At 69.0% G+C, this 57,100-nt stretch carries 51 protein-coding genes and 1 pseudogene (1 of these 52 cut by a window edge); 22 read left to right on the top strand and 30 right to left on the bottom strand.

Annotated features, from left to right (window positions below; all coding sequences use genetic code 11):
• Positions 1 to 17, bottom strand: partial view of an NADP-dependent oxidoreductase gene (locus EDF23_RS19590; protein WP_243648851.1) — the beginning only. Its footprint begins 979 nt before the window's first position; 17 of the gene's 996 nt are visible here — the first part of the coding sequence; it begins with the start codon at positions 15 to 17; its stop codon lies beyond the left edge, outside the window.
• Positions 18 to 167: 150 nt separating this feature from the next.
• A pseudogene (locus EDF23_RS19585) lies at positions 168 to 866 on the bottom strand (alpha/beta fold hydrolase); the annotation flags it as partial.
• 133 nt (positions 867 to 999) lie between these two features.
• On the opposite strand from EDF23_RS19585, the gene EDF23_RS06480 reads away from it, so the two are divergent.
• Entirely contained in the window at positions 1,000 to 1,620 is a 621-nt protein-coding gene (locus tag EDF23_RS06480) for a TetR/AcrR family transcriptional regulator (RefSeq protein WP_165901034.1), read from the top strand.
• 23 nt (positions 1,621 to 1,643) lie between these two features.
• Positions 1,644 to 3,044, top strand: coding sequence for a dihydrolipoyl dehydrogenase (lpdA, locus tag EDF23_RS06475; protein ID WP_123293782.1), 1,401 nt, complete (start codon positions 1,644 to 1,646; stop codon positions 3,042 to 3,044).
• A gap of 111 nt (positions 3,045 to 3,155) precedes the next feature.
• Here lpdA and EDF23_RS06470 read toward each other — a convergent pair whose 3' ends face one another.
• Complete coding sequence (locus EDF23_RS06470) at positions 3,156 to 4,517, bottom strand: MFS transporter (RefSeq protein WP_123293783.1); 1,362 nt, start codon at positions 4,515 to 4,517, stop codon at positions 3,156 to 3,158.
• A 26-nt stretch (positions 4,518 to 4,543) separates the two neighbouring features.
• On the bottom strand, positions 4,544 to 5,539 hold the full coding sequence (locus EDF23_RS06465) for an alcohol dehydrogenase catalytic domain-containing protein (RefSeq protein ID WP_131921184.1): 996 nt from the start codon (positions 5,537 to 5,539) through the stop codon (positions 4,544 to 4,546).
• 183 nt (positions 5,540 to 5,722) lie between these two features.
• On the opposite strand from EDF23_RS06465, the gene glpX reads away from it, so the two are divergent.
• Complete coding sequence (gene glpX, locus EDF23_RS06460) at positions 5,723 to 6,727, top strand: class II fructose-bisphosphatase (RefSeq protein ID WP_131921182.1); 1,005 nt, start codon at positions 5,723 to 5,725, stop codon at positions 6,725 to 6,727.
• Between the two features lie 119 nt (positions 6,728 to 6,846).
• Complete coding sequence (locus EDF23_RS06455; RefSeq protein ID WP_165901033.1) at positions 6,847 to 8,148, top strand: MFS transporter; 1,302 nt, start codon at positions 6,847 to 6,849, stop codon at positions 8,146 to 8,148.
• Between the two features lie 10 nt (positions 8,149 to 8,158).
• Here EDF23_RS06455 and EDF23_RS19580 read toward each other — a convergent pair whose 3' ends face one another.
• Entirely contained in the window at positions 8,159 to 8,740 is a 582-nt protein-coding gene (locus tag EDF23_RS19580) for a hypothetical protein (RefSeq protein ID WP_243648833.1), read from the bottom strand.
• Between the two features lie 342 nt (positions 8,741 to 9,082).
• On the opposite strand from EDF23_RS19580, the gene EDF23_RS19575 reads away from it, so the two are divergent.
• The 5 genes from EDF23_RS19575 to EDF23_RS06430 all read left to right on the top strand — a co-directional run bounded on the left by EDF23_RS19575 (position 9,083) and on the right by EDF23_RS06430 (position 14,503).
• Positions 9,083 to 9,523 (top strand): hypothetical protein, encoded by a 441-nt coding sequence (locus EDF23_RS19575; protein ID WP_243648832.1) that lies wholly within the window; start codon positions 9,083 to 9,085, stop codon positions 9,521 to 9,523.
• 255 nt (positions 9,524 to 9,778) lie between these two features.
• A complete protein-coding gene (locus EDF23_RS06445; RefSeq protein ID WP_131921179.1) occupies positions 9,779 to 10,618 on the top strand; it encodes a class II fructose-bisphosphate aldolase in 840 nt (279 codons plus the stop codon).
• A gap of 41 nt (positions 10,619 to 10,659) precedes the next feature.
• The gene (locus tag EDF23_RS06440) at positions 10,660 to 12,105 is read left to right on the top strand and encodes an FGGY family carbohydrate kinase (RefSeq protein WP_165901031.1); all 1,446 of its coding nucleotides are present in this window, start codon (positions 10,660 to 10,662) and stop codon (positions 12,103 to 12,105) included.
• A complete protein-coding gene (locus tag EDF23_RS06435; protein WP_243648831.1) occupies positions 12,102 to 13,610 on the top strand; it encodes an FGGY family carbohydrate kinase in 1,509 nt (502 codons plus the stop codon). Before EDF23_RS06440 ends, EDF23_RS06435 begins: the two co-directional genes overlap by 4 nt.
• Before the next feature lie 119 nt (positions 13,611 to 13,729).
• Positions 13,730 to 14,503, top strand: a complete 774-nt coding sequence (locus EDF23_RS06430; protein WP_123340211.1) for a GntR family transcriptional regulator — start codon at positions 13,730 to 13,732, stop codon at positions 14,501 to 14,503.
• 58 nt (positions 14,504 to 14,561) lie between these two features.
• Here the strand turns inward: EDF23_RS06430 and EDF23_RS06425 are convergent, their stop codons facing one another.
• A complete protein-coding gene (locus EDF23_RS06425) occupies positions 14,562 to 15,419 on the bottom strand; it encodes an enoyl-CoA hydratase/isomerase family protein (protein ID WP_131921175.1) in 858 nt (285 codons plus the stop codon).
• A 111-nt stretch (positions 15,420 to 15,530) separates the two neighbouring features.
• Between EDF23_RS06425 and EDF23_RS06420 the strand changes: the two genes are divergently transcribed.
• The gene (locus tag EDF23_RS06420; RefSeq protein WP_123293792.1) at positions 15,531 to 16,142 is read left to right on the top strand and encodes a TetR family transcriptional regulator; all 612 of its coding nucleotides are present in this window, start codon (positions 15,531 to 15,533) and stop codon (positions 16,140 to 16,142) included.
• A 173-nt stretch (positions 16,143 to 16,315) separates the two neighbouring features.
• On the opposite strand, the gene EDF23_RS06415 is transcribed toward EDF23_RS06420, so the two are convergent.
• The 6 genes from EDF23_RS06415 to EDF23_RS06390 form a co-directional block, all read right to left on the bottom strand.
• On the bottom strand, positions 16,316 to 17,734 hold the full coding sequence (locus EDF23_RS06415; RefSeq protein WP_207895453.1) for an amidase: 1,419 nt from the start codon (positions 17,732 to 17,734) through the stop codon (positions 16,316 to 16,318).
• Positions 17,731 to 17,910, bottom strand: coding sequence for a hypothetical protein (locus tag EDF23_RS06410; protein WP_123293793.1), 180 nt, complete (start codon positions 17,908 to 17,910; stop codon positions 17,731 to 17,733). The genes EDF23_RS06415 and EDF23_RS06410 overlap by 4 nt, the downstream gene beginning before the upstream one ends.
• A gap of 77 nt (positions 17,911 to 17,987) precedes the next feature.
• Positions 17,988 to 19,043: an ABC transporter substrate-binding protein gene (locus tag EDF23_RS06405; protein WP_131921173.1), complete on the bottom strand. Its 1,056-nt coding sequence runs from the start codon at positions 19,041 to 19,043 to the stop codon at positions 17,988 to 17,990.
• Between the two features lie 69 nt (positions 19,044 to 19,112).
• Positions 19,113 to 19,949, bottom strand: coding sequence for an ABC transporter permease (locus EDF23_RS06400; protein WP_123340214.1), 837 nt, complete (start codon positions 19,947 to 19,949; stop codon positions 19,113 to 19,115).
• Positions 19,946 to 20,725 (bottom strand): ABC transporter ATP-binding protein, encoded by a 780-nt coding sequence (locus EDF23_RS06395; RefSeq protein WP_131921171.1) that lies wholly within the window; start codon positions 20,723 to 20,725, stop codon positions 19,946 to 19,948. Before EDF23_RS06395 ends, EDF23_RS06400 begins: the two co-directional genes overlap by 4 nt.
• Before the next feature lie 2 nt (positions 20,726 to 20,727).
• Entirely contained in the window at positions 20,728 to 21,615 is an 888-nt protein-coding gene (locus tag EDF23_RS06390; RefSeq protein WP_131921169.1) for a carbon-nitrogen hydrolase family protein, read from the bottom strand.
• 184 nt (positions 21,616 to 21,799) lie between these two features.
• Between EDF23_RS06390 and EDF23_RS06385 the strand changes: the two genes are divergently transcribed.
• The gene (locus EDF23_RS06385) at positions 21,800 to 22,549 is read left to right on the top strand and encodes a GntR family transcriptional regulator (protein ID WP_123340216.1); all 750 of its coding nucleotides are present in this window, start codon (positions 21,800 to 21,802) and stop codon (positions 22,547 to 22,549) included.
• Between the two features lie 273 nt (positions 22,550 to 22,822).
• Here EDF23_RS06385 and EDF23_RS06380 read toward each other — a convergent pair whose 3' ends face one another.
• Positions 22,823 to 23,467 (bottom strand): TetR/AcrR family transcriptional regulator, encoded by a 645-nt coding sequence (locus EDF23_RS06380; protein WP_123671905.1) that lies wholly within the window; start codon positions 23,465 to 23,467, stop codon positions 22,823 to 22,825.
• Positions 23,468 to 23,636: 169 nt separating this feature from the next.
• On the opposite strand from EDF23_RS06380, the gene EDF23_RS06375 reads away from it, so the two are divergent.
• The 3 genes from EDF23_RS06375 (at position 23,637) to EDF23_RS06365 (ending at position 27,900) form a co-directional block, all read left to right on the top strand.
• Positions 23,637 to 25,106 (top strand): MFS transporter, encoded by a 1,470-nt coding sequence (locus EDF23_RS06375; RefSeq protein WP_123340218.1) that lies wholly within the window; start codon positions 23,637 to 23,639, stop codon positions 25,104 to 25,106.
• Between the two features lie 79 nt (positions 25,107 to 25,185).
• Entirely contained in the window at positions 25,186 to 27,213 is a 2,028-nt protein-coding gene (locus tag EDF23_RS06370; RefSeq protein ID WP_131921168.1) for an alpha/beta hydrolase domain-containing protein, read from the top strand.
• A gap of 288 nt (positions 27,214 to 27,501) precedes the next feature.
• On the top strand, positions 27,502 to 27,900 hold the full coding sequence (locus tag EDF23_RS06365) for a hypothetical protein (protein WP_131921166.1): 399 nt from the start codon (positions 27,502 to 27,504) through the stop codon (positions 27,898 to 27,900).
• Here the strand turns inward: EDF23_RS06365 and EDF23_RS06360 are convergent.
• From EDF23_RS06360 to EDF23_RS06345, 4 genes are all read right to left on the bottom strand, one after another.
• Positions 27,893 to 28,831: an ABC transporter substrate-binding protein gene (locus EDF23_RS06360; RefSeq protein WP_131921165.1), complete on the bottom strand. Its 939-nt coding sequence runs from the start codon at positions 28,829 to 28,831 to the stop codon at positions 27,893 to 27,895. The two genes, EDF23_RS06365 and EDF23_RS06360, sit on opposite strands and share 8 nt — an antisense overlap.
• Entirely contained in the window at positions 28,831 to 29,613 is a 783-nt protein-coding gene (locus EDF23_RS06355) for an ABC transporter permease (RefSeq protein WP_131921163.1), read from the bottom strand. The genes EDF23_RS06360 and EDF23_RS06355 overlap by 1 nt, the downstream gene beginning before the upstream one ends.
• 2 nt (positions 29,614 to 29,615) lie before the next feature.
• Entirely contained in the window at positions 29,616 to 30,242 is a 627-nt protein-coding gene (locus EDF23_RS06350; protein WP_307860918.1) for an ABC transporter permease subunit, read from the bottom strand.
• A 178-nt stretch (positions 30,243 to 30,420) separates the two neighbouring features.
• Entirely contained in the window at positions 30,421 to 32,022 is a 1,602-nt protein-coding gene (locus tag EDF23_RS06345) for an alpha-L-fucosidase (RefSeq protein WP_131921161.1), read from the bottom strand.
• Positions 32,023 to 32,101: 79 nt separating this feature from the next.
• Between EDF23_RS06345 and EDF23_RS06340 the strand changes: the two genes are divergently transcribed.
• Complete coding sequence (locus EDF23_RS06340) at positions 32,102 to 33,475, top strand: MFS transporter (RefSeq protein WP_207895452.1); 1,374 nt, start codon at positions 32,102 to 32,104, stop codon at positions 33,473 to 33,475.
• A gap of 24 nt (positions 33,476 to 33,499) precedes the next feature.
• On the opposite strand, the gene EDF23_RS06335 is transcribed toward EDF23_RS06340, so the two are convergent.
• From EDF23_RS06335 to EDF23_RS06315, 5 genes are all read right to left on the bottom strand, one after another.
• Complete coding sequence (locus EDF23_RS06335) at positions 33,500 to 34,399, bottom strand: helix-turn-helix transcriptional regulator (protein WP_131921159.1); 900 nt, start codon at positions 34,397 to 34,399, stop codon at positions 33,500 to 33,502.
• A 146-nt stretch (positions 34,400 to 34,545) separates the two neighbouring features.
• The gene (locus EDF23_RS06330; protein WP_207895451.1) at positions 34,546 to 35,298 is read right to left on the bottom strand and encodes a CPBP family intramembrane glutamic endopeptidase; all 753 of its coding nucleotides are present in this window, start codon (positions 35,296 to 35,298) and stop codon (positions 34,546 to 34,548) included.
• 77 nt (positions 35,299 to 35,375) lie between these two features.
• Complete coding sequence (locus EDF23_RS06325) at positions 35,376 to 36,245, bottom strand: PrsW family glutamic-type intramembrane protease (RefSeq protein ID WP_131921155.1); 870 nt, start codon at positions 36,243 to 36,245, stop codon at positions 35,376 to 35,378.
• 31 nt (positions 36,246 to 36,276) lie between these two features.
• A complete protein-coding gene (locus EDF23_RS06320) occupies positions 36,277 to 37,254 on the bottom strand; it encodes an SDR family NAD(P)-dependent oxidoreductase (RefSeq protein WP_131921153.1) in 978 nt (325 codons plus the stop codon).
• Positions 37,251 to 38,222 carry an alpha/beta hydrolase gene (locus EDF23_RS06315; RefSeq protein ID WP_131921152.1) on the bottom strand — a complete coding sequence of 324 codons (972 nt, stop codon included), beginning with the start codon at positions 38,220 to 38,222 and terminating at the stop codon, positions 37,251 to 37,253. The genes EDF23_RS06320 and EDF23_RS06315 overlap by 4 nt, the downstream gene beginning before the upstream one ends.
• Before the next feature lie 132 nt (positions 38,223 to 38,354).
• Between EDF23_RS06315 and EDF23_RS06310 the strand changes: the two genes are divergently transcribed.
• Entirely contained in the window at positions 38,355 to 39,008 is a 654-nt protein-coding gene (locus tag EDF23_RS06310; RefSeq protein ID WP_123939147.1) for a TetR/AcrR family transcriptional regulator, read from the top strand.
• 31 nt (positions 39,009 to 39,039) lie between these two features.
• Here EDF23_RS06310 and EDF23_RS06305 read toward each other — a convergent pair whose 3' ends face one another.
• From EDF23_RS06305 to EDF23_RS06290, 4 genes are all read right to left on the bottom strand, one after another.
• Complete coding sequence (locus tag EDF23_RS06305; protein WP_131921150.1) at positions 39,040 to 39,870, bottom strand: SDR family NAD(P)-dependent oxidoreductase; 831 nt, start codon at positions 39,868 to 39,870, stop codon at positions 39,040 to 39,042.
• 141 nt (positions 39,871 to 40,011) lie between these two features.
• Positions 40,012 to 40,563, bottom strand: coding sequence for a cysteine hydrolase (locus tag EDF23_RS06300; protein WP_131921148.1), 552 nt, complete (start codon positions 40,561 to 40,563; stop codon positions 40,012 to 40,014).
• A gap of 62 nt (positions 40,564 to 40,625) precedes the next feature.
• Positions 40,626 to 41,150: a hypothetical protein gene (locus EDF23_RS06295; RefSeq protein WP_131921146.1), complete on the bottom strand. Its 525-nt coding sequence runs from the start codon at positions 41,148 to 41,150 to the stop codon at positions 40,626 to 40,628.
• Between the two features lie 16 nt (positions 41,151 to 41,166).
• Complete coding sequence (locus EDF23_RS06290) at positions 41,167 to 41,727, bottom strand: hypothetical protein (RefSeq protein ID WP_131921145.1); 561 nt, start codon at positions 41,725 to 41,727, stop codon at positions 41,167 to 41,169.
• Between the two features lie 146 nt (positions 41,728 to 41,873).
• Here EDF23_RS06290 and EDF23_RS06285 point away from each other — a divergent pair, with 146 nt between their 5' ends.
• Positions 41,874 to 43,052, top strand: coding sequence for a histidine kinase (locus EDF23_RS06285; protein ID WP_131921143.1), 1,179 nt, complete (start codon positions 41,874 to 41,876; stop codon positions 43,050 to 43,052).
• A complete protein-coding gene (locus EDF23_RS06280; protein ID WP_123293819.1) occupies positions 43,049 to 43,711 on the top strand; it encodes a response regulator transcription factor in 663 nt (220 codons plus the stop codon). Before EDF23_RS06285 ends, EDF23_RS06280 begins: the two co-directional genes overlap by 4 nt.
• Here the strand turns inward: EDF23_RS06280 and EDF23_RS06275 are convergent.
• From EDF23_RS06275 to EDF23_RS06265, 3 genes are all read right to left on the bottom strand, one after another.
• The gene (locus EDF23_RS06275; RefSeq protein ID WP_131921141.1) at positions 43,604 to 44,407 is read right to left on the bottom strand and encodes a hypothetical protein; all 804 of its coding nucleotides are present in this window, start codon (positions 44,405 to 44,407) and stop codon (positions 43,604 to 43,606) included. The genes EDF23_RS06280 and EDF23_RS06275 overlap by 108 nt on opposite strands.
• Positions 44,407 to 45,423, bottom strand: coding sequence for a zinc-binding dehydrogenase (locus EDF23_RS06270; protein ID WP_131921139.1), 1,017 nt, complete (start codon positions 45,421 to 45,423; stop codon positions 44,407 to 44,409). The genes EDF23_RS06275 and EDF23_RS06270 overlap by 1 nt, the downstream gene beginning before the upstream one ends.
• A 156-nt stretch (positions 45,424 to 45,579) precedes the next feature.
• Positions 45,580 to 46,662 carry a Fic family protein gene (locus tag EDF23_RS06265; RefSeq protein WP_243648830.1) on the bottom strand — a complete coding sequence of 361 codons (1,083 nt, stop codon included), beginning with the start codon at positions 46,660 to 46,662 and terminating at the stop codon, positions 45,580 to 45,582.
• A gap of 269 nt (positions 46,663 to 46,931) precedes the next feature.
• On the opposite strand from EDF23_RS06265, the gene EDF23_RS06260 reads away from it, so the two are divergent.
• The 4 genes from EDF23_RS06260 (at position 46,932) to EDF23_RS06245 (ending at position 54,199) form a co-directional block, all read left to right on the top strand.
• On the top strand, positions 46,932 to 47,828 hold the full coding sequence (locus EDF23_RS06260) for a serine hydrolase domain-containing protein (RefSeq protein ID WP_131921138.1): 897 nt from the start codon (positions 46,932 to 46,934) through the stop codon (positions 47,826 to 47,828).
• A gap of 78 nt (positions 47,829 to 47,906) precedes the next feature.
• Positions 47,907 to 48,617 (top strand): 5'-methylthioadenosine/S-adenosylhomocysteine nucleosidase, encoded by a 711-nt coding sequence (mtnN, locus tag EDF23_RS06255; protein WP_131921136.1) that lies wholly within the window; start codon positions 47,907 to 47,909, stop codon positions 48,615 to 48,617.
• A 290-nt stretch (positions 48,618 to 48,907) separates the two neighbouring features.
• Positions 48,908 to 50,893 (top strand): potassium transporter Kup, encoded by a 1,986-nt coding sequence (locus EDF23_RS06250; protein WP_185094282.1) that lies wholly within the window; start codon positions 48,908 to 48,910, stop codon positions 50,891 to 50,893.
• A gap of 204 nt (positions 50,894 to 51,097) precedes the next feature.
• Entirely contained in the window at positions 51,098 to 54,199 is a 3,102-nt protein-coding gene (locus EDF23_RS06245; RefSeq protein WP_165901030.1) for a choice-of-anchor G family protein, read from the top strand.
• Positions 54,200 to 54,497: 298 nt separating this feature from the next.
• Here the strand turns inward: EDF23_RS06245 and EDF23_RS06240 are convergent, their stop codons facing one another.
• Positions 54,498 to 56,924, bottom strand: a complete 2,427-nt coding sequence (locus EDF23_RS06240; protein ID WP_131921130.1) for an excinuclease ABC subunit UvrA — start codon at positions 56,922 to 56,924, stop codon at positions 54,498 to 54,500.
• Positions 56,925 to 57,100 lie beyond the last annotated feature (176 nt).

The following is a 57,100-nucleotide window of genomic DNA, read 5'->3' as shown; positions in this document are numbered from 1 at the left end:
AGGACGAACGCCTGCATGATGTCTTCCATCTCTGTCGGTAGGGGCGATGAATACGAACGGGCGGTCAGCGGGTAAGGAACTGACGGATGGTGTCGGTGACGGCCGTGGAGTGTTGAAACACCACACCGTGTCCAGAGTCCGGAAAGGTGGCCAAGGAGCTGTCCGGCAGGAGTGCGTGCAAGGCGTGTGCGTTGACGACGGGGACCATCCGGTCTTCTTCGCCGTGGATCAGCAGTGTTGGGGAGGACCACAACGGCGCCGACGGCGCCGCCGCGTCCCCCCCAACGGTTCACGGCGCGAAGTTGCGCCCGGAATACCGCTGGCGTGACGGAACTGTCCCTGTTCCTGTTCCGCTCGGTCAGCCGCCGGAGATACGCGGAAGCAGCGGCGCGGCCAGCGGTACTGCGGGTGAAGAACAGCAGCTGCTTCGGGTCCCGGCGCGTCAACGCGGCCCGTACGGTGCTACGGATCGCGACCCCGGTCATCGCCTTCAGCCCCGGGCCGTGCTGCGGTCCCGTGCCAGCAAGGACCACCCGCTCGACCAGCTCGGGTGCTTGGCCGAGCAGGGCCTGAGCGACCATGCCGCCCATCGACAACCCAAACAGATCGATCCGTTCGTACTCGAGTGCCCCGAGCACAGCGATCACATCGGCAGCCATAGCGTCGAAGGTGTCCGCTACCACGCCGGCGGATGCGCCGACGCCGCGGTAGTCGATGGCGATGAGACGACGGTCCAGCGCCAGAGCATCCACGACGGCAGGATCCCAGCTGTCCAGATTCGCACCGAGATGCGTCAGGAGTACGAGCGGGACTTCCGAGTGCGCTCCGTACTCACGAACCGCGAACTGTGTCCCGGCTGCTGCCATGGTTCTCGTCGGTACATCGCGCCAGGGCCCCTTACTGAGCCTCATGGATGAGTCCTCTCGACCTTTCGAAACGTCGGTAACCCCGAGTAGACTCAAGTTTGAGTCAACTCAGTTATCTTGTCAAGGAGATGTTGTGGCACTACAAGAGAAATCAGTAGGGCGGCGCGAACGGGCCAAGACCGACAAGCGCGACCGCATCATGCGGGCGGCGCGTGAGATGTTCGCGGAGCGTGGCGTGAGCGGTGTGACGACGCAGCAGGTCGCGGATCGCGCCGACGTAGCGATCGGCACCTTGTACCTCTACGCGGCGACGAAGGCGGAACTGTTGATCATGGTGCAGAACGACAAGTTTGCAGACGCCGTAGAGCAGGGCCTCGCTGCGCCCGAGCCTGTGGGGCAGACGTGTCGTGTGATGGCGGTGCTGATGCCCGTTGTGCAGTGCGTCCGCGAGCAGGTTGAGAACGGCCGTACGTACCTCCACGAGCTTGTCTTCGGAGATCCCGACGAGCCCCACCGGCGCACCGGCCTGATGCTCTCCGGCCGTTTGGAGGCGGGCGTCGCGCGCCGTCTCGAAGGCAGTGGTGTACCCGCTGAGGACGCGGAAGTGCTTGCTCGCGTCGTCACCGCGATCGTGCACGTCAGCACCACCGCCACGGTGTTCGCGCAGCGTTCCCTCGACGAGGTCCTTGCCGACATCCGCACTCAGGTCGACGCCTGCCTGCCTTGTACCACCGCAGCGAAAACCGCCGCGTAAGCGAACCCGGAAGGAAGGGCACCATGAGCACTCACTACGACCTCGTCATCCTCGGAGCTGGACCAGGGGGCTACGTGGCCGCGATCCGCGCCGCGCAACTCGGTATGCAGGTCGGCGTCATCGAGAGCCGTTACTGGGGAGGGGTGTGCCTGAACGTGGGCTGCATCCCCTCGAAGGCGCTGCTGCGCAACGCCGAGCTGGCGCACACCGTCACACGCCAAGCAGACGTCTTCGGCATCTCCGGCACCGTCCAGTTCGACTACGGCGTCGCGTTCGATCGCAGCCGGCGCGTAGCCAACGGCCGCGTGAAGGGCGTGCACTACCTGATGAAGAAGAACGGCATCGCCGAGATCGACGGATACGGTGTGTTCCGCGATGCCCAGACCATCGACGTCCAACTCACCGGCGGCGGCGCGGAAACGGTGACGTTCGACGATGCGATCATCGCCACGGGATCCACCGTCCGCAGCCTCCCAGGCGTCGAACTGAGCAGCAACGTCGTCACCTACGAAACCCAGATCCTCGAGCGCGAGCTGCCCGCTTCTTTGATCGTCATCGGCGCCGGTGCCATCGGCATGGAGTTCGCGTACGTGCTCCGCAACTACGGCGTCGACGTCACGATCATCGAGTTCCTGGACCGGGCCCTCCCCAACGAGGACCCGGAGGTGTCGAAGGAGATCACCCGGCAGTACAAGAAGCTCGGCATCGACATCCTGACCTCCTCCCGCGTCGACACCGTCACCGATTCCGGCAGGAGCGTCGACGTCTCCTACGTCGACGCGGCCGGGGCGACTGACGTGATCACAGCAGACCGTGTGCTGATGTCCGTCGGCTTCGCCCCGAACGTTCTCGGATTCGGCCTCGAGGCCACCGGCGTACAGCTCACCACACGCGGCGCGATCGCGATCGACGACTTCATGCGAACGAACGTCCCTCACATCTACGCGATCGGCGATGTGACCGCAAAACTGCAACTCGCCCATGTCGCGGAGGCGCAAGGCATCGTCGCAGCAGAGACGATCGCTGGCGCGGAGACCCTGCCGCTCGGCGATTACCGGATGATGCCGCGCGCCACCTTCACGCAGCCGCAGGTCGCATCCTTCGGCCTCACTGAACAGCAAGCTCGCGACGACGGCCACGAGATCATCGTCGCAAAGTTCCCCTTCACCGCGAACGGGAAAGCGCAGGGCCTCGGCGAGCCGAGCGGGTTCGTGAAACTCATCGCCGACGCCGCCCACGGCGAACTCCTCGGCGCACACATGATCGGTGCCGACGTCGCAGAGTTGCTGCCCGAACTCACGCTCGCGCAGAAGTGGGACCTCACGGCCGCGGAGCTTGCCCGCAACGTGCACACCCACCCGACACTCGGAGAAGCGCTCCAAGAAGCGTTCCACGGACTGACCGGCCACATGATCAACCTCTGAGCCGGTTGCGTGGCCTGTCGCATCGCGCGCGGTCGCACATGAAACGAGGGTGGACGCGATCGCGTCCACCCTCGTAGCTCCCGGCCGCCGAACGGTGCGGCCGAGAAGTCGTTACTTCAGCTGCTCCGGCGTTCCCGGAGCCGGCGTGCCAGCGACCATCTCAGGGTCCTCGGCGAGGTCCTGCAGCGTGCCGCCGGTGGCAACGACCTTCGCGGACTCCTCAGGGACGCGCAGCCAACGAACGGAGATGCCAGCGAGGACGTAGAGCGCGGCGAAGATGATCGTCACACCGCCAGCTCCGAGCGGTGCGAGGAAGATCGCAACGATCAGGGGTCCGACGAACGTCGCAGCGCCGGCACCCAGGTTGAGCACTGCAATGGAGTTGCCCTTCTGCCCCGGTGCCATGAGGGACATGAGCACGGAGATCGGTGTGAAGCCGGCCAACGTCACACCGAAGAACGCAGCGCACAGCACGGACACCCAGTACTCGTCGGTGGCCTGTGGGATGAAGTAGAACGCGAGGACCGCGACCGCCGACCCGATGCAGCCGAACCACCGCAGCGTGCGGTGCCACCCAAGCCGGTCGGAGAGCACTCCGAAGAACAGGTTCGCAAAGATGTTCGCCGCCCCGAGGACGAAGACCAGCTGCAGCCAGCCGGCGGTTCCGAAGCCGAGGTCCTTCGCGAAGATCGTCGGGAAGAAGACGAACAGACCGAACTGCGGCGCGGTGTTCACGATCCGCACGAGGCAGCCGAGGCCGACACGCGGGCTGGTGAAGGCGATGGCGACGGAGTTCACGATGCTGCGTCCCGTGGTGACCTCTGGTCGGGCGAGTCGGTTCCCTCCCTTGGCGCCCCGCAGTCCGACGAGCGAGACGACGGCCCCGAGCGCCACCAGGACCAACGAGATCCAGAGGGTCAGGTACTCGCCGATGAGCGGCTCGGTACCGCTCGCGAGCAGGGATCCGAGCGTGGGAAGGCCGCCGGTGAAGGCGAAGTAGAACCAGCCCACTGCCGATCCGAGCCGGTGTGCGGGACTGCCCGCGAGGACCCAGACGAGGAATCCGTAGGCGAAGAACGGGTAGCCGATACCGCGGAGGCCGTAGATGACCAGCATCAGCCAGTAGTTCTGGGTGGGGAGTGCCACGGCGAGGAAGAGCACCTCGAGTGCGGCCCAGGTGACGGCGCCGATGATCATCACGCGTCGGGGGCCCCAGACGTCGGACAAGGCTCCGGACAACCAAGAGCCGATGGTGACGACGGCGCCGTACACGGAGATGATGATGGCGGCGTTCGTCTCGGTGCCCGCGCCGTTGTTCGCGAGGAACGGCGCGATGTAGCCCGATTCGACGCCGTCGCCGATCATGAAGAGGAGCAGGCCGACGAAGCCCCAGACGAGCGGGCGGGGAAGTCCGAGTCGGTCGATGAAGCCGGTCGAGGCCGGGCCGCTGGTACGGATGTGCGTGGTGGACATGGCGGGTTTCTTCCGTGAGGGCAGCGTCACTGCTGCGGGAGGAGATGCACCTTGCGGGCAGATTCGGACTTCGCTGCCTCGAGCGCGGCGGCGTAGTCGTCGAGCCCGAAGGTGTGGGTGACGGTGCGGGGGGCGAGGTCGTCGAGGGTGACGATCTCGGTGACCGCGTCGGGGTAGGAGGTAGCGAGGGACTGCGAGCCAACGATGGAGAGTTCGCGGTCGAACAGGTCGTACGGGCGGAGATCGATGGTGGCGGTGGGGCTGACCACGCCCATCTGCAGGAGCGTGCCGCGCTTCGCCAGTCGGGTCAGAGCGTCGGAGACCGCCGCCGGGTGTCCGGAGGCTTCGATCACGAGGTCGATGTCCTGCACGCCGGAGTTCGTACCAGGCGCCCCAGCGGAGTCCGCACCGAAGTCGATCGCGGCGTCGCGACGGACGGGGCTCGGTTCGATGATCTCGATGCTCTTCGCGCCACGCGCCTTCGCAACCGCGAGAGCGAGCAGTCCGATGGAGCCGGCTCCGTAGATGAGGACTCGCTGGCCTTCGATCGCCTTGATGCGCCCGAACGCGTGCAGCACGCATGCGAGTGGTTCAATGAGGGCGCCAGTTGCCCAATCGACCCCTTCGGGCAGCTTGAAGACGACCTTTTCGGGCACGGCGACGAACTCGGCGCACGCGCCGTTGACGGTCACGCCGATCGGGTCCAAGTTCTCGCACAGGTTCGTCGCGCCGGCGAGGCACTCTTCGCAGTGGCCACAGTTCACGTTCGGGTCGACCGACACGCGGTCGCCGATGGCGAACTTCGTGACCTCAGCACCAGTGGCTGTGACGGTACCGGCGAACTCGTGCCCGGGGACGACGGGGAACGTGCCGGTGGGGTAGTCGCCGGAGGCAAGGTGGATGTCGGTACCGCAGATGCCGACTGCCTCGGGGGCGATGACGACATCGTTCGGGCCGGGCGTCGGCGCGGGGATGTCCGCGATTTCTATCGAGCCTGTGCCGTCGAGCACTACTGCGCGCATCTTCGTTGATCCTCTCGGGAGTCGCGTCGCGGATGCGTTGCACCCGCCGTTTCAGGGCGTTCTCCCGGAGACTGCTACGTCGTTGGGCGAGCCGCTAACACACAGTACGACGAGATTGCTGCTTGTGTCTATACGCGTTGGACTGTCTAGACAAAAATCGTTGCAGGTCACATGATGGGAGCCATGCCTTCACTCGCTGACGAGCCCTCTACGGAGACCGGTTCCCTGTTCCTCCAGCCCGACCGCAACCTGGCCCTCGAGCTCGTGCGTGCGACGGAGGCCGCCGCGATCCGTGCGCAGCCGTGGGTCGGGCGTGGTGAGAAGAACCTCGCCGACGGCGCCGCGGTCGACGCGATGCGCAAGTTCCTCGGCACCGTGAACTTCGACGGCGTCGTCGTCATCGGTGAGGGCGAGAAGGACAACGCCCCGATGCTCTACAACGGCGAGCACGTCGGCAACGGCCACGGCCCGGCTTGCGACATCGCGGTCGACCCGATCGACGGCACCTCGCTCACCGCCGCCGGTCGTCAGAACGCCATCTCCGTCATGGCCGTCTCGGACCGCGGTTCGATGTACGACCCCTCCGCCGTGTTCTACATGGACAAGATCGCCGCCGGCCCCGAGGGTCGCGGTGTCCTGGACCTCGAGAAGCCGATCGGTGACAACATCCGCGCGCTGGCGAAGGCCAAGGGCAAGGACCTCGAGGACATGGTCGTGGCCGTGCTCGACCGTCCCCGTCACGACGAGCTGATCCGCGCCATCCGCGCGACCGGTGCCGGCACGCGACTACTGCTCGACGGCGACGTCGCCGGTGGCATCGCCGCCGCCCTGCCCGGCTCGACCATCGACATGTGCGTCGGCGTCGGCGGCACCCCCGAGGGCATCATCACGGCGTGCGCGATCAAGGCGCTCGGCGGCGTGATCCTCGGCAAGCTGCAGCCGAAGGACGACGAGGAGCGCGAGCGCGCCATCGCCGCCGGCCACGACCTGGACAAGGTCCTCGACCAGGACGACCTGGTCACGGGTGACAACACGTTCTTCGTCGCCACCGGCGTCACCGACGGCGTCCTGGTCGACGGTGTCCGTCGCTCGCGCGGCGTCATCCACACCGACTCGCTCGTGCTGCGGTCGCGGTCGAACACCATCCGTCGCATCCAGGCGGACCACCGTGCGGAGAAGTGGTTCTAGCTCTCAATACTGGCGAGTCCGATCAACCGTGACTCGTCGGGGGCCGCGCCTCCGTGGTGTCCGGCGCGGCCCCCACCCCACATCCGTTCGAAGGAGAACGCGCGATGACCAACGAGTCCATGACCGCCAGCGCAGCAGTGCCGACGGGTCGAGGGCTCCTCGACCGGCTCGGCCTGCCCGCCCCACTCGCACTCGGGTTCATCGGCGTCCTGCTGTTCATGATCGGGGACGGAGTCGAGTCGAACTACCTGTCGCCGTTTCTCGTGGACACAGAAGGCTTCAGCGAGTCCGCTGCCGCGGTGACGATCAGCGCATACGGCATCTTCGTCACCATCGGATCGTGGCTTTCTGGCACCCTCTCCTCGGTCCTCGGCCCCCGCAAGGTGATGATCATCGGCGCCGTGACTTGGGTCGTGTTCGAGGCGCTGTTCCTGACCGTCGGCGTCGGTGCTGACGTGCACTGGGTGGCCGTCGTCGCGTACTCGATTCGCGGCATCGGGTACCCGTTCTTTGCCTACGCGTTCCTGGTGTGGATCAACACCGCGACCCGACCGGAGCAGCGCGGAAGCTCCGTGGGCTGGTTCTGGTTCGTATTCGGAGCTGGACTGCCAACGCTCGGATCGCTGCTGGCCAGTTGGACGATTCCGGTCATCGGTGAAGTCGGCACCTTCTGGCTTGCGACGGGCCTCGTGGTCCTCGGGGCACTCACCGCCATCCTCGGCGTCCGAGACCGACAGCACGCCGGACCCGCGCACAACGGCGACAGCGCGATCGCTGAGCTTGCCAAGGGACTCACGATCATCTGGCGTCAGCCACGGGTCAGTGTCGGAGCACTCGTACGGCTCATCAACACGGCGCCGAACTTCGCGCTCTTCGTCGTCGCGCCGTTCTTCTTCACTGAACAGATCGGCTTCACGCAGTCTCAGTACCTGCAGATCGTGACGATCGTCTACACGGCGAACATCTTCGCCAACCTCTTCTTCGGAGTCCTCGGCGACCGGTTTGGGTGGCAACGCACAGTGCTTTGGTTCGGGTGTGTCATGAGCGCGGTCGGGGCCGCCTCGCTGTACATCGTGCCGGTGCTGGTTGGCCCGAACTTCTGGCTCACCGTCCTGTGCTGGGCGATTCTCGGAATCGGTCTGGCCGGCTTCGTACCTCTCACGGCCTTGGTCCCCTCGTTCGTCCCGGCGGAAGATCGCGGGAGCGCGCTCGCTGTGTACACGCTCGCGGCAGGCCTCTCGGCGTTCATCGGCCCGGTCCTTGTCGGTGTCCTCGGCGGAGCAGCAAACGTTCCCATCCTCATCGGCACCTTCGTGGCGATGTACGTCGTCGGGGCGCTGCTGTGTCTCGCGCTCCGAAGCGAGGAAGATCCCCGCAACCTCCGGATCGCGGCTGCGGACAGGCACGGTGACCTGCCCTAGGGGCGGGGCATCACCGGGCGCTCTCGTGGCTGGTGTCGGCGCGCATAACGGTATCGGCGTCGACTACCCAGTCCAGCGCGGCCGCCGCGAGCATCGCTGCGCCGACGGCTGCGACTTCCGGCTCGTGCACGATCTGCATCCGCCGTCCGCTGACCTGTTCCTTGATCGCGAGCCAGCCGGGCGCACGTGACCATCCACCGGCCACGTACACGTGCCCTGGTGCGGGCATCAGCGCGGTGACTTCGTCGATCGCATCGGCGCCGACCCGCGCGAGGGCGCCGAGTACCGCCGCCGCCCTCGATGTCGCCTTCGCGGGAGCTCCGACGGAGTACTTCGGTCGGCCTCCGCCGCGATCGCCCGCGACGAACACGTCCGAGTCCACGTACCCGTCCGGCTTCCTTCGACCGCTCGCAATGAGTCGCAGTTCCGACGCAACCTCTGGGTCGAGCGACGCCCATTCGACGTTCCGGGTGAACTCCTCGACCGACAGGAGTGAGGTGCCGGTGTTCCGGATCCCGGGCGCGACGTCGACTCCTGTGGTTCGGTTCACCTGCTCCGGCGCCTGCGCCACGACGACTTCCGCGGTTCCCATGGAGTCGAGTACTGCTCCTTGGTCTAGCCGGTCCACTGCCCACCCGCCGATCGGATGGTCGTGGCCGCCAGCGATCGCGAGTGCGCCTGGGGCAAGCACTCCGGCCGCGTCCAAGCGCCTCGACAGGATCGGTCCGACGGCCTCACCTGCGGTGAGGACCTTCGGCAGGAGCGTCGGATCCCGCAGAGTGCTCTCCACTCGCGCCAGCACCCATGAGCGAGTTCTTCCGTCCCAGGCTGCGGTCCGCGCCGCGATCGAGTCGCTCATGAAGGCGGTGCCGGACCAAGCGCTGGCTGCGTAGTCAGTGAGTGATACCCAGCCTGCTGCGGATTCGAGCTGTCCTTGCTCACGGGCCCAGAGCCAACCGACGAGCGTTCTTGCGGCATCGTCGCCGACGCCGACTCCGTCAGCTGCAGCGAGCTGCGGGGCGACGGCGGTGAACAGCCTGGCTCGTCGTGGATCGAACCAGGCGAGCGCCGACGCCGTTGGGCGCAGTTGTGCGTCGACGGGGATGCCGTCCTCGCCGACACCGACGGCGCAGACCGCATGAACGGCGAACTCTGTCCCGCAGACCTCGAGGAGCATGTCCTCGATGAGCCGAAGCAATTGCTGCGCGTCGATGGACAGATCGGTGTCGTCGCGCGGGGTCTGTCGCTGGGCTCGGCTGACGACTCGACTGTCAGCACCCAGACCGACGACCTTCGTGTTGGTACTGCCGATGTCGACCCCGCAGACGATCGGACCCCGGTGTGCGCGCTTCACGAGCGTCATTCTGTCCCATGAGCGGGACCGCAACAGCCCGATGTGGACAATTCGCTGGACTGTACATATGGACTAGACAATCTGTACCAACCTGCCTACCATGGACGGGAACCCAGGCGGTTCGGCCGAGACGGATCTCCGTCGCAGCGACGCGATGACGCAATCATCCGCGCCGCCGCGTGCGCCCCTTGGAAGCCGCCGAGACCACCGAAGCGCTCCGAAAACACGGCGACTTGCACGTCGCGACGCCGTCGGTGCAGGCCGAAAGGAACCCTCTTGCCTCTTGTCAGCGGTATCGACGTCATCAACGAGTGCACTTCACGCGGGCTCGTCGCCGGCGCGTTCAACACCACGAACATCGAAACGACGATGGGGATCGTCGCAGCGATCGAGAAGGTCGGCGTTCCGACGTTCATCCAGGTCGCTCCGACCAACGCGGCGCTGTCAGGGTTCGAGTACATCTACGACATGGTCAGCCGCCGGTTGGCAGAGTGCGACGTCCCGGTGGCGCTGCACCTCGACCACGGGAAGTCGCTCGATGCTGTGAGGGATGCGCTTGCGGCGGACTTCACCTCGATCATGATCGACTACTCCGAGTACGACTACGACGAGAACGTGCGCGTCTCGAAGATCGCACGAGAGCTGACGCCGTCGTCGCTCGCTCTCGAAGCAGAGCTCGGCAGCATCGGCGGCAAGGAGGACGACGTCGCTCCCGAGTTCGCGGCACACACCGACCCCCAGCAGGCCGCCGAGTTCGTCGCCGCGACCGGGTGCGACATGCTCGCGGTATCGGTCGGGAACCAGCACGGGTACGTCCCGAACGCCGCGATCGACTTCGAGCTGCTCGCCGCCGTCCGCGACGCCAGCCCGGTCCCGCTCGTCATCCACGGCGGTTCCGGACTGCCCGATGAGCAGCTCGCGCAGCTACACGAGTACAACGTCGTGAAGGTCAACGTTGCCAGCGATCTCCGGAACGCGATGATCCGCTCGTTCGGCGAGGCCTACAACGCCAACCCGAAGGAGGCGTCGCTGATCCGAGTCTCCACGGACGCGGTCGCCGCCATCACCCAAGTAGTCGAGAAGCGTATCCGCACGCTGAACCCATCCGTCGCCTGACCTGTCACCGCGTTCAGCGCCGAACCGAAGGACCTCACCCCGTGCTCCCTACCATCACGGTCGACATCGGCACGACCAGCATCAAGCTGTGCCTGTTCGACGACGTGGGCGGCGTCGTCGTCTCGACGAAGCACCCGACGCCGACGACCCGGGACGCTTGGGGAGAGGTCTACCAGGTGGAGGCGCTGCTGCAGCAGATCGCCGACTTCGTCCGCGGCCTCGACGATGCGGCACGACGTTCGGTGCGTCGCATCGCGATCGCCGGTGTGGGAGAGTCCGGCGGGCTGGTCCGCCCCGATGGGTCGTTGGCATCGCCGATGATCCTCTGGCACGACCACCGTGGAGCGGACTGGCTCGAGGACTTCGATGTCTTCAGCCGCGATCGCGTGTACGCGATCACTGGACTCCCGGTGAACCCGAACTACGGCATCTCGAAAGTGGCGTGGGCCGTGGACAACGCTGGCTCGGGGGCTGCTGATGCGCAGTGGTTGAACGTGGCGGAGTTCGTAGCGGCCGAACTGACCGGCGAACGATGGTCGGAGTTCTCCCTCGCCAGCAGGACGATGGCGCTCGATCTCGCGGCCAGGACGTGGTCGGCCGAGATGTGCGACTTCTTCGATCTGGACGTCAGCCGGTTCCCCGACCTCCGCACCGCTTCCGAAGGCACGACGCTCTCGCCCGTTCGGGCCGCGGAGCTCAGACTGGACACCTCTGTCATGGTCCACGTCGCCGGCCACGATCACATGGTCGGTGCCGTCGGCGCCGACCTTGAACACAACGAGCTGCTGAATTCGACCGGGACGACCGAGGGCTTGCTGTTCCTGACCGACGCACCGACTCTCGGTCCGGCAGCAGGACGCGCGAAGCTCGCGAACGGAATCTCTTGCACCGGGTCCGACTACACGCTGTTCGCCTCGATCCCGACTGGTGGCTCGGCGTTCGCGACGTTGCAGGGACTGCTCGGTCGTTCCGCATCGGAACTCGCTGACAGCATCTCCGGCATCCACCAGGAGTACGTCGCCGGCGACGTGGCGCTCGACCGCTTGCCCGTGATCCTCCCGCAGTTCCGCGGGAGCCCCCCGCCGACGAAGAACGCTCGAACACGCGGCGCGATCGCCGGGCTGCAGACCGACACGACCGCCAACGAACTCATCCTGGGCTGCTTCCTCGGGATGGCACTGCAGTTCTCCGACGTGCTCGACCTCTTCCCAGTCACGGCGAGCCGCGTGAAGGTGATCGGGCCCGCAGGCGGGAACCCGCTCTGGCAGCAGCTGAAGGCGGACCTCCTCGGCACACCGCTCACAGCCTCCCGATTCCCGGAGGTCGTCTCCCGCGGCGCGCAAGCCCTCGCCTCCGACCAGCGGCTCAGTTGGCAGGACAGCGATCCGGAAGATGTGGACGTCGACACGGCTCGACGCGAGGCACTCGCTCAATGGCGAGCAACGATCCAGCCCCAGTGGGACTACCTCAAGGGTCTCCCCGCATGAGGCTGTTCGAACCGTCTGAGACAACTTCCGTAACCCAAAGGAGGTCGACGATGCTGATCGCAGGAATCGACTCATCCACGCAGATGTGCAAGGTCACTGTTCGAGACGCCGCGACCGGCAACCGTGTGCGGGAAGGGAAGGCGTCACACCCGTCCGGCACGATCGTCCACCCGGATCGGTGGTGGCAGGCGCTGCTCACAGCGGTTGAGCGTGCAGGCGGACTCGAAGACGTGCAAGCGATCGCGGTGAGCGGTCAACAGCACACTCCGGTCTTCCTCGACGAGGACGGCGAGGTCGTCTGCGATTCACCGCTCTGGAACGACACCGGTTCCCACGGCCAGATGGTCAGCCTGAACGAGGAACTCGGTCGAGACACGTGGATCCGCCGAACGGGCCTGCCGCTCACGCTCTCGGACACAGTCGTGAAGCTCCGCTGGCTGCGAGACACGGACCCGGCGGCAGCCGAGCGAACTGCCGCGGTGGCGATCGTCCCCGACTGGCTCACCTGGCGCCTCCTGGGGTACGGAAGCGGGCACGGCGGCCTGGATGCTCTCGTCACCGACCGATCGGACGCCGCGGCAACCGCGTACTGGTCGCCGGAGACCGGTGAGTACTGCATGGACCTCGTCGAGCATGCGTTCGGCAAGACCGTGACCCTTCCGAAGATCCTCGGACCGCTCGACCGCGCCGGTGTGACCGGTGGAGGTATCCCCGGCATCCCCGCAGGAATCGTCGTGGGCGCTGGCAGCGGTGACAACGGAGCCGCAGCCCTCGCGCTCGACGTCAGCGCCGGCGACACCGTGCTCTCTCTCGGAACCTCCGGGGTCGTCTACACGCAGTCCGAAACGCCGATCCACGACTACGCCGGATACGTCTGCAACTACGCGGACGCCACTGGCAAGTTCCAACCGCTCGTTGCGACCCTGAACGCCGGCCGGAACTTCGAACTCGGCGCCGCACTGCTCGGCTGCTCGTTCGACGAACTCTCGGACCTTGCGCTCTCTGCCCCGGCAGGTGCGAACGGTCTGACCCTGTTGCCGTACTTCGAAGGAGAGCGGACTCCGGATCTGCCCCACGCGAGAGCCTCACTGCATCAAGCGTCCCTGACCAACTTCAACCGTCCGAACTTCGCGCGGGCCATCATCGAAGGAACCCTTGCGAGCCAGGTCGAGATGCTTGAAGCGTTGGAGCGGTGCGGCATCGTCACGGAACGCGTCGTCCTCATCGGTGGTGCTGCGCAAAGTGAGGCGGTTCAGCACATCCTGACGCAGATGGTCGACGTACCTGTTGTCGTCCCCGATCCCGAGGAGTACGTCGCCAAGGGAGCGGCGATGCAGGCGCTTGCTGCGCTGCAAGGGGCGTTCCCGGTCTGGTCGACGAACGGCGACGAACTCGCCCCGCTGCGAACCGAAACGCAGATCTCGCAGCAGCATGACGCTGCGAAGGTGGCGATGGGGTACTTCGAGAAGACGGCGGCGCGATCCTCGCAACCTGCAGTCCAATAGCTGAGATCGGTCGGGAGCGGAGCACCGTGCGGTGGCTGTACGGGTTGTCCGTATGAGATGGTCATACCGTCTACGTGGTGGTGTCATGCCGCCCCGGGTGCGATGCGAGGAGAGCCAGGATGAGCGAGCAACAGGCCATTGACCGGCAGTCGCCTGTGCCGTACTACGAACAGCTCGCTGATGTGCTCCAGGTCCGCGTGGAGACCGGGGCGATCGCTGTGGGGGACCGTTTGCCGAGCGAACTGGACCTCTCCGCTGAGTACGGAATCGCCCGCGCGACCGTCCGGCAGGCCCTGCAGCTCCTTGAGAGTCGAGGACTAGCCCAGCGTGTCCCGAATCGAGGTGTCTTCGCGTCGCGGCCGTCGTCCGACCGTGGATGGATGATCCAGAACACCGAAGGGTTCCTTGAGAACGCGGTCGGACGACAGAACCGCGCCGTGACCACCACCGTCCTGCGATCGGGGAGAGCGAAGCTGCCGGACTTCGTCGCCGCCTTGCTCGAAGTCGCGGTCGGAGTCGAGGGATTCGAACTCGTCCGCCTTCGCCACCTGGACGGTGTCCCTGCCGTGTACAGCGTCAACTACAGTCCGCCAAGCGTCGCCCCGATCGTCGGCGATTCGGAAGCCGTGCTCAACGGAACTGGGTCCCTCTCCGAGCTGCTGACGCGTGCCGGCTACCCACTCCGCGGCGCGCACCGCACGATCCGTGCGCGGGCCGCGACTGCTGAAGTCGCTGAAGCTCTGGAAGTCGTGCGCGGCGAGCCGGTCATCTGCGTGCAATCCACGTCCTGGACGAAGAACGAAGAACGCTTCGACGTGTACGAGACATGGGTGCGAACCGACGTCGTCCCGCTCGAGGTGAACGTCAGCTCGGTCGACATCCCCGGCCATTGAGCTGTGAACGGTGACTGCTGGGCGCCGGTCTCGCATGGAGAAGCCGGCGCCCAAGCCGTCAGATCTCGCTGATCAGTGCCTCGAGGCGGAGTTCGCCGGCACGGGTCTGCATGCCGGCGTCGAGGAGTCGGTGAGCAAGCTCTGCCGCGTCGGCGGTGAACAACGGACCGAGAAGCGCATTCTCCGTTGCGAGGCCTGCTCGCGTCACTCCGCTCGGAACCGTGTTCACCGCCTCCTTGACGGCGAAGACGACCTCGGGCCTCAGCTCACCGATCCGACGTGCCAGTGAACCGACGTACTCATCGATCTCGTCCGCCGGCAGAGCCCGGTTCACCAGCCCGTAGCGCTCGGCGAGTTCGGCATCGACGAGCTGGGCGCCGAGGAGGATCTCGAGGGAACGAGCCCTGCCGACGAGCGAGGTCAAGTACTGCGTCCCTCCGCCACCGGCCATGATGCCCATGAGCACCTCGGGCTGGGCTTGACCGGCTTTACCGATGGCGGCAAAGCGCATGTCCAACGCCATGAGGAATTCGTTGCCACCGCCGCGGGCGAGGCCGGTCAGCTTCCCGATCGTGATCTGAGGGAGAGAGCGCACTTCCTCGTGGACAACTTGCATGAGGTTCATGTCCGCAGGAAACTCCGCATCCGGATTCGCCGCCATCGTTGCCGCGCCGGCGGCTGCCATCACCTCGGGTTCTGTGATGAACCGAGTGTCGCCGTGCGCCACGAAGATGTCGGGATCAGCGCTGTCGAAGACGATCACGCGGACGGCTTCGTCGCCACGCACCTGCGAGACGAACCGGCGCAGCGATGGTAGGAGAGTCCCGTCAGAGAGGTTCAAGGGGGGATTGTCGATGGTGACATGGGCGACCCCATCAGCTACCGAGATGTGCAGGGCGGGCAGGTCGTAGGTCATGGGTGTTCTCTCCGTATCGCATGAACATCAGCGCCTTGTTTGACACTGAGTGTCACTGTAGACACAAGAATTCGTACCTGCAACTGAAGTCAAGGCTCGTAGGATGGTCGGATGCACGGGACCAGTACGCGAGCGATCGGGCGTGCCGCCGTTCGCAACGAACTCGGTGCCGTCGGTCTGCGGAAATTCCTCGAGTCGGGTTTCGACGCCATCACCTTCGACGACCTCGCGAGAGAAGCAGGTGTCTCACGCAGCACCTTCTTGCGCTACTTCGGCAGCAAAGAGGACGTGGTCTTGCACGTCTTCGACACCGTTGGCGACCAGATGGCCGCGGTTCTCGCTACCCAGCCGTTGACCGAGGACGCCTGGTCGGCGCTCCGCGCCGCGGTTGCTCCGGCAGTGGATCTGCTGCAAGATGCGGCGGACGGCCTCGACAGGATCCGGCTCGTCTGGTCCACCCCCGCGCTCTGGGCACGCCTTCACGAGAAGCAGGCGACTTGGCGCCCAGAACTCGTTGACCTCCTGCTCAAACGCGAGCCCCGGGTCGGGACGCCGATCATCGCGGTGCGCACGCGAGTGATGGCTGCTGTCGGCTGCCTGATGGTGGCCTACGACGGTTGGGTCGAGGACAACGGCATCTCGCCGCTGGATGAGCTGACAGACGCTGCGTTCGCTGCGCTGACGCGATCGGGTGGCCTCGGCCGTCCGAGCACAGACACTTGACGTCCAACGGTGAACCGGCCGAGTTCGGCGGTCGTCGGCACGGTGACGAGTGGTCAGCCACGACACTGTTTCGTCGCGGTCGATGGGCTCCCGCCTGAGCGTGCGGAGGCTGCGACTCGACCTCTGACGTGCGGTGCGCAGTTGCTCGCGAGCACAGGCTGGCATGCGGGCGGTCAAGGAAGCTGCGGTCGCAGCAGGTGATGCGACGTGATTGCCTGATACCCGTTCCCGGCTGCGAGTGCTCGCGTCTCGTCGAACGCTCGGGAGGTGAGGAGCATCCCGATCGGGAGTCCGTCCCGGTCGAGCCCGATCGGAACGCTGAGTCCGGGGACGCCCGCCATGCTGCCGATCGCTGTGTACCGCATGTTCCCGGCCGTGAGCGACGCCGGCCCCCCGTCGAGTTCGACGCTCTCCGCGCCGTGCGGCAGCGCCGTGAACGGCAGGGTCGGTGTCACGAGGACGTCAACGTCGCGCATCGCCTCGAGCAGCCCGTCGCGGAACCACGCTCGGAAACGCTGCGCCTGCACGTACTCGACGCCTGAGTAGCGGAGCCCGATCTCCAGATGCGTCCGGACGTCGTCGCCGTAGTCGTCCGGCCTGGTGCGCAGGAGGTCGAGGTGCATCGCGCTCGGCTCCACAGCGTCGACCACGAGTTGCGCATCCACGAGCTCGTCCACACCGGGCACGTGGATCTCGGTGACCACCGCGCCAGCGGCGACGAGCGCGTCGAGCGCGGCGCGCACGCCGGCGGTGACATCGGGTTGGTTGCCGACGAGCGCGTAGTCGGCGATCACACCGACCCGGAGGCCGCGCAGGTGGGTGGCGGGGTCGACGGCCTGGAGGCTCGGCGCGGTCGGGTGGACCGGCTCGCGTCGCGTGGTCCGGTCGCGCTGGTCCCACCCCGCGATCGCGTCGTGCACGACGGCGGTGTCCGCCGCAGTCCGGGCCAGCGGCCCGACGGTGTCCATGGTCCACGCGAGTGGGACGACACCGGCGTTGCTGACTCGACCGATGGTGGGACGCAACCCGCTGACGCCGTTGACCGACGCGGGGAGCCGCACCGAGCCTCCCGTGTCCGTCCCGAGTGCCGCGACGACCATGCCGGCCGCGACCGCGATGCCGGACCCGCCGGAGGACCCGGCGGGGACCCGATCTCGGTTCCACGGGTTCCGCGCGCGTCCGGTGTGGGGGTTGTCCGTGGTGCCGCCCCACGCGAGCTCGTGCATGTTCGTGCGGCCGACGAGCACCGCACCGGCGTCGCGCAGGCTGGTGACGACGGTGGCGTCGTGCGTGGCGGGCTCGTCGCCGAGGAGCAGGCTGCCGGCGCGGGTGTGCTGTCCGGCGACGTCGATGTTGTCCTTCACCGCGACGGGCAGGCCGTGCAGTGGACCGCGGTCGACGGCGGCGGCGAGTTCGGCGTCAGCTCGTGCTGCGGCGGCCCGGGCGCCGTCACGGTCGACGTGGACGAAGGCGGCGAGGTCCGCCTGCTCGTCGATGCGGGCGATGCTCTGCTCGACGAGTGCGACGGCGGTGGTCGTTCCGGAGCGGAGCATGCCGGCGAGTTCCGCGATCGGTCGGTGGAGGTCGGTCACGGGCGGGCTCCGTCGCGGGCGTCGGTGGTGTCCGCAGCGGCCGGTCCCGCCTGCGCGTGGTCGAAGACCGAGACGGGGACGACCTCGGGTGGGATGTTCGCGGTGACGAAGGCGGCGATGGAGCGTCCGCGAGCCGTCCACTCCTCGGTCAGAGTCTGGCGGGCGGTCGCGTCCATGGGAGCTCCTCTGGTGCGGGGAAGGCGGGGAAGGCGGGGCCGCCGGGTGGCGGCCCCGCCTTGGGTGGTGGGGTCGATCAGTTCTTCGCGGGGTAGGACGTCTCGGCCTTGCCCGAGAAGGTGGTGTCGACGTTCGTGTCGTACGAGGTGGCGTCGGCCGGGTACTTCTTGACGTTGTCGATGTCGGCAGCGAGCTGGAGGTTGTGGTCCCAGGCTTCCTCGGTGACGGTCGCACCGTGCGGGTAGCCGTCCGCCTCGATCTCCCGCTTGACGGCGGAGGCGACCGTGGACTTGTCGAGTTTCGGGAAGTACTTCTCGGCGACCTCGATGGTGCCGGCCTCGTCTGAGTAGATGTAGTTGTAGGCCCGCTGGAATGCGTTGACGACGCCTTGCGTCGCCTCGGGGTTCGCCTTCACGTACTTCTGGGTGGAGGTGAGTGACGAGAACGCGAAGGGGTTCCACTCGTCGCCGGCGGCCGGCCATGAGTACACGACGTGCATGTCCTGCTGGTCGACGGCCTGGCTGACCGAGGGCTCCGGGACGACCGCGTAGTCGGCCTGGCCGGATGCGACGGCGGCGAGTTCGTTGCCGAGGGAGACGTTGATGAGGTCGACGTCCTTGAGGTCGTACGTGTCGATCATCTTCGTCATGAGTGCCCAGGTGGAGTCCGGTGACGGGGAGACGACGACCTTCTTGCCGTTCAGGATCGTGGGGTCGTCCTGCGCGCTCGCGTCGTCCTTGCCGACGAGGAACTCGGCGGGGGCGTTCTGTACGCCGGCGACGATGACACCCTCACCGCCCTGTTCGTGGGACTTGGCGGAGAACACCGGGTCCTGGATGGAGAACCCGGCTGAGCCGCCGAGCACCGCGGCGAATGAGGCGTTGCCGGATCCGCCGGTGTCGATCTTGACGTTCACGCCCTCGTCCTCGAAGTAGCCCTTCTCCTGGGCGACGTAGAGCGGCAGGTAGAGGAGGGTCTGAACTGCCTGGTTGATGGTGACGTCCTGGGTCTCGCCGTCGGCCGAGTCGGCCGCGCTGGAGCCGGACGCGCACCCGGTGAGTGCGACCAGTGTGGCGGCGGTCGCCGCGACGAGGGTGAGGACGCGGGCGCGTCGAGGGAGGGGAGATCGCATGGGGCACAGCCCTTTCGGTGGGAGGAGCGCAGGGAAGGAGGGTGAGGTGGGAGGGGTTTCCGCTGTGGGTCAGCGGCGATCCCACCGGAGCAGGACGCGCTCCAGCAGATCGATCAGGAGGCCGAAGACCAGGACCATCGCCATCACGACGACGACGCCGGCGAGCACCTGGTTCATGGCGAAGCTCGACGATCCGGTGACGATCATGTGACCGACACCCGCAGAGGACGAGATGAACTCCCCAACCACGGCGCCGATGATCGCGAACCCGACGTTGAGCTTGAGGCCGGCGATGACCCAGGACATCGCCCCGGGGACGATGGCCTTGGTGAACGCCTGGGTCTTGGAACTGCCGAACGAGCGCATCAGGTCGAGGAGGTCGGTGTCGACCTTCTGCGCACCGCGGTAGGCGTTCGTCAGCGAGACGATGACGCACGAGAACGCGACGATGACGACCTTCGACACCAGACCGGTGCCGAACCAGATGATCATCATCGGCGCGACGGCGAGGACGGGGATCGACCCGATCGCGGTGATGAAGGGCGCGGAGAGGTCGGCGACGAACCGCGAGTACCAGAGCAGGAGGCCGAGGAGCGACCCGCCGAGGGCTCCGATCACGAATCCGATGAGCACCTCCTGCGCGGTCACGCCGAGGTCGGTCCACAGCTCGCCGGTCCCGACGTTCTGCGCGAGCACCGTGACGATCTGCCCGGGGCTCGAGAACAGGAACGTGCTGATCCACCCCGCGGACGCCCCGAGTTGCCAGGCCGCCAGGAAGGCGACGACGATCGCGATCTGGATCGACACGAGGACGCTGCGTCGCCTCGACGACCGCGGTCGGGTGCGGCGTTCGGGTGCGGTCCGGACTGCGCCGGTGGCTGCTTCTTCGATCTGGATGGCGGTCATGCTGCGCGCTCCGTCCGGGCGCCGGTGCCGATGGAGCGCCAGATCGCCTCGTAGTAGTCGTTGAACGCCGGCGCGAGGCGGCGCTCGTTGATGGCGTGGCTGTCGGTGCCGAGGTCGATCTCGATCTCCTGCACGACCTGTCCGGGATGGGCCTTGAGGACGTAGACGCGGTCACTCAGGGTGACGGCTTCCTCGATGTCGTGCGTGACGAACACGACCGTCTTGCCCGCCGCCTTCACGGTGTCCATCAGCTCGCTCTCGAGCTGGATCTTCAGCGGGTAGTCGAGGGCCTTGTACGCCTCGTCCATCAGGATGATGTCTGGGTCGGTGACCATCGTCCGCATGAGCGCTGCACGCTGCCGCATGCCACCCGAGAGCTGGCCCGGGTAGCTGTCCTCGCGGCCGGACAGGTGGTACGTGTCGAACAGGGCCGACGCCCGCTCGCGCGCCTCGCGCCGTGGGACCCCGTGCACCTCGAGGCCGAGGACCACGTTCTGCACGATCGTCCGCCACGGCATCAACAGGTCCTTCTGCAGGACGTAGCCGATCGACCGGTTCGGGTTGCCCGTGGTGTCGTTCCCGTTGACCAGGACGCGACCCTCGGTGGGGGCGAGCAGCCCGGTGATGATGTTGAAGAGGGTGGACTTGCCACAGCCGGAGGGTCCGACGAAGGAGACGAACTCGCCGGCCTTCGCGTGGAAGTCGATGCCGTCCAGGACGAGCGGGCCGTCGCCGTAGCGCTTCCCGATGCCCTGGACCTCGATCGCATGGGACATGGTCATTCCGTTCCTGCCCCGTAGCGCCCGACTGTTGCGGGCACGGGGACGTAGTCCTTGAGGAAGTGGTAGCCGATGTAGTCGATGCCGCGGGCTCGGAGGATGGTGTCCTCGACGTCGACGGTGACGCACGCGATGCCCTCGGTCGGCCCGGTGTCGGCGCGGATGACGCCGTTCGGGTCGATGATCCGTGAGTGCCCGTGGTAGTTGAGGTTCCCCTGCTGCGCGACGACGTTCGACTCGACCATCCACGCCTGGTTCTCCAGCGCCCGGACGCGGCCGAAGAGCGTGTACTGGTCGACACGGATGTCGTCGTCGGCCGCTTCGTCGGCGTCGTCGTACGCCCACGCGGTCGGCATGACGAGGATCTCCGCGCCCTGCAGCGCGAGCGCCCGAGTCGTCTCGGGGAAGCACTTGTCGTAGCAGATGAGCATCCCGATCCGGCCGATGCCCGTCTCGAACACGGGGAACCCGGCGCCCGGGTGGTAGACGTGTTTCTCGTCCCCGGGCTGGTGCACCTTGCGGTACCGGCCGATGTAGCCGTCCGGACCGGCAAGGACGACGGTGTTGTAGAGGACATCCGCGTACCGGTCGTCGCGCTCGGTCAGCCCGAACACGACGTGCAGGCTCTGCTCGACCGCGGCCTCGATCACCGCACTCACCCGCGGGCCGTTCGGCACTGTCTCGGCGTTCTGCTGCTGGTAGCGGACGTTCTCGAAGTCCAGACTGAGCGTGTCCGTGAGGTAGCCCTGCAAGGCCTGTTCCGGGAACACCACCAGGTCGGCACCGAGTTCGGCAGCATCCCGGATGCGGCCGAGCATCACGGTGAGGTTCGTGTCAGGGTCGTACACGACCGGCATCGACACGGTGGCGATGGTGGTGAGGGGCATGAGAGGAGCGTGATCCACAGGGGTTTCCGCCCCGTCACGCTCTCGTTACGCCCCTGCTAAGCCACCACTCACTCGTCCACGAATGCCTCCTGACCGGGGCTTCCGCGTTCCACCCAAGACGCAACGCCACGAAACTCCCGCCCCCTCGTGCTCCGGCGCCCGGCGTGTGCGACCCTGAGGTCCCATGCCGAAGTACCTCGAACGTCGCCATCACCGCGCACGGCTGCTGCGCGACATGCTCCGCGACGAACTGCTCCGCGGAGACGGCGGGATTGCCGCGCTGCCGTCCGAGGACGAACTGATCCGGCGACACCAGGTCGGCCGGAACGTGGTCCGCGAGGCGCTCGATCTCCTTGTGTCGGAGCGACTCATCCGACGAGTCCGCGGCCAGGGAACGGAACCTACGGCGCACGTGATCGTCCACCACCTCAACCAGCTACGCGCGATCGGCGAGCCAGGACACAGCACCGTCGAGGGCAATGCGATCCACTACCGGAAGCTCTCCTGGGAGCTCGTCCCCGCGCCGCAAGTGGTCGCGGACAACTTGGTCGTTCCAGGCGGGACTCCGGTCATCCGGTGGGAACGCATCACGGCGTCGCGTGATCCCCTTGTCTTGTGGACCAGCTACTTCAGGAGTGACCTCGGCTTGCGGGAGCCCGGGGCGGAGACACCCGGCGTGGATGCGGGTACGTGGGGGTTCCTCGAGGCGGCGGGCATCGAACTCGGTGAAGCCGCGGTGCGCACCGGGGCGGTGCCGGCCGACCCGGCGGTCGCCGAGCTGCTCGCCACCGAGCCGTCCGCGCCGCTCCTGGTGCAGCATCGGCTCCTCACGGACGCCACCGGCCGACCGATCGAGTTCGCGGTCGGGTACTACCGGGGCGACCTCATCGTGATCAGCAACACGTTGCGACGGAACCCCGGTTCAGGGTCATGAGCGGAGGTGCCTTGCGGACGAACACGCAGGCTTGCCCGTGCGAGGGGGTCGCAGCGGCTCCCTCTACCGGCGCTTTCCCTCAGCGACGAAGCCACTCGCCCGCGACTACCGTTGGTGGGATCGTGGGTTCCTCTGGACTGGCCCTCAAGGCCATTCCGAGCCCGTTCGAAGGTTCACGTCAACCAGGGGTCCAGTCGGAGACCGCGCGGCGCAACTCCGTCACGGCTGAGGCGGGGCGGGTCAAGAATCCACACGAGGTTTCGGAGACACGCCCTAGCTCGAGTTGAAGGAGGTGCCGAGAAGCTTCTGGATCTCCATGAGGTTCTGACCGATCAGCTTGGAAACAGCGTCCTCGACAGCGGCTCCGAGATCGAACGAAGGGTCGGACACCCAGAGTTGCGACAGTCCATCCCAGACGGAGATGACCTGTCGCGCCGTTAGCCACGGGTCGGCGTTGGGGTGTGCCAGGCCGGCTTTCTGGCTGTGCTCGAGCAGTCGAGCGAAGAGGTCGACGATCCGCGCGTTGCGTTGCGCGAAGTACTCCGCTGCCGGATGGCCCGCCAACGACGCAGATCCCTTCATCGAGTTCAGTAGGCGAAACCGGGGATCGTGGGGATCGGGGTCCGCAAGCCTACGAAACGCGCGAGCGTCCAAGAGCGTGTCTTCGAGCGTGACATGGGCGCGGTCCGCCTCGTCGTCCTCGATCGCCCCCAGGGCGGCAACCAGAAGGTGGTCCTTCGAGGGAAAGTGGTAGAGCACTGTCGTCTCGCTGGTCCCGGATCGTTGCGACACGAGCGCCGTCGTGACGTTCTCGTGTCCAAGCTCGTCGACGAGTTCCACCACGGCCTGCACGATCGTCTGCCGCCGCTTTGTGGTGGAGGCGTAGGGGCCGCGTTTCCCGGGCGTCGTCGTCGTCATCCGATCAGCATAGGTCAGCGAATCCAGAGTGTTCAAGGAGGTTTGACACTCGCCGTCGATCAAAAAGTGTTGCCCTGGAGTCGAATGGTGTGGTTCACTCTGGTTTCGGATCCCGGTGCTGCCGGCTCCGGCCGTCTACCCAGACACCCACTTCCATCGAAGGAACCCGATGACAACGACGTCACGCCTCACCGCTCGCGCTGCTCGGAAGGTCAGCCGCCGCAGCGATCCCGACCGCCTTTCCACCGGCGCGGGACTCGCGTGGACGACCACCGGGCTCTCCGGCGCCGTCAACTACCTCTTCTTGGGGATGTGGGTCTTCTACGGCACCGACGTCCTCGGACTCAACCCCGCCGTTCTCGGTACCCTCGCTCTGGTCAGCAAGCTGCTCGAGGCCGTGGTCGTGGTCATTTCCGGCTGGCTCGTGGACCGCACCCCCGAGACTCGGTGGGGGAAGGCCCGCCCCTACGAGTTGGCGATCGTCGGCGTCTGGGTCGCGACGTACGCGCTGTTCTCGACCCCCGACTTCAACGATGTCGGCAAAACGGTCTGGCTCTTCGTGTGGCTGGTGATGGCGAACGTCGTCTTCACATCGCTCCTCGGCGCGAACGACTACCTCTACCTCGCGCGCGCCTTCAACTCGCGCGTCCTCGTCGCGAAGGTGTCGACCCGCACCGGCTTCTTCACCACCGTCGGAGTCGTCGTCTTCAACGTCGCCCTCCCCGTCTTCCTCGCCCAGGCGGGCACGAGCGCACCGGCCTGGTCGATGCTCGCGCTCTACCTCGCGATCCCCCTCGCGCTGATCGGTCTCGGCCGCTTCCTCTTCTTCAAGGAGAGGTACCAGACCGAAGCCGAGGACGCCCCGAAGGTCACCTTCCGCGACATCCGCGAGGTGCTCACCACGAACCACTACATCTGGATCATCGCCGGAATCAGCTTCGTCAGCTCTCTCGCCGGCGGCACCGGGATCGCGGTCTACTACTTCAAGTACGTCGTCGGCGATATCTCGCTGATGAGCTTCACCGGGCTGATCCCTGTCCTCATCCTGCCCTCGATGCTGTTCTTCCCCCGCCTGATGAAGAAGTTCAAGGTCAGCACCATCATCACAACCGGTGCGATCGCCGGCGTCCTCGCCGGCGCACTCATGATCGTCGCGAACGGCAACCTGATCCTGATCCTCATCTCCAGCGCTCTCAGCGGTCTGGGCATCCTCCCCATCACCTTCCTCACGCAGCTCCTCGTCATCGACAACGCGAGCTACAACCAGTGGAGCGGGCGCCGTCGACTCGAGAGCACGATGGGCGCCATCACGACGTTCTTCGTGCGGTTGGGTGCTGGGGCCGGTGGCGCCGCGACCGGTTGGGTGCTCGGCGTCGTCGGCTACGACGGGACCGCCGAGACTCAGTCTCCCTCGGCCGTCACCGGCATTGTCCTCCTTGCCGGCGCGTTCCCCGCCGTCCTCTGGATCGGCGTGGTGCTCGTGATGCGGCCGTACCGCAAGTTCGAGCAAATGCTCCCAACCATCACTCAGAGCCTGGCCGTCATCACCGCTGACGACCCGAAGGTCGACACGGTCAAGCCCGAATCTGTTCCCGGGACCGTGCGCACCTCGACCGATGAACACTCGGCCGACAAGTGAACCAGGACGTGTGCGGAGCGGCCGGCCCCGCACACCTCGTCATTCCCGCCCCCAGCTCACCACCTTCGAAGGAACACTGATGACGCTCTCCTCCTCCACCGACGAGTCCCTCGAGGACCTCGCGCTCACGCCCGACCCAGTGGATGAGGCCTTCGCTCAGCCCTATGTCGACGTCGACGAATGGCGAGAGACCCCCGCTCACCATCGCTACATCCACGGCGGATTCGCCGACAGCGACACCCGCTTTTCGCTGTACCTGCCCACGCAGGACCAGTTCGAAGGCCGGTTCTTCCAGCACGTGACCCCGGTGCCTCAGAGCGAGAACCTCGCGCAGCAGCAGCTCACTGACGAGAATCCGGTTCCGTTCACTCTCGCCAGCGGCGGTTACTACATCGAGACCAACGGCGGCGGCCCCGGAGCCGCGAACCCCATGTCCGGGATCGACCCGACCATCGGCGCCTACCGTGCCAATGCGGCGGTCGCCCGACTGTCTCGTCAGATAGCGGAGTGGATCTACGGACCGCAGCGTGTCTACGGCTACCTCTACGGAGGCAGCGGCGGCGGATATCGCACCATCGGCGCATCCGAGAACACCGACGGCGTCTGGGACGGCTACGTGCCGTACGTCATCGGCAGCCCCATGGCCATCCCGAACGTCTTCGCGGTGCGTATGCACGCGCAGCGCCTCCTCCGCCACGCGTTCCCGCGAATCGTCGACGCCTTCGACGCTGGCGGCGATCCGACCACCCTCAAGCTCAGCACGGAGGAGCAGGCTGCTCTCGACGAAGTCACCCGAATGGGCTTCCCGGTTCGGTCGTGGTTCGGCTGGCAAACCATGGGTATGCACGCGTTCAGCGTGCTGTACCCCGGCATCATGCACGCTGACCCCGCTTACGCCGAGGACTTCTGGAGCGCTGAGGGATACCTCGGAAGCGACCTGGATTCGTCCGTACACCGCGACCGCGTCCAGCTGAAGACGACCCTGGTCGAGCTCCTCACCGCCGACTCCGAGACCGCCGCGATCACCGGCGGAGTCGACGAGTCGTACAAGGCGACAGCGCGGCCGCGAACGGTCATCGGCGCGCGAATTGCCGATCGACCGGAGGGGTTCACTCTCGGCGCCGAGCTGGCGATCCTCACCGGTCCGTCGGCAGGCAAACTCCTCCGCCTGACGGGCGTGGACGGAACCACCGTCCTGTTCGAGCCCGGCGAGGGCTCGTTCGAGCTGACCCCGGGCGATGAGGTACTCGTCGACAACTCCAACTTCCTCGCCGCGCAGACCTACCACCGCCACCAGGTCCCCTCGAGCGACTACATCGTCTGGGACCAGTTCCGCACCGCCGCCGGCAGCCCCGCACCACCCCAGCGCCCCGTCCTCCTTGGGCCGCTCTTCGCCGCGGCCGCGTCCGGAACCGTTCCCACCGGTCGCATCAGCGGCCACATGATCGTCGTCGCCTCCCTCCTGGACCGCGAGGCCTTCCCCTGGCAAGCGGACTGGTACCGCTCCCGCGTCGGCGAGTTCATCGGCGACAACGTCGATGACCGGTTCCGGCTTTGGTACACCGACAACGCGCTGCACGGCGACGAGAGCGGCATCCAGGAACACGAGACGCGTACCGTCAGCTACGTCGGCGCTCTCCAGGCAGCGTTGCGCCAGCTCAGCGCTTGGGTGGAGCAGGGCACCGCCCCGGCCCCCTCCACGACGTACGCCGTACACGAGGGGCAGGTGCTCGTCGATGCCAACGACGCCGCTCGGGGTGGCGTGCAGCCCATCGTCGCCCTCACCGTCGACGGCAGCGACCGCGCCGAGGTCAGCGTCGGAGAGATCGTGACTGTGCGGATCACCGCCCACGCAACCACCCGCGCCGGCATCATCACCGACGTCGTCACCGATCTTCACGGCACCGGACACTTCGACACGACCCAGCAGGTCACCCCTGCAGGGTCCGTCGAGATCTCCGAGGCGTGCAGTTTCGAGTTCCCCGGGACCTACCTGATCGCCGTTCGCGCGACCGCTCAGGTCGGAGGCAACGCAGACGACCGGTTTGCGCGAGTCGACAACATCGCTCGAGCCCGCATCGTCGTCCGCGCCATCGACGCGACCTGATCCGCTTCTCCGATCGACACGACCCAGCCTCGCCGAGGCGGCCCGAGTGCACATCCACCAATGTGCTCGCGCAGGAGGTCCTGTCGCGCGTAGCCCTGTGGAGACACATGAGCCCCGACGATCACGACCCGACCCCGCTGCCGGCCGACCGCCAGCCGCACAGCCTGGTCAACGGAGCTAGCAGCAAGCCGGTGGAACGCGCGACGCCTCATCGGGGACCTGATGGTCATTGCACGGCCGTCGCGCATTCGCCTCCAAGGGGGCCGGCGACCGACTTCGCTGACGCGCATGACCTTCGACATCTACCCGCTGCCCGATACCGTGCGAAAGGTGCCTTCGCCTCACGCCGTTGCGGTGTGGGACGCCACGCGCACGGATGGCCACATCTCGGCTGCGAAGGCAAGGCTGCTTGCGCCGGAACTCGACCGAGTGAATGCAACCGCCTACCGAGTGAACAGCGAACCGCCAGTGGGGAAGATCGCGCTGTACGTCTGCATTCCCCACATCCATGGCATCCGAGCGCTTCACACCAAGCCGTCGGAAGGCAGACACCGAATGGTCCTGCGATTCCCGCTCCGCTGCGTTGGCTGCGAGACAGCCTTCACGGCGCGCGTCGGGGTCGCGCCGACCGACTTGACGCGCTTCTACCCGCCTCGCCGCACCCGGCGTCGTTCCCGGGCTACTTGAGCAGCCCCTCCTTGGTCAGCCAGTCCTTCGCGGCGGCCTGGGCCTGGGCCTTCTCGCTGCCCTCGACACGGTTGCGCAGCTCGATGAGGTCATCGGTCGTCAGCTTCTCGGACAGCTTGTTCAACGTCGACGCGAGCTTCGCGCTGTAGATGTCCTTGTTCAGGAACGGCAGGATGTTCTGCGACGCGATCAGGTTCTCGGGGTCCTTCAGCACGAGCAGCTTCTTCGTCACCAGGTCGGGTGACGTCGTGTAGATGTCGGCCACCTGCACGGTGTCGTCGACGAGTGCCTTGACCGTGTCGGGCCCGCCGTAGTCCTCGATCGACTTGAACGTGACCTTGTCCACGCCGTACGTGGACTTGAGCCCGGGGATGCCGTACGGAAGGGTGCCGAACTGCGGGTTGGCACCGAGCGAGAACGGCTCGATCTTCGACAGGTCGCCGATCGACGTGAGGCCGTTCTTCTCCGCCTCGGCCTGGGTCACGACGTAGGCGTCCTTGTCCTCGGCCGGAGACGGCTCGAGCACCTGGAAGTCCTTCGGGATCTCGCTCTTCAGCGCGGCGTCGACCTCCGCTGTCGTCTTCGCGGTGGCCTTGGTGTCGTAGAAGAACAGCAGGTTGCCGTTGTACTCCGGCATGAGGTTGATCGAACCGTCCTTGAGCGCGGGGATCGTGGTCTGCCGCGGGCCGAGGTTGAACTTGGTCGTCACGTCGAACCCGGCGTCCTTCAGGACGAGCGCGTACATGTTGCCCAGGATCTCGCTCTCCGGGAAGTTGAACGAACCGACCACGATCGGCGTGCTGCCCGATCCGTCGTCTCCGCCCGATGCCGGCTTCGTGGGGTCCGAGGTGGAACAACCGGAGAGCGCCACGATCGCCCCGATCGCGACCACACCCGCGAGGATACGTGTCCTGGTGCCTGCTGTGAACATCAGTGGTCCCTTTCGTCGACGGAGAGTGCCGTCACCGCGCGGCGCCGGAGTGGCAGCGCGCGGAAGTGTGTGCGGCGGCGGCGGCGGGTCTGCCCCTCGGGGCCGCGGCGGGTGAGGTGTTGGGCGAGGGCGAACAGGCCGTCGATCACGAGGGCGAGGACCGTCACGAGCAACGCGCCACCGAGGATGAAGTCGTTGTCGTTCAGGCTGATGCCCGTCGAGATGATCGCGCCGAGGCCGCCCAGCGAGATGTACGACGCGATCACGACGGTCGCGATGACCTGGAGGACCGAGGCACGGATCCCGCCGATGATCAGCGGCAGTGACAGCGGCACCTCGACCTTGAGCAGGATCTGCAACTCGGTCATCCCCACCGAGCGCGCGGCGTCCACCGTCTGCGGATCCACGGACTCCACACCGGAGTACGCCCCGGCGAGGATCGAGGGGATCGCCAGGACGACGAACGCGATGATGGACGCGATGAAGGCGGTCTGCGTGAACGGCACGGTCATCCCGATGATGACGAAGAGGGTGCCGAGCAGGCCCAGCGTCGGCAGCGCGCGCATGGAGCCACTGAAGGCGATGACGAAGCTGCGCCCGCGCCCGGTGTGACCGATGTACAGGCCCAGCGGCAGCGCGATCAGCGCGGCGATGGCGACCGAGATGAACGTGTACAGCAGGTGTTCGAAGATCCGGTCCTGGATCGGGAGCGGGGTCTGGAGCCCGGGGCGGTAGTTCGCCGGGTCGAGGAGCCAGGCGACGGCATGGAGGAAGAACTGCACGGTCAGGCCCCCCGTTCGATCGTCGCCAGCGCGGCCCGACGGCGCGACCGACGCGACCGCACCTGGATCCGTCGCGACCACGGCATCAGGACGCGCCCGAGCGCCACCAGGACGGTGTCGAAGACCAGTGCGACGAAGAGACTCGCTGCCACGCCGACCAGGATCTCCTCGAGGAACTGACGCTGTCGCCCGTCCGTGAACAGGAACCCGATGTTCGCGGAACCGACCAGGGCGCCGACCGAGACCAGGGCGACGGTGCTCGCCGAGACCACCCGCATCCCCGCGAGGAGGACGGGACCCGCCAACGGGAGCTCGACCGTCCAGAAACGTCCCCAGGCGGAGTACCCCACCGAGGTGGCCGAGTCGACGACGTCCGCCGGAACGGCGGCGAACGCGTCAGCTGCCAACCGCACCATGATGGCGACCGCGTACACGGACAGCCCCACCACGATGTTCACCGGATCCGTGATGCGGGTGCCGAGCAGGTAGGGAAGGATCACGAAGAGCGGCAGGGACGGGATCGTGTAGAGCAGACTGCCGCCGCCGACGATGACCGATCGGACTGCCTGCCACCGGTTCGCCACCCACCCCAACGGCACCGCCACGACGAACCCGAGGACGATGGGCACGGCCGCGAGACCCGCGTGGGTGACGGTGAGGCCCCAGACGAGACCGAAGTTCGCGATGATCCAGTTCAGGTCAGCATCCCAATCCTCGTCGGACGACCGTCCGCCTCAGAGTAGTCGCGCCGCACCGTTCTGACCGCGACGGATCGTCGCGCCGGCGTCCCCGGGCCGGCTTCCCCGGTCACTGGTGCAGGAAGTCCTGCCGCTCCTGCTCGACCACCGGCGCGAGTCGCACTCGGACCACCGGACCGGAGTCGACGCTGGTGATGCCGTCGAGCGCGACCACGAGCGCTTCGGGGCGCTGCTCCCAGTCGACCTCGCCGGAGTGGCCGAGCACGGCGACGGACCGGATGGTGCGGCCGAGCAGGCCCGAGGCCGACCCGAACGCCCGGATGCGGGCCGACCCCTCGTCGGGATCGGCCAGCAGGGTCGCGTAGACGGCGTCGCCGGTGACGTCGTGGCGCGTGGTGAACCGGACGTCCTCGGCGGTGTACTCGACCGTGTCGGCGTCCACGAACGAGCCGGCGGGACGAGTGGTCGGCCCCTCGCCCGAGATCGTCCACGGCCGGGTGCCGTAGATCGCCTCACCGTTCACCGCGAGCCACGAGCCGATGCCGCGCAGGATGCGGACCTCGGCCTCGGGCAGGGTGCCGTCGGCCTTCGGCCCGGTGTTGAGCAGCAGCACACCGTTCTTCGCGACCACGTCGACGAGTTCGGCGACCAGGTCGCGCACGGTCTTGTAGTCGTGGCCCTCGATCCAGCTCCACGCGGTCTTGGCGATCGCGGTGTCGTTCTGCCAGACGGTCTCGGGTGTGCCAGCCATCGCTCCGCGCTCGATGTCGTACACGGCGCTGCCCGGGGCGAAGGTCTCCCACTTGTAGTTGATGACGACCTCGCGGCCCCACTCGGCGGCGCGGTTGTAGTAGTAGGCCGCGAGGGTCCGGACGTACGGCTGGAACGCGGGCTGCTCGATCCACCAGTCGAACCAGAGCACCTGCGGGCGGTACTTGTCGATGAGCTCGACGGTGCGGAGCAGCCAGTCCTCCAGGAAGCGCTCGTTCGGGGCGGTCTCCTCGCGCTGCGCCGGACCGTAGAAGTCGGTGTACCGCGGATCGAGCACGTCCGAGGGGGTCTTCGTCCCGCCGTTCATGAAGAACCAGTGCTCGGCACGGTGGGACGACGCGCCACGGACCATCCATGCCTCGTCCGCGGCGACGAGGAGCTCACCGAACACGTCACGCCCGGGCCCGAGCTGCGCGGCACTCCAGCGGGAGCGGTCGGTGTCGTACATCGCGAAGCCGTCGTGGTGCTCGGCGACCGGGACGACGAACTGCGCGCCGGCCTCGCGGAACACCCGGACCCACGCCGCGGCGTCGAAGTGCTCCATCGTGAACGACGGGATGAAGTCCTTGTACCCGAACGCGTCGTGCGGGCCGTAGGTCCGGGCGTGGTGCGCGAACTCGGGGGTCCCGGCGCGGTACATGTCGCGGGAGTACCACTCGTTCCGGAACGCGGGGACCGAGAAGACGCCCCAGTGGACGAAGATCCCGAACTTGGCGTCCTGGTACCAGAGCGGTGCGCGGTACTGCTGCAGCGATGCCCAGGTCGCGTCGTACGGGCCCGAGCGCACGACGGCGTCGACCGCGGCCAGGGCCGCGGAGTTGTCCGAAACGTCCACGGGCTCGGGCAGCGTGGCCGGGTCCAGCGGGGTGAGCGGTTCGTGCACGACGTGCTCCGATCGGTTGCGGCGGCTCGCGACGGCGATGTCGGGAGCGTGAGACATCCTATGTCTGTTCGATCTGTCGCGAGGGGTTCCCGGTCAGGGCATCCCCCGACGAGCGCAGCCAGGAGAGCATCGAGCCGTGACCGCTCCGACCACAGCCGACGTCTCGACCGATCAGGGCCCGCACCGAGCTGCGCGGCTGACGCTCGTGCTCGCCTCGCTCGGCTTCTTCCTCATCACGCTCGACATCCTCATCGTGAACGTGGCGCTGACGACGATCGGGCGGGAGCTCGGCGGCAGCACGTCGGGGCTGCAGTGGGTGATCGACGCGTACACGTTGCTGTTCGCCTCGCTGCTGCTGTTCGCGGGCAACCTGTCCGAGCGCATCGGGGCGAAACGGGCGATCGGCTGGGGCATCGCCGGGTTCCTCGTGGCGTCCGTGGCGTGTTCCCTCGCACCGACGCTCGGCGCGTTGATCGCAGCGCGGGCGTTCCAAGGGGCAGCCGCAGCGGTGATGCTGCCGGCCTCGATGGCACTCATCCGCGAAGCCTTCCCGGATGCGCGTGAACGGGCGCACGCGCTCGGCATCTGGGCGGTCGGCGGTGCGGTCGCCGGGGCGGTCGGGCCGATCCTCGGCGGCGCGCTGACGACGCTCGACTGGCGCCTCGTGTTCGCCATCAACCTGCCGGTGTGCGCGGCGATGCTCGTGATGCTCGCCCGGGTGGCGCCATCGCCTCGGCGACCGGCTCGGTTCGACCCGGCCGGGCAGGTCCTCGCGCTGCTCGCGCTCGCGGGGCTCGTCTTCGGCCTCATCGAAGGCGGTGCGACGGGTTTCGACCGGTGGTACGTGGTCGTCGCGCTGGTGCTCGCGGCCGTCGCGGTCGCCGGTTTCCTGCTGGTGCAGGCCCACGGCCGGAACCCGATGATGCCGCTCGACCTGTTCCGCTCCGGTCGGATGCGGATCGCGCTCGGCGTCGGGTTCGCGTTCATGGTCGGCAACTTCGGCAGCGTCTTCGTCCTGAGTCTCTACCTGCAACAGCACCTCGGACTGTCCCCCCTGGCCGCGGGGCTGGTGTTCCTGCCGTCCGCGGCGTTCAGCATCGTCGGCAACATCGTCAGCGGCACCCTCGTGAACCGATTCGGCGCTCGGGTCCCCGTGGTCGCGGGACTCACCACGATGGCGATCGGCATCGTCGTGATGATCGTGCTCGCGCCGTACGACTCGGTCGTCGCAGTCGCGGTGTGCACGATCCTGACCGGCGCGGGCGGATCGGTCGCGATGCCGCCCGCGACGTCGGTCGTCCTCGCCAGCGTCCCCGCTGAACGGTCGGGGACAGCGAGTGCGGTGTTCAACACCTTCCGGCAGGTCGGTGGGGCGGTGGCGATCGCGGTCTTCGGGGCGTTCCTGGCCGACCGGTCGCAGTTCGTCGTCGGGACGCAGACCAGCTTCGTGGTGGCGGCCGCCGTGCTGGTCGTCGCGGCGCTGGCCTCGATGCGCATCCGGACCGAGTGACCGGTACGTCGTGTCGACGCAGGGTCAGCTCCGGTCGGCCGCGCCACGCCCAGCGGCGTCCACCGCGTCGCGTCGGTCGGTCGCAGCGACCGAACCGAGCAGCCGGAGCGCGTCCGCGGTCGGCGAGCCGGGTTCCGCGCTGTACAGCAGGAGGCTCAAGCGCGGGTCGCTCATGAGCCGCGACCCCTCGAAGTGCAGGTCGAGAGCACCGACGACGGGGTGGACGAAGTGCTTCTCGCCCGTGGCGTGCCGACGGACGTCGTGCGCACCCCACTTCGTCCGGAACTCCGCGCTGCGAGTCGAGAGCTCACCGATCAGCGCCTGCAGGTCCTCGTCGTGGGGGTCGTGGCCGGCCGCAGTGCGGAGGATCGCGACGCTCTGGTCGGCGGCGACGTCCCAGTCCGGGTGGAACGCGTCGGCCCAGTCCCGGTCCAGGAACGCGGCACGAGCGAGGTTCGGCCGCTCCGCCTTCCGGAACAGGTCCGCGTAGAGCGCCCGGCCGAGTGCGTTCGCACCGAGCAGGTCGAGTCGGTCGTTGCGGATGAAGGCCGGCCCGCCGGTGAACGCGTCGAGCGTGTGCTGCAGCCCGACGCGCAGGGTCTTCGGCGTCGCTGCACGGCGTTGTCCACGGACCGGGGAGGCGTTCGCCGCTCGTGCGAGGTCGAACAGGTGGTCGCGCTCCGCGTCGTCGAGGAGCAGCGCGCCGGCGATGGCGTGCAGGACGCCGTCCGAGACTCCGGAGAGACTGCCGCGCTCGAGCCGCGAGTAGTACTCCACACTGACGTCGGCGAGCATCGCGACCTCGCTGCGGCGGAGGCCGGCCACGCGCCGGTTGGGCCCACCGGGCAGGCCCACCTGGTCCGGGCGTACCCGGGCACGGCGGCTGACGAGGAAGTCCTTGACGTCGTCGCGGTTCGTGCTCATGAGGCGACCCTACGAGGCCGCGCCGGGGCGCGGGGTGCACTGCCAGGACACCGGACGGGAGGCACGGTGTCAGCTGGCACCGCGCCTCCCGTCCGCTCTGTGGTGCGTCCAACGCGCCCCGCGCGTGATCATGCGCGCGACGCCGTTCAGGCGCTCGCTGTCGCCCCGATGATCGCGGCGGTGAAGAGCACCCAGTCGTTGATGATGTGCGCGCCGGTGCTGACCGCGATGTTCTTCGTGCGGATGTAGGCGAGCGTGAGGACCAGTCGTGCGATGCCGATGATCAGGAACGCCTGCGCGAAGTTCCAGCCGTAGGTCGGCAGGTGCGCTGCACCGAACCAGATCGCGGTCGCGAGCCAGGCGATGAGGATGCCCTGGGTGCGGGTGAGTCCGATGCGGTGGCACAGCGCCATGACCGCCAGGAACGGCAGGATCGTGAAGAGCTCTTCGCCCAACAGCTGGATCGCGGTCCCGACGTAGAACGCGACGATCTCACCCGCGCCGTGGATGCCGTCGGTCGCGGTGTTGGCGTTGGTACCGAAGATCGCCTTGACGATGATCCCGACCGTGAACGTGACGATGATGTTCCCGATCGCGAAGAGCACCATGGCGCCGTAGTCGCGGGCGGTGGTCCGCTGGAAGATCCTCGCCCAGTGTCGTCTCGTGAAGGCGATGAGGACGGCGAGCATGATCGCGGTGAAGAGGAACCGTGGCACGAGCGACTGGATGTTGTCCGCCGCCGGGTAGAAGCTCAGCACGGTGATGCCGGCCACGCACGCGACGACGATGGTCACCCACTGCCATGCGGGGATCCGGATCGGGTCTCCGTCGTAGAACGGGAAGTCCCGACCGTCCTGCCGTTCGATCGCCCTGCCGTACCGTCGAGCCCCTGTGGCCATGGTGTGTCCCCTCGTGCGTTGCATCGCCCTGTGGTGCATGTCGTCTGCACCAGAAGAGAAGGTACCGGCGGAGCCGGTCATCGGTGTGCTGAGCCGTCGCCCTGCAGACGTCGTACCTGCGGCCGGAACCAGAACGCGAAGACCGCGACGACGTACACGGCTTCGAGGATGATGCTGACCGGCACGTTCCAGTCGCGGACCGGCCCGTCGATCACGGCGTCGTTGAGGCCGTGGATCGCAGCGGCGCCGAGGTACGCGAGCACGCCGACGCCGATCGCCCTGTCCGTCGGCAGCGTCTTCGCGGCGAGCCAGATGAGGACCGCGGCCCCGACGGTGATCAGCGGGTGCGAGACCTCGGCGATGATGCGGACGATGACGTCCATCATCATGATGAACGGCGCATCGGACGGAGCCTTCGCGCCGTCGAGGATCGGGTCGAGCGAGGTGATGATGTAGCTGATGCCCTCGAGGAACCCCAACCAGGCGGCGGCGACGAACACGAGCCACACCGCCAGGCGCGGCGAACGGTAGGTGCGCGAGGACAGCAGCAGGATGACGGGCACCAGGAGCTTCAGGAACTCCTCGACGAGACCGGGCCAGATCAGGCCGCCGGGCAGCAGGCTGGCGATGCCGTTCAGGCTCCCGGCGAGCAGCATCGCGATGGTCCCCCAGACGAGGCCGAGCCACAGCGCCTGCACACGGTGGGGCTGACCGGCCAGGGAGACCTTCTGCCGGAAGTACCAGCCGATGGCCACGAGCGGGACCCCGATGCCGATGATCGCGGCGATGACCACCACCACGAGCGAGTACGGCGGCAGGCCGTCCCCGACCGTGGCCTCGCGGCCGCCGGAGAGCATCAGGCTGCCACCCCAGTACCCGAGGAGAGCACCGGCGGCAGCGCCCGCGAGGCCGACGGTGAGTGGTGCGGTCCCCCGGGGTCGCGTCATGGGACCGAAGCTACCAGCGGGCACGACGGCGTCACGCGGTCAGCCGCACACTGACCTCCCACAGCCGCCGGGCGTCGTCGGCGTCGAGCATCGCCGAGTTGGCATCCGACGGGATGCTGTCCGCGGTGAGCGGCCGGACCTCGTCGTCGATCACCGCGACGTCGCTGTCCTTCAGGTAGACCCCGCCGACGCCGTCGAGCAGCGGGCTCGCGGCACCGAACACGAGGGTCGCCGCCCCCTGCTCGATCGTCTTCTTACCGCGCTCTGGATCGACGACGGTCGTACCGTCCTCGTCGACCAGCCCCTGCTCGCGGTACGAGGCGATCCGGGACTCGTCGTGCGGACCCGGGCCGATGATCACTCCGGGGTGTGCGGCGAACGACCGGATGCCCCGGTCGGCGTACCGGCGGTCCAGCTCGACCGCGAACAGCACGTTCGCCCGCTTGGCCTGCCCGTAGGCCGCAGCGGCGTCGTAGCCGCTGGCGAACGCCGGGTCGTCCCACCGGATCTGCCCGAAGCGGGCGGCGCCGGACGTGACGTTCAGGACCCGCGCACCACGGGCCTCCAGAAGGGAAGGGAGGAGCGCCCGCGTGAGCCGGAAGTGCCCGAGGTGGGACGTCGAGAACGACAGCTCGTTGCCGCGGGCGTCGAGCCGCCGGTCCGGCGTGAAGAGCATCGCGGCGTTGTTGACCAGGGCGTGGAGCGGGCGCCCGGAGGCCGTCCAGTGTGCGGCGAAGGCGTCGATCGACGCCGGGTCGGTCAGGTCGAGCTGCTCGACCCGGACCCCGGGGATGCCGGCGACGGCGGCGCTCGCGCGGTCGGTGTCGCGGGACGCGACGGTGACCGTGGCGCCGGCGGCCGCGAGGGCGCGGCTGGTCTCGCGTCCGAGGCGGCCGTGACCGCCCGTGACGACGACGTCCCGGCCGGTCAGGTCGACGCCGTCGAGGACGTCGGTGGCGGTGGACGATGCGGTGAAGGGGGTGGGGAGCGGGCGCTGGTCGGTGATCACGAGTGGTCCTCCTTCGAGTCGATGTGGCCGACGGCGTCGATGTGGTCGACTGCGTCGGTGTGGCCGACTGCGTCGCCGGCTTCGGCAGAGGCGATGGCGTCGGCCGTCGCGGACCACGCGTCGGCGTCGAGCCCGAGCGCCGTCCGGAGGAACGCCGTCGTGGTGCGGCGGACCAGGTCCACGCGCTCCGGGCTCTCGTCGGTCGTGGCGGTGGACGCGTAGTCCTGGATGCCACCGAGCAGGTGCTCCCCGCCGTGCACCGTCACCAGGTGCCGGGCGCCGGGGCCGTGGTGGTACACGTCGGTGAACCAGTCCGGCCCGCGCGTGGAGAGCCGGGACTGGTCGTGGTCCCCGGCGACGACGAGCGACGGGGTGCGCAGCTGGCTGAAGTCCGGGCTCATGAAGGGGAAGTGCTCCTGCGCGAACGGCGTCAGGTCGGCTCCACCGAACCCGGTGGTGGAGAGCAGGACCCCGGCCCGCACGCGGTGGTCGGTGCGGTCCTCGCCTGGCTGTCCGTCCGACCCGATCACCCGGGCGCCGAGGAGCATGCCGACGGACTGGCCGCCCCACGAGTGCCCGGCGACCGCGAGGTTCGCCTCGTCGACACGTCCCGCGAGACCGGGGACGGCGGCGACGAGGAGGTCGAGGTCGTCGATGACCCGCTCGAGGTCGTCGACCCGGGTTTGCCAGATCGTCGGGTAGCGCGGGTCGTCGAGCGTCAGGCCGTAGCCCGTCGAGTCGAGGAACGTGGGCTGGACGACGACGAACCCGTTGGCGGTCCAGTGGTCGACGAGGGGATCGCCGCCGGTCATCGACTGCCCGAAGCCGTGGGCGAAGACGATCACGGGAAGCTCGGTGCCCGTGATCGGGGCGGTGATCCGGACCTCGAGGTCGTGGCCGCGTGACGGCGCGGGCAGGGTGACGGGGCGCACGCTGATCACCTGGGCGTGCGGTGCTGTTGCTGGCATCGGGAGTCCTTCCAGAAGCGGAGGTCACTCGAAACGGAGCGACGTTCCGGAACGATACGGAACAACGCTCCGGATTGCAAGCGAAGCGGATCGGCGTTCCGTTCCGGGTGCAGGCCGTGCGATGATCGGGGGATGAGCACGCCGTCGAACGACACCGCGCCCTCGAACGACACCGCGCCGTCGAACGACACCGCGCCGCCCCGGCGTCGCCGCGACGTCGAACGGAACGAGCGGACGATCCTCGACGCCGCGGCCGGTGTCTTCGCTGCGTCCGGCGTCGGTGCGCCGGTGCGCGAGGTCGCCGCCGCCGCCGGCGTGGGGGTGGGTACGCTCTACCGGCACTTCCCGACCCGCTCGGACCTGGTCGTCGCCGTCTACCGGCACCAGATCGAGGCCCTGGCCGAGGCCGGCCCCGTGCTGCTCGACTCGGCACCGACGTCGTTCGACGCGATCCTGCGCTGGGTGCACCAGTTCGTCGACTTCCTCGGCACGAAGCACGGCCTGGCGCGGGTGTGGGAGGGCGACGCCGACGGCTTCACCGCGCTGCACACACTGTTCGTCGACGAGCTCGTCCCGGTGCTCGGCCGCATGCTCGACGCCGCGCGGGGATCGGGCGAGGTGGTCGCGTCGGTGTCGCCGTACCAGCTGCTCCGCGCCGTCGGCGACCTGGTCGCGTGGAGCCCCCAGGACCCGGACTACGACGTGCGGACGATCGTGACGCTGCTGGTCACCGGCCTGCGGCAGGCGCAGCCGCCGGTCACCCCCGCGCCGGAGACCGGCGCGTAGCGCGCCGACGACCGACGCGGAGCGCGCCCGGTCAGACCGCGTGCAGCATCGCCACGGTCCGGTCCCACAGCTCTCGGGCCAGGTCGGCGTCCTGGGCCTGCGCGTTCGGTACCGCCACCTTGCGCTTCACGTAGTACTCGCCGGTCGGGTAGTCGCGACCGGGGGTGTTGTCGGCCAGGTACACGAGCGTGTCGGCGCCCTTCTCCGGGGTCGTCAGGAACACGTGGCGCAGGGACGTGTGGTACACGAGGTACATCGGCGAGGTCTTGTCGTTCGAGAACCCGGTGCTGATCGTGCCGGGGTGGAACGCCGTCGACGTCACGCCGCGGTCGCGGTACCGGCGGTCGAGTTCCTTGGTGAACAGGATCTGTTCGAGCTTCGAGTCGCCGTAGGCCTTGGTGGCCCGGAAGTGCCGCTCGGCGTCCAGATCGTCGATGTCGACGCGGCCGAAGAGCTTGTTCGCGACGCTCGAGGTGTTGATGACCGTTCCGCCGGACGCGACGAGCCGGTCCATCAGCAGCTCCGTGAGCAGGAACGGCGCCAGGTAGTTGACCTGGAACGTCAGCTCGTGACCGTCGACGGTGACCTGGCGGCCCGCGCTGAAGATGCCGCCGGCGTTGTTGGCCAGCACGTCGATCCGGGGGCAGCGTTCGAGCAGGTCGTCGGCGAGCCCCCGGACGGCGGACAGGTCCGAGAAGTCGGCCACGAAGTGGTCGACGCCGAGGTCGCGGGCGACCCGCTCGGTCTTCGCGGGGTTGCGACCGACCACGACGACCTCGTTCCCGCGGCGGACGAGCTCCCGCGCAGCGGCGACGCCGATGCCGTCGCTGGCGCCGGTGATGACGATGGTCTTCGCGGCCATGGGTGCTCCTCGGGTCGGGTCGGGGCGAGCGTGCGCTCGGCTCCGTCCGTCCTACAGGGTCGGCCCTGAACGGTGCACGTGACGGACGGGAGGCAGGTGGCGGGCCCGCCACGGGCCTCCCGTCCGCCGCCCGGTCGCCGCTCAGGCCGCGCCCGGCCCCGCCAGGTCGGATGTCTGCACGACGACGCCGAGGGCGGGGAACACCGACCGGAACCGGGCGGCGTGGGCGTCCGGGTCCGGGTCGTTGGTGGCGTCCTCGACGAGGACGACGTCGTAGCCCAGGTCGTACGCGGCCCGAGCCGTGGACTCGACGCCGAACGTCGTCGCCTGGCCGACCACGACCACCTCGGTGACGCCGTCGGCGCGCAGCCGCTCGTCGAGACCGGTGCCGGCGAAGGCGCTCCACCCGCCGCGGGTCAGGTTGCCGTCGTCGTCGGCCCGTTCGAGCAGCAGGGAGCCGTAGGCGACCGGAGCCGGGCGGGGGCCGCCGCCGTACTGGGTGGCGCCTGCCGGGGTCGCGGCAGGGTCGTGGCGGATGAACACCACCGTGCCGCCGCCACCACGGGTGGCGCGGGCGAGGGTCTCGACGTTGGCCACGACGGCCTCGACGGGGTGGGTGCGCTGGTACGGCGCGGTCCCGGCCTGCAGGTCGACGACGATCAGGGCGGTGTGTTCGGTGCGGGTGCGGGTCACCGGTCCAGGGTGCTCGATCGTCGGGCGCGGCGCGTACTGCGTCTGCGGTATCCCGGTCGCGGTCACCGGCCGGTCGGTGGGTGCGTGCACGCGTCGATCGCGGCGTACTCCCGGCTGAGTGCGGTCTGGTTCCGCTCGGTGCGCCACGACCGGATGCCGGGCGCTGCGGCCACGGCGGCGATCCACACGCCGGCACCGACGAGGACCGGCACGAGCGTCGGGTCCCCGCCGAGGGCGAGCAGACCGCCGAGCGCGACCGCCAGCACGGCGACCGCGGAACCCGCGGTGGCGACCACACCAGCCAACCGGGCCGGCTGCTGCTCGAGGGCGGCGATCCGGGCCAGCGCCCGCTCGGCACGACGCTCGAGGAGCGGTCGGGCCGCGTCGGGCCGGGTGCGCAGCCGCTGGAGCAGCAGGGACGTCGTGCCGAGCCGTCCGCCCTGAACGGTCACCGTCCAGCCGAACTGCTCCAGGGTGTGCCGGTGAAGCGGCACGAACGCGGTCGGTGCGTACAGCACCCGGGTCTCCAGGTGGCGGGGGACCGGCGCGTGCAGGACAGCGTCTTCCCGGGCGATGGTGTTCGTCATCGGGCTCGGCCCGCGCTCAGGCGGTCCGGCGGCGACTGGCCGCCTCGCACGCGCCGTAGACGACGTCGAACTGGCGGTCGACGGCCGGACGGATCCGCTTGGTGCGCGCCGCGCGGACGAGCTGGAAGGCCACGGGAGCGATCGCCCAGTTGACCAGCCCACCGGCCCCGACGAGGAACACCGTGACCGGGTCGAGCCCGCCGAGCAGGTCGGGGACCGCCACGGTGTCCTGCATGGCGAACACCGAGGCGGCCAGCAGGACGCTGCCGATCGCGCCGAGCGCGTACGCGACCACCGACGCCGCGGTCGTGCGGGAGCGTTCGAGGGCGTCGATCGTGGCCAGGGCGGTCTCGGCGTTCTGCTGGAGCTCGGTCAGTTCGACGGAGCGGACGGCACGGTCGCGGCGGAGGCCGAGGGTGCGCCGGCGGTTCAGTGCGCCCGTCCGGTCCGAGCAGTCGGACGTCCAGCCGAAGTTGCGGTAGGTGTCCGCGTACAGGGCGTCCTTGCCGCGCGGGACGTCGACCGTGCAGTAGTCGTACGTGGTGGCAGCGGGAGCGGCGGTGTTCGTCAGCATCATGGTGGGTCCTCCGGTCGGTGCCGGATCGTTCCGGCCTGGTGTCGATCGTCCCGGGGACGGGCCGCGGGCAGGTCCCCGATCGGTGGTACCCCCGACTACTGCGTTCGCAGTAGCCGGACCGCTGACCCGCACGACAGGATGAGTGCATGCGGCGACTGCGAGCGATCTGGGGTTCGTGGCGTCCGGACGACCGCTGGGTGTTCCGCGGCACCGCCGCCGTCGTCCTGCTCGCGTGCGCGATCGAGTCGGGCCGGGTGATCGCGGCCGATGCCGGCCCGGGGCCTGGCATCGCGGTCGCCGCGACCGTGCTCGCCGTCGTCGCGGCGCCGTGGACACCGTGGACGGCGCTCGGCCTCGCCACGGTCGCGCCGGTGCTCGGTGGCCTGTCCGGGTGGTCGCCGATCGTGACCTGGAGCTGCGCGGTGCTGCTGCTGTTCGCGGTGTCCTCGCGGCGGGGGCACCCGGTCCGCGCCGCGGCGATCGTCGCTCCCGGCGTGGTCATCGGCACGCTCCTCGCGCCGGGGGAGGGCGGTGCGGTACCGACCGCCCTCGGCGCCCTCATCTCCGTCGTCGCCGCGGCGGCCATCGGCTCGGGGCTGCGGGTACAGCACCAGTACCGGGCGTCGTTGGAACAGCGCGCCGCCGATGCCGTCGCCACGCGGGAACTCGAGGCCGAGCGCCGCGTGGCCGAGGAACGCGTCCGGATCGCGCGGGACCTGCACGACGTCATCGGGCACGAGATCGCGGTGGTCAGCATGCAGCTCGGGGTCGCCGAGGTCACCCTGCCCGCCGGGGCCGACGAGGCCCGGCGTGCGCTGGATGCCGCCCGGGACGGCGTGCGGAACGTCCTGACGGAGACCCAGCACGTCCTGACGGTGCTCCGTTCGGCGTCGGGCAGCGGCGCCGACCTCGACGACCCGACGGCTCCGGCCCCCGGCATCGAGCAGCTCCCCGGACTCATCGCGTCGTACGAACGGATCGGCCTCGACGTCGATGCCCGACTGGACGACGTCGGCCCGGTCTCCGTGCCGATCGGTGTGACGGTCTACCGGGTGGTGCAGGAGTCGCTCACCAACGCCCACCGGCACGGCGAGGGCCGGACGACCGTCACCCTCGCCCGCGCCGGTGACGACCTGGTCCTCGAGGTCCGCAACCCCCGCCGGCGGACCCCGGCGAGCGACCCCGTCGCAGGCCGGAGCAGCGGGCTCGGTCTGGTCGGCATGCGCGAGCGCGTCGCCGCCGTCGGAGGGTCCGTCCAGGCCGCGGCGGACGGCGTCCTGTTCGTCGTCCGCGTCCGCCTGCCCACCGCGAACGGAGCACGATGACCACACGAGTGATCCTGGTCGACGACCAGGACATGATCCGACTGGGGCTCCGTGCGATCCTCGACCGCCAGGACGGCATCGAGGTCGTCGGCGAGGCCGGGGACGGGCTCGTCGCGGTGCAGACGGCGCTGTCGGTCCCGGCGGACGTCATCATGATGGACATCCGGATGCCGGGCATCGACGGGGTCGAGGCGACCCGACGGATCCGCGCCGAGCGCACCGCCGAGCAGGTGCGCATCGTCATGCTGACGACCTTCGACCAGGACGAACTCGTCTTCGCGGCGCTGCGTGCCGGGGCGAACGGGTTCCTCAGCAAGGCCGCGGGACCCGCAGAACTCGTCGCCGCGATCGAGGAGGTGGCAGCGGGCGGAGGGGCGCTGTCCGCGGCGGCCGCAGCGGCGCTCATCGGACAGGTCGCCCGCACCCCCGCGTCCTCCGTCGACCCGGAGATGACCCGGCGCTTCGAGGCCCTCACCGCTCGCGAGCGCGACGTCGTGGTGATGGTCAGCCGAGGTCAGGGCATCGACGCCATCAGCGCCGAGCTCTTCCTCTCACCACTCACGGTCAAGACCCACGTGAACCGGGCCATGGCGAAGGTCGACGCCCGCGACCGGGCCCAACTCGTGGCGTTCGCGTTCCAGGCCGGCCTGGTCGACTGAGGTCGCCGCCGGCCGAACCCTCGCCGCCGGCGCTTCCGGGAACCGTCGCAGCGCCATCGCGAGCCCGATCACCGCAGCCACGCCGCCGAGGAACACCCCGCTCGCACCCGTGGACGCAGCAGCGTCCTCGGCGCTGCCCGCGAACGAGAGCAGTGCCGACTGGGTCAGCACGAGCAGGACCACCGCGGCGGCGACGTTCACGAGCTTCGTCGCCTCGACGAGTGGTTCCCCGTCCTTGCGCGCGGTCACCGCACCCCAGACCCCGATGCCCAGCTCCGCGAACGTCGCCGCCGCGATGACGATCGCCACCCACTGGTCGTAGTGCACGGGGTGCGCCCGCCCGACGAGCATCGGCACGCTGCACCCGACGAACACGACCGACATCGCGGTGACCGCACCCCCGATCCACCGGTGTCCGGCCTGCCGGAACCGCATCCGGTCGCCGTTCGCTGCATCGAACGCGAACGACAGCCGGTGCCGACGAACGGCCCAGACCTTCGCGGCCGCGACCCCGAGCGTGAAGACCACGGTCGCGGCGAGGAACAACGAGGGAGCCGCGCAGAACAGGACGACCTTCCACCCCGCCATCACGAGGCTGCTCGGCACCGACAGCACGGCGAGCACGAGCCCGCGGCGCGGCCGATCCCGCCACACCGTGACGGCGTACTGCACGGCGACCTTCCTGGTCACCGGCATCAGTCGAACGTGACGACGACCTTGTCGGCCGCACCGGGGGTCGCAGCCACCCGGAGGGCCTCGAGCACGTCGCTCGCCGGGAAGACGTCGCTGACGATCTGCGCGTACGCCTCGGGGTTCGCGATGATGTGCTCGGTGACGTCGAAGATCTCGGTCGGGTACCCCATCGCGGTCACGATCGTCGGCTCGACGGCCAGCAGGTCACCGAAGTCGACCTCCACGGGCCGCTTGTGCACCGCCACGACGCCGATCGTCGCGCGGTGCTTCGCCAGGCGCAGCGCCGTCTGCACGGTGGCCGGCACCCCGGCGGCGTCGAGCCAGACATCGGTGCCGGACTTCCCGCCGTGCCCCACGCCGTCCCGTGCTTCGCCGTGCAGGGCGATCAGGCGCTCGTCGAGTGGCTCGTCCGCCGAGTTCACGACGGCATCGGCTCCGACGAGCAGGGCCTTCTCGAGCCGCGACGCGATCACGTCGACGACGACCACGTGCCCGACGCCGAGCGCCTTGTAGCTGATCACGGCGCCCAGCCCGATCGGGCCGGCACCGAACACGACGACCGTGTCGCCCGGCTGCGGCGCGGTCCGGTTCACGGCGTGCAGGGCGACCGCCATCGGCTCGTTGAGCGCGGCCACCTGCCAGGGCAGTTCCTTCGGGACCAGGGCGATGCTGGTGCCGAGCACGGCCTGCTCGACGAGCAGGAACTCGGAGAGCCCGCCGGTGGGGCCGCCGTTGCCGATGATCCCGCGTGGGTCGCCCATCGGGTTCACCACCACGTGGTCGCCGACGGCGATGCCCTCGACCGCGTCGCCGACGGCGGCCACCTCTCCGGCGACCTCGTGCCCGAGGGGCGTGTGCCCCTCACGCGGCGGGATGCCGCCGCGCGCAGCGTAGAAGGCGTCGGAGCCGCAGACCCCGCACGCCTTGACGGCGATCAGGACGTCGGCGGGGCCGACCTCGGGGACGGGCTCGTCGCGGATCTCGACGGATCCGGGGCCGGTGACGACGACGGTGCGCATGGTGCTCCTCACGTCACGAGCACGGGCGGCTCGGGACGGAACCATCTGACCAAGACGGCGACCTGCGCACGTACTGCGATCGCAGTAGCGCCGGGTCATCGGACTGGAGGCACGTGGCGGGCGCGCCACGTGCCTCCAGTCCGCTTGGTCGACGGTTCAGGGGCGCTGTGCCGGACCGCGCCGCAGGGCGCGAGCCGCGAAGGCCTCCAGCGCCTCGATGAGCGCTTCGGCGATCCAGATCCGGTTGCGTTGCTTCGAGTTCGCCGGTCGGAGGACACCGCGTTGCACCAGGGTCTCGACGGCACGGTACGCGGTCGGCGCAGCGACACCGAGACGATCCTGGACGAGACCGGCGTTGAGGACCGGATGCTCGATCGCGAGGTCGACCAGGGCTCGCGCTCGGTTGTCGGCGCGGAGATCCGAAGTGGCGTCGGCCCAGCTGGCACGCACGGCGCTGACGTCGGAGGCGAGTCGTCTGCCCGAGGCGACCGCGAACCAGGCCGCCTGGGTGAACGCCCGCACGATGGCGTCGACGTCGCCGTCGCGGTAGGCCGTCAACGCCTCGTAGTACCCATCGACGTCGTGGAGCAGCCCCGCGGACACGGGGACGGCGATGTTCTTCGTCACACCGGCTTGCCGCAGCATCGCGTGCACCAGTGCCCGGCCAGTGCGTCCGTTGCCGTCGGGGAACGGGTGGATCGTCTCGAACTGGGCGTGCGCGATCGCCGCGTGCGCGAGCGCCGGGACGTCGAGCCGCCGCACGAACCCGACCAGATCGGCCATCGAATCGCCGACGCGGCTGTGGTGCGGCGGCACGAAGGCCGCTTCGTGCGGACTGAACTCCGTGCCACCGATCCACACCTGCTGCTGGCGGAACCGGCCCGTCATCTGCGGCGCCGAATCGGAGAGCAGTGCTTCGTGCATCTCGATCACCGCGGCTTCGTCGATCTGGTCACTGAGCGCCAGGGCGGCTTGCATCGCACGGACGTTGCGGACGATCAGCGCCGCATTCCCGCTCGTGCGCTCACCGAGCTCGCTCTCGGCGATCGCGCGCGCGCCACTGGTCAGGTTCTCGATCTGGGACGACGATGCGGACTCGCTGCGGAGCAGGATGGACGCGAACGGCAGGACGGACGAACCGAGTTCCGCGTCGAACCGTCCGATCGCGACCGCTGCCTCAGCGGCGTCCGCGAGCACGTCCGGGGACACTCGGACGCTCGTGCTGGCGATGGTCGGCACGACGGCAGCGGTGTACGGTCCACGTGCTGCCAGGCGAGCGCGTCGGGATGTGCCGCCGTCGTCCTCCACGGTGTGCCATGCGAGCTGTTCATCCTGCAGGGCAGCCCACCCAGGACGCTCGGGACCACCGGAAGGGTCGCTCAACCGTTCATCTCCGCTCGCGTTGGTAACACTTACGACGAATATAGAACCAAAGCCCTCGGTTCCGCACCTTTCTCGCGTGAGGGACACGGCGGCACCAGGGTGGTGCCACGCGAGAGGATGGCGGTGTGACCACCGCGACCAGCATCCTCGACGCGATCGTCCGGCACGTCGACGACACCGGCTTCGGCGCCCACGGCCTGCACGTCCGCACCGGTGGCGGCACCGCGGACGACGTCGCCGAGCACCGCTGGACGCCCGACGTGCGCGAGGAGATCCACTCCGCGGCGAAGGGCGTCTGCGTGCTCGCCACCGGGATCGCCGCCGACGAGGGCCTGGTGGACGTCGACGAACCGATCGCCGCATCGCTGCCCGGGTTCGAGTTCGGGGACGGTGTCGACCAGATCACCCTCCGGCACCTGCTCACGATGACGAGCGGGATCGACATGCCCTGGTCGGCGACCGAGCTGACCGACTGGCCGGACCTGGCGGCCGAGTTCCTGCGGCGGCCCTCGCGGGGTCGCGTGTTCCAGTACGCCAACGTCAGCACCTACACGGCCATGCGCGTGCTCGAGACCCGCGTCGGCGACGTCGGCGCGTTCGTGTCCCGACGCCTGTTCGACCCGCTCGGCATCGAGGACGTGGAGTGGCTGCGCTGCCCGAACGGGTACGTCGCCGCCGGCGAGGGACTGGCGCTCCGGACCGAGGAACTCGCGCGCCTCGGTCGGCTCATCCGCGACGGCGGCGTGGTCGACGGGCAGCGCATCGTCAGCGCCCGCTGGTGCGACGCGATGCACTCCGACTGGGTCGAGCGCGAGGGGACCGGGCCCGGGTACCACCGCTACGCGATGGCCGGCTGGGGCGGTCCGGGGCAGCTGTGGCGGCTGCACGGCGCGTACGGGCAGATGCTGCTGTTCGACGACCACCCCGACGGCGACACCGTGGTCACGATCACCGCCGACGACCACTTCGGCGCCGACGCGATGGCCGCGTTCGTCGCCGACGAGCTCGCCCGGCAGCGGTAGCCGGCAGCGGTAGCCGGCAGCGGTAGCCGGCAGCCGTCGCTGGCAGCCGTCGCGTCCTCGCCGTGCGAGGATCGATCAGTGCAGGAACAGACGCCCGTCGCGATCATCATCGCGGCCATGAGCGAAGAGGTCTCCGCCTTCGCCGACCTGTTCGGCGGGGTCCCGATCCTCGACGGCCCCGTCGGCGGCCACGACCCGCACCAGCTGCTCGACATCGGCGGCGCCACCGTCGCCGTCCGCCGCAGCGGCATCGGCTTCACGAACGCGACAGCAGCCGTGGCACACGGCTTCCACGACTTCGGACCCGGCATCCCCGTGATCAGCGTCGGGACCGCCGGCGGCCTCATGCACGGCATCGCGATCGGTGACGTCGTCGTCGGCGAACGGTACGTCAACCTCAACGCGGACGCCACCGCGTTCGGCTACGCCCTCGGCCAGGTGCCCGGGATGCCGACCGGGTACGCCCCGGACGCCCGACTGGTGGACCTGGCGATGGCCGCCGACATCGCCTGGCCGCTGCGCTCGGCGACGATCGGCTCGAGCGAGGTCTTCGTCACCGAGGGACGCGCCCGGACGCTCCGCGACGCCTTCCCCGACGTGGCCGCGGTCGACATGGAGTCGGCCGCCATCGCCCAGTTCGCCCACGTGCACGACATGCCGTTCGTGTCGGTGCGCTGCATCAGCGACCTCTGCGCCCCCGACGGTGCCGAGTTCCGCGAGCACCTGGACGGTGCCGCGGCGCGCGCCGCCCGCGTGGTCCACGACCTGGTGCGCGGCCTGCGTCCCTGAGGCCCGGCCCGCGAAAGCGACAATCCTGCGGCACGGGGCACCGTTCGGTCCGGCATCGCGACAGATCTCCGCGAACAGTTCGCGGCACGCTGTCGCTTTCGCGGATGTGGACCCGGCCGCCGTCGGACGGGAGGCGCGGTGCGGGCCCGCCACGGGCCTCCCGTCCGCCCCCGGCGCACGTCGAGAGCCACGGTGCGCACGCATGTGCGCCACCTGCGAGCGCATCCCGCGCACGGTGCGATGATGAGCGGCGGCCGTCGCCCGGACGGCCGGAGACGGAAGTGCCGAGCGTGACCGAGACCCGCTCCGAGACCCCGACGGAACCGTCGAAGCCGACGGACCACACCACCCCCACGACCGAGGCCACCGACGATGGTGGCCACGGCCCGCGCAAGGGCGTCGCCGTCCTGGCGCTCGCCGCACTCGGTGTCGTGTTCGGCGACATCGGGACGAGTCCGCTCTACGCCCTGCGCACCGTGTTCACGATCGACGACGGCCTGGTGAAGGCGAACCAGGAAGACGTCTACGGCGTCATCTCGATGATGTTCTGGAGCATCACGATCATCGTCTCGATCAAGTACGTGCTGATCCTGATGCGCGCCGACAACGACGGCGAGGGCGGGGTGATGGCGCTCGCCGCCCTGGCCCGCCGGCTCTACGCGAAGCGTCGCGGTGGTGCGGTGATCTTCCTCGTGATCGGCATCGTCGGGGTCTCGCTCTTCTACGGCGACTCCGTGATCACCCCGGCCGTGTCGGTGCTGTCGGCGGTCGAGGGGCTCGGCACCGCGGCGCCGTCCGTCGAGCACCTGATCGTGCCGATCGCCGCGGTCATCCTGGTCGTGCTGTTCGCGGTGCAGCGCTTCGGCACCGGCAAGGTCGGCAACCTGTTCGGCCCGGTGATGCTGCTCTGGTTCGTCGTGATCGCCGCCGCCGGCGTCCCGCACATCCTCGAGCACCCCGGCGTCCTGCAGGGGCTCTCGCCGACGTGGGCGATCTCGTTCGCCTTCGCGCACCCGTACATCACGTTCGTTGCGATGGGTGCGGTGGTGCTCGTCATCACCGGTGCCGAGGCGCTCTACGCCGACATGGGGCACTTCGGACGGTCGCCGATCCTCAAGGCGTGGTTCTTCGTGGTGTTCCCGGCGCTCGTCCTCAACTACCTCGGGCAGGCGTCGCTGGTGCTGCGTGACCCGTCGGCGGCGAAGGACCCGTTCTTCCTGCTGTTCCCGGACGCGTTGCGACTGCCCGTGGTGGTGCTGGCGACGCTCGCGACGGTGATCGCGAGCCAGGCCGTCATCTCCGGGGCGTTCTCGCTCACCCGGCAGGCGGTCCAGCTCGGGCTGCTGCCGCCGCTCACGATCCGGCAGACGTCACGGCGGGAGAGCGGGCAGATCTACCTGCCCGCGGTCAACCTGCTGCTGTTCATCGGCGTGCTCGCGATCATGCTCGCGTTCCGGTCGTCGGCGAACCTGGCCACCGCGTACGGGGTGTCCGTCACCGGAGCCCTGGTCGTCGACACGCTCCTGCTCCTGCTCGTCGTCCGCCCGCTGTGGAAGTGGGCGACCTGGAAGCTCGTGGTCGCGGCGGTGGCGTTCGGCGGCCTCGAACTGACCTTCCTCGCCGGCAACCTGTCGAAGATCATCCACGGCGGTTGGGTGCCGCTCCTCATCGCCCTGGCGGTGATCACGGTGATGACGACGTGGCGCCGTGGCCGGGCGCTCGTGCAGGAGGAACGCAAGGAGCGCGAGGGGTCGCTCGCCGACTTCATCGACCGGATCAACCACGAGCACATCCCGCGGGTGCCCGGGGTGGCGGTCTTCCCGCACCCGAACAAGGAGACCACGCCGCTGGCGCTCCGGGCCAACGTCGAGCACAACCACGTCGTGCACCGGACCGTCCTGATCGTCTCGGTGCTCACCGCCAACGTGCCGCACGTCCCGCACGCGAAGGCGTTCTTCCGCGACGACCTCGGCTACGAGGACGACGGCATCGACCACATCACGGTGAAGTTCGGGTTCTCGGACGACCAGGACCTGCCGAAGGCCCTGCACGCCGCCTGCCTGGCCGAGGTCCTGGACATCGACCCGGAGGAAGTGCTCCGGGCGTCCTACTTCATCTCCCGCGGGGCCCTCCGTCCGATGCCCGGCAACCGGGGGATGGTGGCCTGGCGGAAGAAGCTCTTCGTCGGCCTCGCCCACAACGCCGCCGACCCCGCGGCACGCTTCGGTCTCCCGGCGCAGCGCACCGTGACGATGGGCAGCGACGTCGAGATCTGACCGCGTCGTCGAGATCTGACCGCGTCGTGCACCGGCGTTCTGCATCGGCATCCGCATCGGCATCCGCATCCGTAGAGCGCAGGCCCCCGTTCGGGGGTGATGGTCTTGTGCACCCGTTCAGGGTTACGCTCATCGGAACCACACCACAGCTGCAGGCAGCATCACCAACTGCCGGACCAGCACCAGGATCAGGAGCGAAGCCACATGAGGCTTGGAGTACTCGAGCGCGCCCAGAAAGACCCACGGGCGTCCACTTCCACCCGATGGTCAGGCCGGAGCAAGGGCGTCGCGATCGTCACCGCAGCGCTCCTCGGCGCCGGCGGCAGCATCCTCGCCGCCGCCCCCGCGACGGCAGCGCCCGTCGCGTCGACCGGGCAGGGGCGCTTCCTCAGCGGCTCCGCGCTCGGTTTGAACCTCGACGACATCCTCACCGTGACCCCGGCGGACGCGGTCAACACCGGTGGGACCACGGACACCGACGTCCACCCGCTCGACGTCACCGCGCTCAACGCGGTCAACGTCAACCTGGGCGGGGGCCTCAACCTGCTCGGGAACAACGGCATCCTCACCCTCGGTGCCGTCAACCAGTACGCCGCCGCCAACGCCGACGGCAGCTCCGTCGCCGCGTCCGGCGCGGTGACGAACACCGGCGGGATCGGCGTCGGCGGCCAGGACGGCGTCCCGCAGTCCAACGCCACGCTCGACCTGTCGGGTCTCATCGGGGCCGACCTGGCGGGCGCCCTCGCGAACGCCCAGCTCGAGGTCGGCGCCGTCTCGGCCACCGCCGCGCAGGCAGCCGGCCCGGCCGGTGCGCAGACGGGCGACTACGGCATCGCCGGACTCGACCTGTCGCTGACGAGCCCTGCGCTCGGCACCACGGTGTCCGGCCTCCGCACCACGCTCGGCACGCTCCAGCCGACGGTCGACGGCGTCGAGGACACCCTGAACGCGCTCGGCCCGCTCGTGCAGGTCCAGGGCCTGCCCGACCTCGTCACGGTGCTCGACTCGGCCACCGGCGACGTCACCAGCGCCGACGGCTCGATCACGGCGAACCTGCAGACCGGTGCGATCACGGTCGACGTCGCCGCAGTGCTGACGAACGCCGGCCTGGACATCAACAACCTGCCGGCGAACACCGAGCTGCTGCCGTACATCACGGACGCACTCACGACCCAGCTCCTGCCGGCGGTCACCACCGCGCTGCAGGGGGTCGTGACCCAGCTCACGCAGTCGCTCCGCGGGCTCACCGTCACGGTGGCCGGGATCCCGCTGCCGATCGGCCAGCTCCTCGACGTCGTGAACCCCGTCATCGCGCAGGTCGTCGCCCCGATCAACCAGGTCGTCGCCGGCCTCGGTGAGACGGTCATCACTCCCCTCGCCAACGCCCTGACGACCGTCGTGTCGCTGCAGGCCAACGTGCAGGAGACCAGCGCCGACGGCGTCTTCACCCAGCGTGCCCTGCACGTCGCACTGGTGCCGGCCGCCGGCACCGCCGTCGTCAACCTCGCCTCGGCTGCGGTCGGTCCGAACGCCGGTCCGCTCGCGGTCCCGACGATCACGACGCTCGACCCGGACAACGGGCCGGTCGCCGGTGGCACGGTCGTCACCGTCACGGGGACGGGCTTCACGGACGACGCCACGGTGTCGGTCGACGGTTCCGACCCGATCGCGGCGGACTCCGTCTCGGACGACGGCACCGAGCTGACCTTCACCACGCCGGCGCACGTCGTCGGCACGGTCGACGTCACGGTCACCACGCCCGCCGGTGAATCCGAGCCGCTCGACTTCACCTACACCGACGACGCGGCCGCGGTCCCGACCATCACGACGCTCGACCCGGACAACGGGCCGGTCGCCGGTGGGACGGTCGTCACCGTCACGGGGACGGGCTTCACGGACGACGCCACGGTGTCGGTCGACGGTTCCGACCCGATCGCGGCGGACTCCGTCTCCGACGACGGCACCGAGCTGACCTTCACGACGCCGGCGCACGACGCCGGGACGGTCGACGTCACGGTCACCACGCCTGCCGGTGAATCCGACCCGCTCGACTACACGTACAACCCGGCCCCCGCAGCGGTGCCCACGCTCACGACGCTCGACCCCGACAACGGGCCGGTCGGCGGCGGCACGCTCGTCACCGTCACGGGCACCGGGTTCACCGACGACGCGACCGTCTCGGTCGACGGGTCCGACCCGATCGACCCGGAGTCGGTCTCCGACGACGGCACCGAGCTGACGTTCACGACCCCGGCGCACGCCGCCGGTCCCGTCGACGTGACGGTCACGACCGACGCCGGGACCTCGGACCCGCTCACGTACACCTACAACCCGGCACCCGCCGGGGCTCCGATGCTGACGGCGCTGGACCCCGACAACGGTCCGGTCACCGGTGGCACGGTCGTCACGGTCTCCGGCACGGGCTTCACCGACGACTCGACGGTCTCGGTGGACGGTTCCGACCCGATCACGCCGGACAGCGTCTCGGACGACGGCACCGAGCTGACGTTCACGACGCCGGAGCACACCGCCGGTGCGGTCCCCGTGACCGTCACCAACGGCTCCGGCACCTCGGCGCCGCTGCCGTACACGTACAACCCGGCTCCGGCCGCGGTCCCGACGATCTCCGCGCTGGACCCCGACAACGGTCCTGCCGCGGGTGGCACGGTCGTGACTGTCACGGGCACCGGTTTCACCGACGACTCCACGGTCTCGGTGGACGGTTCCGACCCGATCACGCCGGACAGCGTGTCGGCGGACGGCACGACGCTCACCTTCACGACCCCGGCGCACGCTGCCGGTGACGTCGAGGTCACGGTGACGACCCCGGGTGGCACCTCCGACCCGCTCGTCTACACCTACAACCCCGCGTCGACCACGACGACCCCGCCGCCGGTGATCACCTCGCCGACGGACGGTGGCACCGTCACGACGCCCAACCCGCCGATCACCGGCACCGGTCAGCCCGGCGCGACCGTCACGGTCACCGACGGCACGGTCATCGTCTGCACCGCGGTCGTCGCGGCGGACGGCACCTGGAAGTGCACCCCGATCGTCGGCTTCGGCCCGGGAACGGTGACCATCACCGCCACCCAGACCGGCGCGGACGGCACCTCGGCGGCGTCCGACCCGGTGACGTTCACCGTCCGTCTGGCAACCGCCGGCACCGGTGGCGCGGGTGGTACCGGCCCGAACGGGACGCTCGCCTACACCGGTAGCGACCCGGGCCCGGTGATCGCCTTCGCGATCCTGCTGATGCTCGCGGGCGTCGGGCTCACCATCGCCCGCCGCTTCCGTCGGGCCTAGTCCGCACCACCAGCAGCGCCCGTCGGGATCCGTCCCGGCGGGCGCTGTTGCGTGCGTGCGCGTGCGTGTGCGTGCGTGTGCGTTGGCGTGTGCGGTGCATGCGTGTGCATCATGCGACGGGGCACCGGTTGATCGACGCGTGGAACGTCGGAACATGCACACGCAGCAGATGCGTGTGCATCATGCGACAGGGCACCGGTTGATCGACGCGTGGAACGTCGGAACATGCACACGCACCGGCGGACGGGAGGCGCGGTGCAGGCCCGCCACAGACGCGCCAGTCGGCACGTGGGTGCGATCAGAGCCCGAGCTGCTCCCGCAGGTACGGCGCGGTCCGGCTCTCGGCGGACGCCGCGACCTGGGCGGGGGTGCCGGTGGCGACGACGCGGCCGCCGTCCTCGCCGCCGGAGGGCCCCATGTCGATGACGTGGTCCGCACTCGCGACGACGTCCATGGCGTGCTCGACCACGACGACGGTGTTGCCGGCGTCGGTGAGGCGTGCGAGCTGTGCGGTCAGCAGCTCGACGTCGGCAGGGTGCAGGCCCGTCGTCGGTTCGTCGAGCAGGTAGAGCGTGTGCCCGGTGCGCGCGCGTTGCAGCTCGGTCGCGAGCTTGATGCGCTGGGCCTCGCCGCCGGACAGCTCCGGCGCAGGCTGCCCGAGCCGCAGGTAGCCGAGGCCCACCTGACGCAGGGCCTCGAGCCCGCGGGCAGCGGCCGGCAGCGACGCCAGGAAGGGGGCAGCCTGGTCGACGGTCATGCCCAGGACGTCGGCGATCGACGCCCCGTCCCACTGCACCTCGAGCGTCTCGTCGTTGTAGCGCGCACCGTGGCACTCCGGGCAGGGCGCCCAGCTGCCCGGCAGGAACAGGAGCTCGACCGACACCGAGCCCTCGCCCTGGCACACCTCGCACCGGCCGCCGGCCACGTTGAACGAGAAGCGGCTGGCGGTCCAGCCGCGGGCCTTCGCGTCGTCGGTCGCGGCGAACGCGGCACGCACGGCGTCGAAGAGCCCGGTGTAGGTGGCGAGGTTCGAACGCGGGGTTCGGCCGATCGGCTTCTGGTCGACCTGCACGACGCGGTCGACGAGCGGGTGCGACGTCGCGACGCCGGGCAGGACCCCGCCGACGAGCGACGACTTGCCGGAGCCGCTGACGCCCGTGACCGCGGTGAGCACCCCGAGCGGCAGGTCGACGTCCAGGTCCTGCAGGTTGTGCAGGGTGAGGTCGCGCAGTTCGAGGGTCCCGACGGGGGTCCGGACGGTGCGCTCACCGTCGGCACGGTCGCGCGGGTGCAGGAACCGTCGGGTGACCGATGCCTCGACGTCGGCGAGGCCGTCGACGGGGCCGCTGTACAGGACGGTGCCCCCGCCGGATCCGGCACCCGGGCCGACGTCGACGATCCAGTCCGCCCGCCGCACGATGCTCATGTCGTGCTCGACGACGAAGACGCTGTTGCCGCCGGCGCGCAGGTCGTCGAGGACCTCGACCAGGGACTCGGCGTCGGCCGGGTGCAGGCCGGCGCTCGGTTCGTCGAGCACGTAGACGACACCGAACAGGCCGGAGCGCAGTTGCGTCGCGATGCGCAGGCGCTGCGTCTCGCCGGGGGAGAGCGTCGGGGTCGCCCGGTCGAGCGCCAGGTACCCGAGGCCCAGGCCGACGAGCACCTCGACCCGTGTGAGCAGGTCGCGCGAGATCGCGACCGCGACCTCGGTGTGCTCGCCGGACGAGGCGCGTGAGGTGGCAGCGCTGGCGTCCGTGATGGTGGCGATCGGGCGCAGGACGTCGGCCAGCGCCGTGAGCGGCAGGCCGTTCAGGTCGGCGATCGAGTGGCCGCCGACCGTCACCGCGAGCGCGGCCCGGGTCAGGCCGGTCCCGCCGCAGAGGCCACACGGACCCGACTCGACGAACTGCAGCACCTTGGTCCGCTGCGTCTCGCTCTGCGAGTCGGCGAGGGTGTGCATCACGAACTGGCGTGCGCTCCAGAACCGCCCCTTGTACGGCTTCGCGACGCGGTCGCGCTTCGGGTGGACTTGGACCACCGGCTGCTCCTCGGTGAACAGCAACCAGTCGCGGTCCTGTCGGGAGAGCTCACGCCACGGCACGTCGATGTCGTAGCCGAGCACCGCCGTGACGTCGCGCAGGTTCTTGCCCTGCCACGCCCCGGGCCACGCAGTGATCGCGCCGTCGCGGATGCTCAACGACGGGTCGTGCACGGCCGAGGCCTCGGTGACCTCGTGGGCGATGCCGAGTCCGTGGCACCGCGGGCAGGCCCCGGCCACGGTGTTCGGCGAGAACGAGTCGGACTCGAGCCGGTCGGCCCCGGACGGGTAGGTGCCGGCGCGGGAGAACAGCATGCGCATCGAGTTCGACAGGGTCGTCAGCGTGCCGACGGTCGAACGGCTGCTCGGAGCACCGCGGCGCTGCTGCAGGGCCACGGCGGGCGGCAACCCGGTGATCGAGTCGACGTGCGGCGTCGAGCCCTGCGCGATGAGCCGTCGGGCGTAGGGAGCGACGGACTCGAGGAAGCGGCGCTGTGCCTCGGCGAACACCGTGCCGAACGCGAGCGAGGACTTGCCGGAGCCGGAGACGCCGGTGAAGGCGACGATGCGGTTGCGCGGGATGTCCACGTCGACGTCCTGCAGGTTGTGCTCACGGGCGCCGCGGACGCGGATGAAGTCGTCGGGCCCCGGTTGGTCGTCGGTCACGGTCGAGCGGGGAGCGGGCATCTGCTCGATGGTAGGCGGGTGCTGCTGAACGTGGTGAAGGGCCGTCCCGGTTGCCCGGGGCGGCCCTTCACGTGTGGTGCGGTGGTGCGGGGTGTTACTTGATCTGTGCGGTGATGGTGGCGGTGCCGACGAGGAGGCCGCGCTTGACGGCGTCGGTGCCGAAGGTCTTGTTCAGC

It is taken from the genome of Curtobacterium sp. PhB128 (assembly GCF_004340725.1).
Taxonomy (GTDB): domain Bacteria; phylum Actinomycetota; class Actinomycetes; order Actinomycetales; family Microbacteriaceae; genus Curtobacterium.
This window is presented reverse-complemented; position numbering and strand designations above follow the sequence as displayed.

Bases quoted from the DNA above. Each gene is read 5' to 3' on its own strand.
- lpdA (WP_123293782.1), top strand. From the start codon at position 1,644: ATGAGCACTCACTACGACCTCGTCATCCTCGGAGCTGGACCAGGGGGC.
- EDF23_RS06470 (WP_123293783.1), bottom strand. From the start codon at position 4,517: ATGTCCACCACGCACATCCGTACCAGCGGCCCGGCCTCGACCGGCTTC.
- EDF23_RS06465 (WP_131921184.1), bottom strand. From the start codon at position 5,539: ATGCGCGCAGTAGTGCTCGACGGCACAGGCTCGATAGAAATCGCGGAC.
- glpX (WP_131921182.1), top strand. From the start codon at position 5,723: ATGCCTTCACTCGCTGACGAGCCCTCTACGGAGACCGGTTCCCTGTTC.
- EDF23_RS06455 (WP_165901033.1), top strand. From the start codon at position 6,847: ATGACCGCCAGCGCAGCAGTGCCGACGGGTCGAGGGCTCCTCGACCGG.
- EDF23_RS19580 (WP_243648833.1), bottom strand. From the start codon at position 8,740: ATGGGAACCGCGGAAGTCGTCGTGGCGCAGGCGCCGGAGCAGGTGAAC.
- EDF23_RS06435 (WP_243648831.1), top strand. From the start codon at position 12,102: ATGAGGCTGTTCGAACCGTCTGAGACAACTTCCGTAACCCAAAGGAGG.
- EDF23_RS06430 (WP_123340211.1), top strand. From the start codon at position 13,730: ATGAGCGAGCAACAGGCCATTGACCGGCAGTCGCCTGTGCCGTACTAC.
- EDF23_RS06425 (WP_131921175.1), bottom strand. From the start codon at position 15,419: ATGACCTACGACCTGCCCGCCCTGCACATCTCGGTAGCTGATGGGGTC.
- EDF23_RS06420 (WP_123293792.1), top strand. From the start codon at position 15,531: ATGCACGGGACCAGTACGCGAGCGATCGGGCGTGCCGCCGTTCGCAAC.
- EDF23_RS06410 (WP_123293793.1), bottom strand. From the start codon at position 17,910: ATGGACGCGACCGCCCGCCAGACTCTGACCGAGGAGTGGACGGCTCGC.
- EDF23_RS06405 (WP_131921173.1), bottom strand. From the start codon at position 19,043: ATGCGATCTCCCCTCCCTCGACGCGCCCGCGTCCTCACCCTCGTCGCG.
- EDF23_RS06400 (WP_123340214.1), bottom strand. From the start codon at position 19,949: ATGACCGCCATCCAGATCGAAGAAGCAGCCACCGGCGCAGTCCGGACC.
- EDF23_RS06395 (WP_131921171.1), bottom strand. From the start codon at position 20,725: ATGTCCCATGCGATCGAGGTCCAGGGCATCGGGAAGCGCTACGGCGAC.
- EDF23_RS06390 (WP_131921169.1), bottom strand. From the start codon at position 21,615: ATGCCCCTCACCACCATCGCCACCGTGTCGATGCCGGTCGTGTACGAC.
- EDF23_RS06385 (WP_123340216.1), top strand. From the start codon at position 21,800: ATGCCGAAGTACCTCGAACGTCGCCATCACCGCGCACGGCTGCTGCGC.
- EDF23_RS06380 (WP_123671905.1), bottom strand. From the start codon at position 23,467: ATGACGACGACGACGCCCGGGAAACGCGGCCCCTACGCCTCCACCACA.
- EDF23_RS06375 (WP_123340218.1), top strand. From the start codon at position 23,637: ATGACAACGACGTCACGCCTCACCGCTCGCGCTGCTCGGAAGGTCAGC.
- EDF23_RS06370 (WP_131921168.1), top strand. From the start codon at position 25,186: ATGACGCTCTCCTCCTCCACCGACGAGTCCCTCGAGGACCTCGCGCTC.
- EDF23_RS06365 (WP_131921166.1), top strand. From the start codon at position 27,502: ATGACCTTCGACATCTACCCGCTGCCCGATACCGTGCGAAAGGTGCCT.
- EDF23_RS06360 (WP_131921165.1), bottom strand. From the start codon at position 28,831: ATGTTCACAGCAGGCACCAGGACACGTATCCTCGCGGGTGTGGTCGCG.
- EDF23_RS06345 (WP_131921161.1), bottom strand. From the start codon at position 32,022: ATGTCTCACGCTCCCGACATCGCCGTCGCGAGCCGCCGCAACCGATCG.
- EDF23_RS06335 (WP_131921159.1), bottom strand. From the start codon at position 34,399: ATGAGCACGAACCGCGACGACGTCAAGGACTTCCTCGTCAGCCGCCGT.
- EDF23_RS06330 (WP_207895451.1), bottom strand. From the start codon at position 35,298: ATGGCCACAGGGGCTCGACGGTACGGCAGGGCGATCGAACGGCAGGAC.
- EDF23_RS06325 (WP_131921155.1), bottom strand. From the start codon at position 36,245: ATGACGCGACCCCGGGGGACCGCACCACTCACCGTCGGCCTCGCGGGC.
- EDF23_RS06315 (WP_131921152.1), bottom strand. From the start codon at position 38,222: ATGCCAGCAACAGCACCGCACGCCCAGGTGATCAGCGTGCGCCCCGTC.
- EDF23_RS06310 (WP_123939147.1), top strand. From the start codon at position 38,355: ATGAGCACGCCGTCGAACGACACCGCGCCCTCGAACGACACCGCGCCG.
- EDF23_RS06305 (WP_131921150.1), bottom strand. From the start codon at position 39,870: ATGGCCGCGAAGACCATCGTCATCACCGGCGCCAGCGACGGCATCGGC.
- EDF23_RS06295 (WP_131921146.1), bottom strand. From the start codon at position 41,150: ATGACGAACACCATCGCCCGGGAAGACGCTGTCCTGCACGCGCCGGTC.
- EDF23_RS06290 (WP_131921145.1), bottom strand. From the start codon at position 41,727: ATGATGCTGACGAACACCGCCGCTCCCGCTGCCACCACGTACGACTAC.
- EDF23_RS06285 (WP_131921143.1), top strand. From the start codon at position 41,874: ATGCGGCGACTGCGAGCGATCTGGGGTTCGTGGCGTCCGGACGACCGC.
- EDF23_RS06280 (WP_123293819.1), top strand. From the start codon at position 43,049: ATGACCACACGAGTGATCCTGGTCGACGACCAGGACATGATCCGACTG.
- EDF23_RS06275 (WP_131921141.1), bottom strand. From the start codon at position 44,407: ATGCCGGTGACCAGGAAGGTCGCCGTGCAGTACGCCGTCACGGTGTGG.
- EDF23_RS06270 (WP_131921139.1), bottom strand. From the start codon at position 45,423: ATGCGCACCGTCGTCGTCACCGGCCCCGGATCCGTCGAGATCCGCGAC.
- EDF23_RS06245 (WP_165901030.1), top strand. From the start codon at position 51,098: ATGAGGCTTGGAGTACTCGAGCGCGCCCAGAAAGACCCACGGGCGTCC.
- EDF23_RS06240 (WP_131921130.1), bottom strand. From the start codon at position 56,924: ATGCCCGCTCCCCGCTCGACCGTGACCGACGACCAACCGGGGCCCGAC.